64 protein-coding genes, 1 tRNA gene and 2 pseudogenes (2 of these 67 cut by a window edge) are annotated in these 55,628 nt (G+C 36.4%); 40 read left to right on the top strand and 27 right to left on the bottom strand.

All coding sequences use genetic code 11. The features are described 5' to 3' along the window. The 4 genes and pseudogenes from WIW89_RS03060 to WIW89_RS03045 form a co-directional block, all read right to left on the bottom strand. Positions 1-33 (bottom strand): annotated as a pseudogene (locus tag WIW89_RS03060) (putative integrase); its annotated part reaches 44 nt to the left of the window's first position; the annotation flags it as partial. Positions 34-316: 283 nt separating this feature from the next. Continuing rightward, positions 317-1,852, bottom strand: a complete 1,536-nt coding sequence (locus tag WIW89_RS03055; protein ID WP_337702469.1) for a 4-hydroxyphenylacetate 3-hydroxylase family protein — start codon at positions 1,850-1,852, stop codon at positions 317-319. A gap of 134 nt (positions 1,853-1,986) precedes the next feature. Then, positions 1,987-3,411: a phenylacetate--CoA ligase family protein gene (locus WIW89_RS03050; RefSeq protein ID WP_337719708.1), complete on the bottom strand. Its 1,425-nt coding sequence runs from the start codon at positions 3,409-3,411 to the stop codon at positions 1,987-1,989. A 32-nt stretch (positions 3,412-3,443) separates the two neighbouring features. After that, positions 3,444-4,616 carry a 3-hydroxyacyl-CoA dehydrogenase gene (locus WIW89_RS03045; RefSeq protein ID WP_337719707.1) on the bottom strand — a complete coding sequence of 391 codons (1,173 nt, stop codon included), beginning with the start codon at positions 4,614-4,616 and terminating at the stop codon, positions 3,444-3,446. A gap of 93 nt (positions 4,617-4,709) precedes the next feature. Here WIW89_RS03045 and WIW89_RS03040 point away from each other — a divergent pair, with 93 nt between their 5' ends. The 5 genes from WIW89_RS03040 (at position 4,710) to meaB (ending at position 7,344) form a co-directional block, all read left to right on the top strand. Next, the gene (locus tag WIW89_RS03040; RefSeq protein ID WP_443296285.1) at positions 4,710-5,162 is read left to right on the top strand and encodes a GNAT family N-acetyltransferase; all 453 of its coding nucleotides are present in this window, start codon (positions 4,710-4,712) and stop codon (positions 5,160-5,162) included. Between the two features lie 154 nt (positions 5,163-5,316). Further along, positions 5,317-5,628 carry a transcriptional regulator gene (locus tag WIW89_RS03035; protein ID WP_337719706.1) on the top strand — a complete coding sequence of 104 codons (312 nt, stop codon included), beginning with the start codon at positions 5,317-5,319 and terminating at the stop codon, positions 5,626-5,628. A 154-nt stretch (positions 5,629-5,782) separates the two neighbouring features. After that, positions 5,783-5,919, top strand: a tRNA-Trp gene (locus WIW89_RS03030). Positions 5,920-5,990: 71 nt separating this feature from the next. Further along, positions 5,991-6,419 (top strand): cobalamin B12-binding domain-containing protein, encoded by a 429-nt coding sequence (locus WIW89_RS03025; protein WP_337719705.1) that lies wholly within the window; start codon positions 5,991-5,993, stop codon positions 6,417-6,419. Next, a complete protein-coding gene (meaB, locus tag WIW89_RS03020) occupies positions 6,409-7,344 on the top strand; it encodes a methylmalonyl Co-A mutase-associated GTPase MeaB (protein WP_337719704.1) in 936 nt (311 codons plus the stop codon). The genes WIW89_RS03025 and meaB overlap by 11 nt, the downstream gene beginning before the upstream one ends. A gap of 5 nt (positions 7,345-7,349) precedes the next feature. Here meaB and WIW89_RS03015 read toward each other — a convergent pair whose 3' ends face one another. From WIW89_RS03015 to ppcA, 4 genes are all read right to left on the bottom strand, one after another. Continuing rightward, positions 7,350-7,985, bottom strand: a complete 636-nt coding sequence (locus WIW89_RS03015; RefSeq protein ID WP_443295616.1) for a DUF2250 domain-containing protein — start codon at positions 7,983-7,985, stop codon at positions 7,350-7,352. Positions 7,986-7,988: 3 nt separating this feature from the next. After that, positions 7,989-8,570 carry an alpha/beta fold hydrolase gene (locus WIW89_RS03010; RefSeq protein WP_337719703.1) on the bottom strand — a complete coding sequence of 194 codons (582 nt, stop codon included), beginning with the start codon at positions 8,568-8,570 and terminating at the stop codon, positions 7,989-7,991. Between the two features lie 63 nt (positions 8,571-8,633). Next, positions 8,634-9,482 (bottom strand): hypothetical protein, encoded by an 849-nt coding sequence (locus tag WIW89_RS03005; RefSeq protein WP_337719702.1) that lies wholly within the window; start codon positions 9,480-9,482, stop codon positions 8,634-8,636. Next, positions 9,479-11,014 (bottom strand): phosphoenolpyruvate carboxylase, encoded by a 1,536-nt coding sequence (gene ppcA, locus WIW89_RS03000; protein WP_337719701.1) that lies wholly within the window; start codon positions 11,012-11,014, stop codon positions 9,479-9,481. The genes WIW89_RS03005 and ppcA overlap by 4 nt, the downstream gene beginning before the upstream one ends. A gap of 70 nt (positions 11,015-11,084) precedes the next feature. On the opposite strand from ppcA, the gene WIW89_RS02995 reads away from it, so the two are divergent. Then, positions 11,085-11,543 carry a peroxiredoxin gene (locus WIW89_RS02995; RefSeq protein ID WP_337719700.1) on the top strand — a complete coding sequence of 153 codons (459 nt, stop codon included), beginning with the start codon at positions 11,085-11,087 and terminating at the stop codon, positions 11,541-11,543. 24 nt (positions 11,544-11,567) lie between these two features. On the opposite strand, the gene WIW89_RS02990 is transcribed toward WIW89_RS02995, so the two are convergent. Beyond that, on the bottom strand, positions 11,568-13,073 hold the full coding sequence (locus WIW89_RS02990) for an NAD(P)H-hydrate dehydratase (protein WP_337719699.1): 1,506 nt from the start codon (positions 13,071-13,073) through the stop codon (positions 11,568-11,570). Between the two features lie 139 nt (positions 13,074-13,212). Between WIW89_RS02990 and WIW89_RS02985 the strand changes: the two genes are divergently transcribed. From WIW89_RS02985 to WIW89_RS02955, 7 genes are all read left to right on the top strand, one after another. Continuing rightward, positions 13,213-13,638, top strand: a complete 426-nt coding sequence (locus WIW89_RS02985; RefSeq protein ID WP_337719698.1) for a hypothetical protein — start codon at positions 13,213-13,215, stop codon at positions 13,636-13,638. An 87-nt stretch (positions 13,639-13,725) separates the two neighbouring features. After that, a complete protein-coding gene (locus WIW89_RS02980; RefSeq protein ID WP_337719697.1) occupies positions 13,726-14,100 on the top strand; it encodes a hypothetical protein in 375 nt (124 codons plus the stop codon). Between the two features lie 124 nt (positions 14,101-14,224). Further along, positions 14,225-15,709, top strand: a complete 1,485-nt coding sequence (herA, locus tag WIW89_RS02975; protein WP_337719696.1) for a DNA double-strand break repair helicase HerA — start codon at positions 14,225-14,227, stop codon at positions 15,707-15,709. Between the two features lie 2 nt (positions 15,710-15,711). Continuing rightward, positions 15,712-16,854, top strand: a complete 1,143-nt coding sequence (mre11, locus tag WIW89_RS02970; RefSeq protein ID WP_337719695.1) for a DNA double-strand break repair protein Mre11 — start codon at positions 15,712-15,714, stop codon at positions 16,852-16,854. A 4-nt stretch (positions 16,855-16,858) separates the two neighbouring features. Then, positions 16,859-19,546 (top strand): DNA double-strand break repair ATPase Rad50, encoded by a 2,688-nt coding sequence (gene rad50, locus WIW89_RS02965; protein ID WP_337719694.1) that lies wholly within the window; start codon positions 16,859-16,861, stop codon positions 19,544-19,546. Next, complete coding sequence (gene nurA / locus WIW89_RS02960) at positions 19,527-20,528, top strand: DNA double-strand break repair nuclease NurA (RefSeq protein ID WP_337719693.1); 1,002 nt, start codon at positions 19,527-19,529, stop codon at positions 20,526-20,528. Before rad50 ends, nurA begins: the two co-directional genes overlap by 20 nt. A 36-nt stretch (positions 20,529-20,564) precedes the next feature. Then, positions 20,565-20,867: an MTH1187 family thiamine-binding protein gene (locus tag WIW89_RS02955; protein WP_337700821.1), complete on the top strand. Its 303-nt coding sequence runs from the start codon at positions 20,565-20,567 to the stop codon at positions 20,865-20,867. On the opposite strand, the gene WIW89_RS02950 is transcribed toward WIW89_RS02955, so the two are convergent. Beyond that, the gene (locus WIW89_RS02950) at positions 20,857-21,663 is read right to left on the bottom strand and encodes a CBS domain-containing protein (protein ID WP_337700823.1); all 807 of its coding nucleotides are present in this window, start codon (positions 21,661-21,663) and stop codon (positions 20,857-20,859) included. The genes WIW89_RS02955 and WIW89_RS02950 overlap by 11 nt on opposite strands. 49 nt (positions 21,664-21,712) lie before the next feature. Between WIW89_RS02950 and WIW89_RS02945 the strand changes: the two genes are divergently transcribed. Together WIW89_RS02945 and WIW89_RS02940 are read left to right on the top strand one after the other, a co-directional pair. Then, the gene (locus tag WIW89_RS02945) at positions 21,713-22,219 is read left to right on the top strand and encodes a hypothetical protein (RefSeq protein WP_337700825.1); all 507 of its coding nucleotides are present in this window, start codon (positions 21,713-21,715) and stop codon (positions 22,217-22,219) included. Positions 22,220-22,473: 254 nt separating this feature from the next. Further along, positions 22,474-22,896: a Fur family transcriptional regulator gene (locus tag WIW89_RS02940; RefSeq protein ID WP_337700826.1), complete on the top strand. Its 423-nt coding sequence runs from the start codon at positions 22,474-22,476 to the stop codon at positions 22,894-22,896. On the opposite strand, the gene WIW89_RS02935 is transcribed toward WIW89_RS02940, so the two are convergent. Next, entirely contained in the window at positions 22,859-23,782 is a 924-nt protein-coding gene (locus tag WIW89_RS02935) for a nucleoside hydrolase (RefSeq protein WP_337719692.1), read from the bottom strand. The two genes, WIW89_RS02940 and WIW89_RS02935, sit on opposite strands and share 38 nt — an antisense overlap. A gap of 242 nt (positions 23,783-24,024) precedes the next feature. Between WIW89_RS02935 and WIW89_RS02930 the strand changes: the two genes are divergently transcribed. After that, positions 24,025-25,773, top strand: a complete 1,749-nt coding sequence (locus tag WIW89_RS02930; RefSeq protein ID WP_337700830.1) for an archaea-specific SMC-related protein — start codon at positions 24,025-24,027, stop codon at positions 25,771-25,773. 77 nt (positions 25,774-25,850) lie between these two features. On the opposite strand, the gene WIW89_RS02925 is transcribed toward WIW89_RS02930, so the two are convergent. Both WIW89_RS02925 and WIW89_RS02920 read right to left on the bottom strand, forming a co-directional pair. Further along, on the bottom strand, positions 25,851-26,198 hold the full coding sequence (locus tag WIW89_RS02925; protein ID WP_337700832.1) for a hypothetical protein: 348 nt from the start codon (positions 26,196-26,198) through the stop codon (positions 25,851-25,853). Positions 26,199-26,230: 32 nt separating this feature from the next. Further along, positions 26,231-26,725, bottom strand: coding sequence for a CBS domain-containing protein (locus WIW89_RS02920; protein ID WP_337700833.1), 495 nt, complete (start codon positions 26,723-26,725; stop codon positions 26,231-26,233). 116 nt (positions 26,726-26,841) lie between these two features. On the opposite strand from WIW89_RS02920, the gene WIW89_RS02915 reads away from it, so the two are divergent. Beyond that, the gene (locus WIW89_RS02915; protein ID WP_337719691.1) at positions 26,842-27,459 is read left to right on the top strand and encodes a 2,3-diphosphoglycerate-dependent phosphoglycerate mutase; all 618 of its coding nucleotides are present in this window, start codon (positions 26,842-26,844) and stop codon (positions 27,457-27,459) included. On the opposite strand, the gene WIW89_RS02910 is transcribed toward WIW89_RS02915, so the two are convergent. Beyond that, positions 27,445-28,164 carry a D-aminoacyl-tRNA deacylase gene (locus WIW89_RS02910; protein ID WP_337719690.1) on the bottom strand — a complete coding sequence of 240 codons (720 nt, stop codon included), beginning with the start codon at positions 28,162-28,164 and terminating at the stop codon, positions 27,445-27,447. The genes WIW89_RS02915 and WIW89_RS02910 overlap by 15 nt on opposite strands. After that, positions 28,161-29,090, bottom strand: coding sequence for an FAD-dependent oxidoreductase (locus WIW89_RS02905; protein ID WP_337719689.1), 930 nt, complete (start codon positions 29,088-29,090; stop codon positions 28,161-28,163). The genes WIW89_RS02910 and WIW89_RS02905 overlap by 4 nt, the downstream gene beginning before the upstream one ends. Before the next feature lie 68 nt (positions 29,091-29,158). On the opposite strand from WIW89_RS02905, the gene trxA reads away from it, so the two are divergent. Together trxA and WIW89_RS02895 are read left to right on the top strand one after the other, a co-directional pair. Next, a complete protein-coding gene (trxA, locus tag WIW89_RS02900) occupies positions 29,159-29,575 on the top strand; it encodes a thioredoxin (RefSeq protein ID WP_337719688.1) in 417 nt (138 codons plus the stop codon). A 1-nt stretch (position 29,576) separates the two neighbouring features. Next, the gene (locus WIW89_RS02895) at positions 29,577-30,227 is read left to right on the top strand and encodes a hypothetical protein (RefSeq protein WP_337719687.1); all 651 of its coding nucleotides are present in this window, start codon (positions 29,577-29,579) and stop codon (positions 30,225-30,227) included. A gap of 10 nt (positions 30,228-30,237) precedes the next feature. Here the strand turns inward: WIW89_RS02895 and WIW89_RS02890 are convergent, their stop codons facing one another. Together WIW89_RS02890 and WIW89_RS02885 are read right to left on the bottom strand one after the other, a co-directional pair. Continuing rightward, the gene (locus WIW89_RS02890) at positions 30,238-31,404 is read right to left on the bottom strand and encodes an NAD(P)/FAD-dependent oxidoreductase (protein ID WP_337719686.1); all 1,167 of its coding nucleotides are present in this window, start codon (positions 31,402-31,404) and stop codon (positions 30,238-30,240) included. Next, on the bottom strand, positions 31,404-31,916 hold the full coding sequence (locus tag WIW89_RS02885) for an inosine/xanthosine triphosphatase (RefSeq protein ID WP_337700840.1): 513 nt from the start codon (positions 31,914-31,916) through the stop codon (positions 31,404-31,406). The genes WIW89_RS02890 and WIW89_RS02885 overlap by 1 nt, the downstream gene beginning before the upstream one ends. 29 nt (positions 31,917-31,945) lie before the next feature. Between WIW89_RS02885 and WIW89_RS02880 the strand changes: the two genes are divergently transcribed. Beyond that, positions 31,946-32,812, top strand: coding sequence for a menaquinone biosynthesis family protein (locus WIW89_RS02880; protein WP_156007615.1), 867 nt, complete (start codon positions 31,946-31,948; stop codon positions 32,810-32,812). Here the strand turns inward: WIW89_RS02880 and WIW89_RS02875 are convergent. Next, a complete protein-coding gene (locus WIW89_RS02875; protein WP_337719685.1) occupies positions 32,809-33,378 on the bottom strand; it encodes a hypothetical protein in 570 nt (189 codons plus the stop codon). The two genes, WIW89_RS02880 and WIW89_RS02875, sit on opposite strands and share 4 nt — an antisense overlap. A gap of 215 nt (positions 33,379-33,593) precedes the next feature. On the opposite strand from WIW89_RS02875, the gene WIW89_RS02870 reads away from it, so the two are divergent. From WIW89_RS02870 to WIW89_RS02860, 3 genes are all read left to right on the top strand, one after another. Continuing rightward, positions 33,594-34,595, top strand: a complete 1,002-nt coding sequence (locus WIW89_RS02870; protein ID WP_337719684.1) for a hypothetical protein — start codon at positions 33,594-33,596, stop codon at positions 34,593-34,595. Positions 34,596-34,725: 130 nt separating this feature from the next. Further along, on the top strand, positions 34,726-34,881 hold the full coding sequence (locus WIW89_RS02865; RefSeq protein ID WP_196770238.1) for a hypothetical protein: 156 nt from the start codon (positions 34,726-34,728) through the stop codon (positions 34,879-34,881). 63 nt (positions 34,882-34,944) lie between these two features. Next, a complete protein-coding gene (locus tag WIW89_RS02860; protein WP_337700847.1) occupies positions 34,945-35,544 on the top strand; it encodes a hypothetical protein in 600 nt (199 codons plus the stop codon). On the opposite strand, the gene WIW89_RS02855 is transcribed toward WIW89_RS02860, so the two are convergent. Then, positions 35,518-36,177 (bottom strand): 16S rRNA methyltransferase, encoded by a 660-nt coding sequence (locus tag WIW89_RS02855; protein WP_337719790.1) that lies wholly within the window; start codon positions 36,175-36,177, stop codon positions 35,518-35,520. The two genes, WIW89_RS02860 and WIW89_RS02855, sit on opposite strands and share 27 nt — an antisense overlap. Before the next feature lie 27 nt (positions 36,178-36,204). Here WIW89_RS02855 and WIW89_RS02850 point away from each other — a divergent pair, with 27 nt between their 5' ends. From WIW89_RS02850 to WIW89_RS02840, 3 genes are read left to right on the top strand one after another with little or no spacing between them, the layout of a single operon-like run. After that, positions 36,205-36,516 (top strand): ribonuclease P protein component 4, encoded by a 312-nt coding sequence (locus WIW89_RS02850; protein ID WP_337700849.1) that lies wholly within the window; start codon positions 36,205-36,207, stop codon positions 36,514-36,516. After that, complete coding sequence (locus WIW89_RS02845) at positions 36,467-36,736, top strand: YhbY family RNA-binding protein (protein ID WP_337719683.1); 270 nt, start codon at positions 36,467-36,469, stop codon at positions 36,734-36,736. The genes WIW89_RS02850 and WIW89_RS02845 overlap by 50 nt, the downstream gene beginning before the upstream one ends. Continuing rightward, on the top strand, positions 36,729-37,208 hold the full coding sequence (locus tag WIW89_RS02840) for a DUF371 domain-containing protein (RefSeq protein WP_156007609.1): 480 nt from the start codon (positions 36,729-36,731) through the stop codon (positions 37,206-37,208). Before WIW89_RS02845 ends, WIW89_RS02840 begins: the two co-directional genes overlap by 8 nt. Here the strand turns inward: WIW89_RS02840 and WIW89_RS02835 are convergent. Continuing rightward, positions 37,116-37,877, bottom strand: coding sequence for a methyltransferase domain-containing protein (locus tag WIW89_RS02835; RefSeq protein WP_337719682.1), 762 nt, complete (start codon positions 37,875-37,877; stop codon positions 37,116-37,118). The genes WIW89_RS02840 and WIW89_RS02835 overlap by 93 nt on opposite strands. A gap of 68 nt (positions 37,878-37,945) precedes the next feature. After that, a complete protein-coding gene (locus WIW89_RS02830; protein ID WP_443294976.1) occupies positions 37,946-38,929 on the bottom strand; it encodes an NAD(P)/FAD-dependent oxidoreductase in 984 nt (327 codons plus the stop codon). Positions 38,930-39,016: 87 nt separating this feature from the next. Between WIW89_RS02830 and WIW89_RS02825 the strand changes: the two genes are divergently transcribed. The 6 genes from WIW89_RS02825 (at position 39,017) to WIW89_RS02800 (ending at position 44,400) form a co-directional block, all read left to right on the top strand. Next, positions 39,017-39,373, top strand: a complete 357-nt coding sequence (locus tag WIW89_RS02825) for a hypothetical protein (protein ID WP_337700861.1) — start codon at positions 39,017-39,019, stop codon at positions 39,371-39,373. A gap of 5 nt (positions 39,374-39,378) precedes the next feature. Beyond that, positions 39,379-40,122: an NAD(+)/NADH kinase gene (locus tag WIW89_RS02820; protein ID WP_337700863.1), complete on the top strand. Its 744-nt coding sequence runs from the start codon at positions 39,379-39,381 to the stop codon at positions 40,120-40,122. After that, positions 40,122-40,598 (top strand): NOB1 family endonuclease, encoded by a 477-nt coding sequence (locus tag WIW89_RS02815; RefSeq protein WP_337700865.1) that lies wholly within the window; start codon positions 40,122-40,124, stop codon positions 40,596-40,598. Before WIW89_RS02820 ends, WIW89_RS02815 begins: the two co-directional genes overlap by 1 nt. 78 nt (positions 40,599-40,676) lie before the next feature. Next, positions 40,677-41,567, top strand: a complete 891-nt coding sequence (locus tag WIW89_RS02810) for a hypothetical protein (RefSeq protein WP_337700867.1) — start codon at positions 40,677-40,679, stop codon at positions 41,565-41,567. 3 nt (positions 41,568-41,570) lie between these two features. Then, the gene (locus WIW89_RS02805) at positions 41,571-43,289 is read left to right on the top strand and encodes an AMP-binding protein (RefSeq protein WP_337719681.1); all 1,719 of its coding nucleotides are present in this window, start codon (positions 41,571-41,573) and stop codon (positions 43,287-43,289) included. Then, positions 43,276-44,400, top strand: a complete 1,125-nt coding sequence (locus WIW89_RS02800; RefSeq protein WP_337719680.1) for an aminotransferase class V-fold PLP-dependent enzyme — start codon at positions 43,276-43,278, stop codon at positions 44,398-44,400. The genes WIW89_RS02805 and WIW89_RS02800 overlap by 14 nt, the downstream gene beginning before the upstream one ends. Here the strand turns inward: WIW89_RS02800 and nadA are convergent. Beyond that, positions 44,375-45,299, bottom strand: a pseudogene (nadA, locus tag WIW89_RS02795) (quinolinate synthase NadA). The gene WIW89_RS02800 and the pseudogene nadA overlap by 26 nt on opposite strands. Positions 45,300-45,346: 47 nt before the next feature. Beyond that, positions 45,347-45,697: a hypothetical protein gene (locus WIW89_RS02790; RefSeq protein ID WP_337719679.1), complete on the bottom strand. Its 351-nt coding sequence runs from the start codon at positions 45,695-45,697 to the stop codon at positions 45,347-45,349. Between the two features lie 52 nt (positions 45,698-45,749). Here WIW89_RS02790 and cobT point away from each other — a divergent pair, with 52 nt between their 5' ends. From cobT to WIW89_RS02770, 4 genes are read left to right on the top strand one after another with little or no spacing between them, the layout of a single operon-like run. Further along, positions 45,750-46,787 (top strand): nicotinate mononucleotide-dependent phosphoribosyltransferase CobT, encoded by a 1,038-nt coding sequence (cobT, locus tag WIW89_RS02785; RefSeq protein WP_337719678.1) that lies wholly within the window; start codon positions 45,750-45,752, stop codon positions 46,785-46,787. Positions 46,788-46,790: 3 nt separating this feature from the next. Next, positions 46,791-47,111, top strand: coding sequence for a transcriptional regulator (locus tag WIW89_RS02780; RefSeq protein WP_337719677.1), 321 nt, complete (start codon positions 46,791-46,793; stop codon positions 47,109-47,111). Beyond that, positions 47,108-47,767, top strand: a complete 660-nt coding sequence (locus WIW89_RS02775) for an HAD family hydrolase (RefSeq protein ID WP_337719676.1) — start codon at positions 47,108-47,110, stop codon at positions 47,765-47,767. The genes WIW89_RS02780 and WIW89_RS02775 overlap by 4 nt, the downstream gene beginning before the upstream one ends. Further along, complete coding sequence (locus tag WIW89_RS02770; protein WP_337719789.1) at positions 47,734-48,366, top strand: METTL5 family protein; 633 nt, start codon at positions 47,734-47,736, stop codon at positions 48,364-48,366. Before WIW89_RS02775 ends, WIW89_RS02770 begins: the two co-directional genes overlap by 34 nt. Here the strand turns inward: WIW89_RS02770 and WIW89_RS02765 are convergent. The 3 genes from WIW89_RS02765 to WIW89_RS02755 are packed head-to-tail and all read right to left on the bottom strand — an operon-like array spanning position 48,343 to position 52,896. Then, entirely contained in the window at positions 48,343-49,005 is a 663-nt protein-coding gene (locus WIW89_RS02765; protein ID WP_337719675.1) for a phosphoglycolate phosphatase, read from the bottom strand. The genes WIW89_RS02770 and WIW89_RS02765 overlap by 24 nt on opposite strands. Further along, positions 49,005-49,838, bottom strand: a complete 834-nt coding sequence (locus WIW89_RS02760; protein ID WP_337700885.1) for a deoxyribonuclease IV — start codon at positions 49,836-49,838, stop codon at positions 49,005-49,007. Before WIW89_RS02760 ends, WIW89_RS02765 begins: the two co-directional genes overlap by 1 nt. Before the next feature lie 43 nt (positions 49,839-49,881). Beyond that, positions 49,882-52,896 (bottom strand): FAD-binding and (Fe-S)-binding domain-containing protein, encoded by a 3,015-nt coding sequence (locus WIW89_RS02755; RefSeq protein WP_337719674.1) that lies wholly within the window; start codon positions 52,894-52,896, stop codon positions 49,882-49,884. Between the two features lie 182 nt (positions 52,897-53,078). Here WIW89_RS02755 and WIW89_RS02750 point away from each other — a divergent pair, with 182 nt between their 5' ends. After that, positions 53,079-53,678 (top strand): hypothetical protein, encoded by a 600-nt coding sequence (locus tag WIW89_RS02750; RefSeq protein WP_337719673.1) that lies wholly within the window; start codon positions 53,079-53,081, stop codon positions 53,676-53,678. Between the two features lie 7 nt (positions 53,679-53,685). Continuing rightward, positions 53,686-54,210: an NUDIX hydrolase gene (locus WIW89_RS02745; RefSeq protein WP_337719672.1), complete on the top strand. Its 525-nt coding sequence runs from the start codon at positions 53,686-53,688 to the stop codon at positions 54,208-54,210. Here WIW89_RS02745 and WIW89_RS02740 read toward each other — a convergent pair. Continuing rightward, entirely contained in the window at positions 54,167-54,847 is a 681-nt protein-coding gene (locus WIW89_RS02740) for a chlorite dismutase family protein (RefSeq protein ID WP_337709347.1), read from the bottom strand. The genes WIW89_RS02745 and WIW89_RS02740 overlap by 44 nt on opposite strands. Before the next feature lie 122 nt (positions 54,848-54,969). On the opposite strand from WIW89_RS02740, the gene WIW89_RS02735 reads away from it, so the two are divergent. Continuing rightward, the gene (locus tag WIW89_RS02735) at positions 54,970-55,476 is read left to right on the top strand and encodes an NTPase (RefSeq protein WP_337719671.1); all 507 of its coding nucleotides are present in this window, start codon (positions 54,970-54,972) and stop codon (positions 55,474-55,476) included. A 51-nt stretch (positions 55,477-55,527) separates the two neighbouring features. Next, on the top strand, positions 55,528-55,628 hold the start of the coding sequence (locus tag WIW89_RS02730; protein ID WP_337719670.1) for a hypothetical protein. 1,498 nt of this gene lie beyond the right edge of the window; 101 of the gene's 1,599 nt are visible here — the first part of the coding sequence; the start codon lies at positions 55,528-55,530; its stop codon lies off the right edge, out of view.

The raw sequence follows: 55,628 nt of genomic DNA, 5'->3' as shown, positions 1-55,628 counted from the left end.
TTCCTTTACGTTACCCTTTGAGTCCTTCTTTATCTTGTAAACATAATACTTCTTCCCTCTTTTACGAATCTTATATTACCCTGCTGAGAAAACACTATAACCCATATTTAAACTATAGATTAAACAAGTGGTATAATTACGAGTTTGGCCGGGATGAAGAACGCTTAAAGTACACAGACCAGAAGAATAATTAGAGAATCATAATAATTACAATGAAGAAATTAACATCTAAGAAGATTTAGAATTTTTTATTTAAATTTAATTTGTTAGAGTAAAACAACTAGTGAATAGGAAAAAGGGAAAGAAACAAAATACTTTACTGTTGCTTTTTCTCTTCAATCGACTTACTCTTCGCTAACTTCTCGGTTTCAGACTCTCTCCACGGTTCTGCCTTTTCAGTGAACTTTACGTTAGATTTCATTCCAGCTAACTTCTTTGCTACCTCTTCTGAATAGTTTAAGTCATAGAGTCTACTGAACATTATTCTCTGGGCAGCTGGACTACCAGCACCATGAACTGACTCTATCATAAACGCAACGCCCATGCTCACGTTCTCTAAAAGCCTAACCATTCTTAATCTATCTTCAGCTGTATAACCTTCTACTCCTTGTAAGTATTTTGCAATATACTCCCTTAGTTTAGGGTTCTTTAGATCCCACTCGCTTGGCGCAGTTCCTATGATTCCTCCTGCTATGTCTATTGCTAATTGTGATATCTGTGCTGGAAACCTAGCTACTAAGTGCTTTGTAACATTTGCGTGCATAGGGTTTACCCACCAGCAGTTAGGACAAGGCTGAACCGCATTTAGACTTGCGGCAATTCCTGCAGCATACATTGTCTCAGTGAGGAAAATCTCTTCTGTTAACTTTTCTTGAGCGTGAGAAGCTTTCTCAATTCCAATTTGCTTTGCTAAGTTGTATGTGGCTCCGATTATTACATCACCCAGACCGGCTTTACACCCTCCGTAACCTTGCCTATGATATGCAGAGAATATTTCCACGAGCTGTGAAGTGTATTGCCAGTCCCTTAGTAAGAACACCCTTTCCATTGGAACAAATACGTTGTCAAATATTACCAGTCCCTCATGATTGTAGAAATAAGGTAATGCATCTATGTCTCCTCCTTCCATTCTCCTTGCGTCGTTTAATTGTCTTCCAACTATGATCTTAATCCCTTCTGTGTCAGTAGGTATAGAGAATGCTACAGCATAATCTTGGTCTTCAGGACCCATTGCCCTAGTTGGGAGTACTACTATTTCTTCGCTGGCAGCTACACCTGTAATGTTTGCTTTTGCACCGGAAATGTATATACCATCCTTTGTTACTTCTGTAACTCTCACGTAAGCGTCTTTGTTCTTTTGCTGACTCGGCTTTAACGTCCTTACTCCTTTTGTATCTGTCATCGCTCCGGCTAATGCTAAGTCCTTCTTTTGAACAGTCTTCAAGTACTCAACAAATCTTTCTTTAGGCTCAGTCTTACCCTTTTGTGCCATTAACTCCGTTACGATATACAATGTGTTAAGTGCGTCAAAACCTACACATCTCTGGAAACAAGCTCCAGTTTTGTGGCTTAATTTTCTTAAGAGTTTTACCTTAGCGGCTAAGTCATCTGGTGATCTGTGAATATGATTAAACCTGTTTACTTCTTCGTTAATGAAAGGGCTCCATGCCCTTGCAAGCTCCTTGGTATCCTCTTCCCACGGAGCATCAAAGGTAGCCTTAAATGCCATTATTGAAGGTTTAAGAAATGGGTGAGTGGTTACGTCTTTTACTTCTTTACCCATCACGTAAATTTCAGCCTTATTCCTAACTTTTATTGCCTCCAAATATTGCTCTCCAGTTCTTAGTCCCATGGGTATACATTGGTGTTTAAAGTTTTTAAACTTTCGTATAACCAAAATTATCAATTTTATAAATAGGATATAGTAAATAAAAAAGGAGCGAAAATATAGTGTATTTTACTCTTTTTTTTCTATCTACTACACGTTTATTTCTTTTTTCTCTGGTCAAGGAAGACTTGTAACTTATATCCAGTCCAGACGCTCTGACCAGGTTTTAACCACTCTATCTCTACGTCATCAGGGTTTATACCTAATCTACTGGCTAGAATCTCCTTAGCTTGTCTGTCGTATTGAGGGTCAACTAATTCCTTCCTTGTCTCTATCTTAATCTTCAGCTTATCCATTTCGTTGTCGTAAATCACGAGGTTGAACATACCGGTCGTATCAGGTATCTCATTTACAGCGTCTTCAACATATATCGGGAATAGTAGTTTACCTTTCACTCTGAACATCCATTCAACTCTTCCAGGTATAGGTTCTGCGAATCTCATGTGAGTAATGCCATACACTGGATCAGGATCTGTTATGAACTCGTTCTTTACATAATCACCCAGACTGTACCTGATCAAAGGCATGGTGAAATGATTTAACAATGTTGCTATTAGCTCTCCTCTCTCCCCTTCGGAAACTGGTTCATCGGTCTTAGGATCTACTATATCGAATATCTCCATGTCCTCCCATACTACCAGTTGTCCTTCCGAACCAGGTATCTCTATGGCCATATGACCGTCAGTAGTGCCCCAAACGTTTATGGCTAACTTAGCGTTAGGGTGGACTTGGAATAGTTTCTTCTTTGTATTTTCTGCCGCAGCTCCTCCGTGGAGGAGTAGGACTTTGAATGGTGTTTCCCATCCTTCAAGCTTAGCTTCCTCTCCGATAAGTCTGTGCAGCCATGGGGTTGTTGCGAATACGTCGACTTTCCACAATTTGAATATCAGCATGTGTCTGTTTTTCCATGAGAAGAAAGTCTCTCCTCCTCCAGCAATCGCTGTAGCACCACATCTCCACATTGCAGTTTCAACTACTGGGGGACCCCAACTATAGAAGCCGCTCATATTGAGGTAATTAGCATAAACTATTGTTGGTTTTACTCCAGCAAAAGTCCAAAGGTACCTAGCTTGCCCCTCTTGGAAGTAGTCTAGTTCTAAAGCACCCCAACCTTGGAAGGTCGGAAGACCCGTAGAACCAGATGTAGCGCCTACGAATCTTATTCTCTTAGCAAGCTCGGGATGCATTATAGTTCCGAACGGAGGATTAGCTTGAAGGTCTTTTCTCAGTTCATCTTTTCTCAGAATCGGTATCTTCACAATATCTTTCCAATTCTTGATCATGTCTGGCTCGAAGCCTTTACTCTTCCAATAGTTTCTGTAAAACGGAATGTTATCCCAAGCCCATTTGACTATTCTCTTAAGCCTGAATGTCTTCAGCTTTTCTAACTCTTCTCTGGGCATTGTCATTACTTTTTTGTTCCACAATTTCTCAGAGGGGTCTGGAGGATATACGTTTCTTATAAAATTCTCTCTCCTAAGTTCTTGATGAATCGCCTCATATTCGGCTAATACACTTGACATATACTTAGATTGTATAAACTATTTAAAAAGTATTAATATTTGTGAAAACCTTCTCCTTTGCCCTTCCCGATCTTACCTTCAGACACAAGTTTCCTAAGAAGCTCCGTGGGCTTATACGCTTGATAACCCTTAGAATATATGTCCTCGAGGTTCTTCAATATCTTATCTAAACCCGCTTCGTCTGCCATCTCCATTAACCCCTTTGGGAAGTTGAAACCATATATCATTACCGTATCTACGTCCTTAGCAGACACTATACCATTTTCTACCATCCAACTAGCTTCGTTAACGGAGAGTGAGATTAACCTCGCGGGATCTACCTTGCTTGATTCGGGCAGTTGGACTTTAGCGTATTTACCGGGGGCTGGATATGTATAGAATCCTTTTCCTGTTTTAACCCCCAAGTTTTTCTCGTTTACTTTAGTTTTGAACATTGAGCAGTTTACATCAGGAGTTCCTCTGACAACCAATACATTCCATATATCTACTACCACGTCGAGTCCTACATAATCAGCAAGTTCAAATAAGCCCATTGGTAACTTAAGTTTATTCCTAGCAGTACTATCAACTTCTTCTATTTTAGCTTCCCCGCTCTCTACTTCCCTACATGCTTCCTGAAGTAGTCTGATAAATATCCTATTAGAGACAAAGCCTGGTATTTCATATTTTAAACTCACCGGGATCTTATTCATTTTTTTAGCTAAGTCTATCGTTAAGTCTACTGTTTCTCGATTTGTGTATTTACTTGGAATTACTTCCACGAGTTTCATTATAACTGGAGGATTAAAGAAGTGCATCCCTATTACTTTCTCCTTTCTATTTGTCGCCTCTGCTATATCTGAAATGGGGATAGATGACGTGTTAGTTGCCAATACTGCATGTGACGGCATAACAGTGTCCAACGTCCTGAACACGGTTCTCTTAAGCTCTAGCTTTTCAGGAACAGCCTCAATGGCAAAATCTGCATCTTTAGCAATGTCATAAGAGGTGTTAAAGGATATTCTATCCAAGACAGCTTTAGCATCACTTATCTGTTTTCTTTCTGCTAGCTTGTTCAGGGACTCTGAAATACGTTCTTTAGCCTTGTTTAAAAAATCCCAAGATATATCTATTAGAGCAACTTCAAACCCAGAAAGTGCAGCTACCTCCGCTATTCCATGTCCCATTGTACCTGCTCCAACTACAGCTATTTTACTAATCATCATGTAAGAGAGAAAAAAGTAGATTATAAATAACCATGTTTTCACACCTTTTTTATTATCGTAAGTGTTTTTATACCAGATTACTAAAGTATAAATATGAGTTTGGAGCTACAAGTAAATTATCGTAAAGCGGAGGAAAAAGATTGGGAAAAAATTCTAGAACTTTATAACTCTTTATCCTCTGAAGATCTTTATTTACGTTTCTTTTCTTATCATAGGCTTACACCCGAAGAAGCAAAAAAGATAGTGAGCGGAGGAGATCACTACACTATAGTAGCCGAATCTGAAGGAAAAATAATAGGAGAAGGAACTTTATATAATGACGGGGAATTCGCTCTAGTAGTGCATCCAAATTATAGAAGAATAGGGATAGGAACTGAGATTGTGAAAAAATTGATAGAGAAGGCTAAAGAAGAAAAATTGTGTGAAGTAAAATTTTACACTCTGCCAGATAATTATCCCATGATAAGAATAGGGAAAAAGCTCGGATTTACAATTAGTGAAGATGTTGATGAGGTTTTTGGTTATTTAAAGCTAAATTGTAGTTAAAAATAATTAAAAATTGTGAGAGAGTAAATTAACAAAGTTTAAAGTAACTTTTATTAAATTATAATACGAATGTTTATTGTAGTGAACAACCATTACTGGAAAAAAATTAATAAGTAAAAAGATTCAAGCTCCTTGCGAGACCTCTATAAAAGAGGTGATACCAGCAATTAGGAGTATTTTGGCTCAGGAGTTAATTAAAAGAGGTTATTCTCAAAAAGATATAGGTGAACTACTCGGTTTATCTGTTGCGGAGGTAAACTATCTTATTAAAGGTAAGAGAGGAGACTTAGAAATAAAGAAAGAGCTGGAAAATGATGAAGACTTCACCGACTTAATAAACTCTTTTGTAAATAAACTAGTGAACGAGAAAGATAGCGAGGATACTGTGATCTCACTATGTCCTCTATGTAGTTACGCTAGGAGAAAAGTCTTAAAACAGGGTTCGGCTTGTCCTTATGATACATGATGAGCTTCCAGGCTCTGGAACCGTGAAGATAGATTGCAAGCGCTGATTTATGTTAGTCTTGCTTTTCCTACTATCCTCCCAAAACTTCTTTCCTTGATTTCAGTTAAGTTTATTTTCTTTGTCTCCAAATCGATTTTAGTACATGATCGATAATGGGCCCGTAGCTCAGCAAGGTAGAGTGCCGGGCTCCAGATATGGAGAACATTGGGTCTAACGACCCCTTTATGGGGGATGAGCGGTATCTGGAAGAGAGAGACCCGGTGGTCCGGGGTTCAAGTCCCCGCGGGCCCATTATTTTTAATAGCTGGCTTGTCTTCTGTTCATACATATAAAGATTTTAAACAGTATAAGCGGTATTATATGTGATGAGTCAAGAGAGAAGAATTAAGGTTCTCGTGGCTAAGTTAGGTTTAGACGGACATGATAGAGGGGCTAAAGTAATTGCAAGGGCTTTGAAAGATGCGGGTATGGAAGTAGTTTACACGGGATTAAGACAAACACCTGAGCAAATAGTTAAAGCAGCTTTGCAAGAAGACGTGGATGTCATAGGAGTGAGCATACTAAGCGGGGCACACTTAGAACTGGTTCCTTTGGTAGTTCAACAAATGAAAGAAAAAGGATTAAACGACGTAGTGCTGGTAGTGGGAGGAGTTATTCCCCCACAAGACATACCTAAGTTAAAAGAGATTGGAGTTGACGAAGTATTTTTACCCGGATCAAGTTTGAAGGAGATTACTGAGAAAATAACTAAAGCGGTAGCTGCTAAGAGGGGCTTAAAGATTGCTTCTTGAAAGAGCACTTGAAGGAGACGAGCTATCAATTTCACGTCTTTTAACAAAGATTGAATATATGTCCAGTGAAGGGTTAGAGAGTTTACAAGAATTAATGAAGAGATCAGGGAAAGCTCATGTAGTGGGAATAACAGGATCTCCCGGAGCTGGTAAGAGCACCTTAATCGGAGAGTTAATCAAAGAATATGTAACTAGAGGCCATAGAGTAGGTGTAATACTGATAGATCCTTCAAGTCCGTTTAGCATGGGCTCTTTTATGGGCAATAGGATAAGATTGACAAGTGTTGAGGAAAAGAATGTATTCGTTAGGAGTATTGCCTCGAGGGGCCATCTAGGAGGTATATCTTCTGAGGCACTAATGCTTATTGAAGCATTAGACGGTCTTGGCTTCGACAGAATTATAGTTGAAACTGTAGGAGCTGGACAGACAGATACAGACGTAGTAAACGGAGTTCACACGATCGCTGTAGTAAACGTTCCGGGGACTGGGGATGAAATACAAGCTTTGAAAGCAGGAATTATGGAAATAGGGGATGTATACGTAGTAAATAAAGCTGATAAAGTGGAAGCAGAAATGCTGTTTAACGTCTTACGCTTCGCTATCGACACAGCAGAAGTAGATTATAGAGATGGATGGAAGCCTAAGCTCGTAAAAACGATAGCTACTAAAGGAGTAGGGATTAAAGAAACGGTAGATATTTTTGAGGAACATCTGGAATATTTAAAGCAAAAAGGTATCTTCGATGAGAGAATAAGAGAAAGAAGAATAAAGATGATGGAGTTACTATTGAGAAAGAAAGTAAACGACGTTATAACAAAAATCATTAGGGAAAACAACGAGATAGTATCGAAGAAGCTTAATGAGGAACACGATATAATAGGTATTCTAAATGAAATTTATAAACTAGTTAAGGAAACTATGTGAGTCTTCTACTTTGGTATTACGCCTTGCCTTTTTAACTCCCTTACCACTAACTCTCCTATCCTTGAAAGACCGTAGTACTTATGATGTGTTCTAGTCTCCTTTTTTGGCTTAGACCTTCTCTCCCTAAATTTTATTATTTTAGCTTGAGCCTCTTCTAGTAGACCCATTCTTTCCAATTCCTCTAACTTAGGTGTTATCTCTTCTAACGGCTTATGCAAAAGCTTTGAATAAGTTAGAGCGTGATCTGCGTTTACCTCATCAGCTATCTTAAGAATATCCAGGGCGAACTGGTCGTTTTTAACTAAATCAATATATGCCTTTATCAATTCCTTCTCATCTAACTGTCTTAATAAGTGGTCTCCTTCTCTGGTCAAAGTGTAGTAAGTATGGTGTTTATGAACTTCTTTACTGAGCTTAAACTTTGCTTCAGTATTTTTCAGTGTAGCACCATGAACCCTTTCAATTAATCCTAACCTTTCTAGCCGGTCTAGCAATTCTACTACTTCTTGAATGGGAATTTTTGTATTCAGCATTATCGACTTTCCATAGTCAACATTAGCCTTCCTTAAATGTTTCATTACCTCCAGAAGTCTCTTATCCTTTAGAACTTCCATTAGTTTTTTTCTCAACTCCTCATCCATAATTCACTCTCCCTTCAGGAAGTTGACTATAACGTTGTTAAAGCTTACATTATCATCTAGGTAACATGCGTGTTGCTTGCCTACTATCACAAGCTTCGCCGTGTTTACGGTCTTCATTATAAGCTCAGCATTACTTCTAGGAGATACTGAGTCTTTCTCACCCCAAATCAGAAGAATTCTCTTGCCTACTAAGTTCTTCAACTTGTCCTTATAAGCGGAGACACCTACAGCTCCGACTAACACCAGTCCATCTACCATGTCCGGGTTATCTACAGCGAATCCTAATACTGCTTCTCCACCCATGGAAGCACCTAATAAATATGCTTTGCTTATCCCTAAGGTGTCCATGAAGTCCTTTATAAAAGATGAAAGAGATTCAAAGCCCCCATTAGTAGACTTACCAAAGCCTGGAAAATCTACCGAGATTGCTCTATATCCCGCATTGGCTATACTTTCTACTGTCTTAGTTTCGACCCATGTATGAGCGTTAAATCTCGCACCGTGAAATAGAAGAAAAGGCTTTCCACTTCCTTCTTCAATAAAATGTATTTTAGCACCTTTTACATCGACATATCTGTCTTGCATAATTTAAAATATTTGACATCATCTAAAAACTTATTTCCTTAATTTTATACTTTGTTTTCTTATTTACTCATTTTTATCAATAAATTTGAGAATGAAATCTAAGAGGTTATCATTTAATTGGTACCTACCTACTTCGATATTCCATGACCTCACTACCTTGACATATTTCATAAATGAAGAAACGGAAACTAACCACGGAGGATAAGTAAAGAGACCTATAACTTTTTTAAATTCCTCGATTAAGAATGCTTTACCCGGTGTAACTACAAACATTAAATCTACGTCTAAAGATGTGTAGTTAGGGGAAAGCGCGTCGTTGTATGACTCGATTAATACGTTCTTGTAATTCTGAAAAACTCTCCGTGTACACTTCTCGGTTATCGCAGGCGAAGAATCAACAAGCTCCCGAAGTTTTTCCTTAGAGATTTCAGTAGCCTTAAAAATCTTCTTTAAGTGTAAAACTTTTCCCGTTAATGAGTCTGGGACTATCTTCTCGAAACCTTGTAGTGAGAAATGAAATACCGATTCGCAGTCGAAGACACGTAACATTACAATAACTCCTTCATTTATCAGTTCCTTGTAAAGCCTCACATCAAAGTTTATCTTTTGTAAATCTGGCGGTGCTAGTAATACTGCAAATGGATTAATCTCGTTTATTATGTTTATTATTCCGCTCTTTTCACTCTTATATCGTATTATTTCGTCATAGTATTTTAACGCATCATTTCCAACTAGAGCGTTTAACTCCTCACTTCTTAAGAGTGTCGAAAAGCTGTACCAAGCGTTATGACCTGCCACGGGTTTGTGAGGAAAAAATTCTATTCCATTCTGCCTTAAGGTTGATAATAAAGATAGAGAAAAAGTTGTTTTACCTGAGTCAAACTGTAACAAGCCGTTTACTAGTACTCTCATCCCAATGATCTTCTTATTTTAGCCATTTCTAAAAGGTAATTCTTAGCTTCATCTATGTGTCCTTCTTTCAACGCCAATAACGCCAGACTTGTCATTAAGTTATGCTTTCTACTTACGTAGTCATTTCCCCCAATGTGTATCCCTAGCTGATGTTCAACGAAATCGATATCTCCTTTTATCTTAGTCAGTGTATCCTTATCCACGTTCCAAATCTGTTTAAGTAGTTCAAGGGACTCCAAGCTAATGAATTTAGCAGCACATTGAATGTCATACTTAAAGTATTTGTAGTTCTGGGAAAATACCTCGAATTCTTTCTCGTTAAGTTTGCCTAAAGAGGAAATACCGATTATTTCAGGAGGTATACCTAGGCTGTAAAGCGCTCCAGTAAATGCTATCGCTCTGGGTAACGTTACTTTACCTGTACTTCTTGAATATCCAAACAGTCCTATATGCAATTTTCTCGCTCTTCTTCTAGGTAATAAAAGAGCTATCTTGTTTATAGCATCTGCCAAACTCTCTATTATTGGTTGATAACTTTCTGTATACAATCTAGCTATTTTTTTAAGAATATCTTCCTCGTCATCACTTAGTATGGGTTTCTCCTGCACATCTCTCTCGTTAACTTTCCTTATGGCACTTACTACCTGATCATCTTCATAATCATATTTGAAAGCTGACTGAACTGTATAAGTATAAACACCCCTGTACTCGTCCATTGTCCTATCTACATTATCAGGACTAAAATGTCCTCTAAACGGTAATGCTCCTACCCCTAACATAGGGAAGAAAGATATGTTAAGTTGTTTCTCCATCTTCCCTAGTCTGCTAAGTGCATATTTCACCGAAAGTATAGCGGAGATCATCCCGTAGTTCATTGCAGGGTCTGACCTAGCCAGAAACACCCTCATATAAGGAGGTCTAAGAGCTTTAACATAACCACCTACTATCTCGTCTATTCTTAGCATAGAATCTCTGTCTTCGATGAGCGGTATTATTTCGATTTTTTTAGGGTTTATCTCACCTATAAGGTCTTTCACGTAAATATCATCGACGAGTTTCACGTCCTCTGTATTGACTATCACGTTCTCATAATATTTTACGATAGAGATCAAATCTTTGTAATCAGTAGTGAAAGGAAGAATCACCTCGAATACCGGAGGGGTAGGTTTTGTATCATAGAATTTCTCTGCTAGGTCATAGGTGATCGGAATACTTTGAAGAGTTTCTGCGAATACTTTCTTTTCGGCTCCCTCAATCTTCGGGTTCGGAATTCTGTATGTCAGGAATATGTCCCTACCTAATACTTTTTCCTTGAAAAACTCAGGGTATTGAGAAAGTAGTTTTCTGACTACGTGGGTATCTACGTCTTTTCCCTCTGCGTCCCACATGACCTCATCCACACCATAATGGGAATATGCTAAAAAAGCTTCAATTACTTCGCCTTCACCGCTTATTACTTCGCCCTTATTCCACTCAGGCACTCTGGCATTGTCAGGGTGTTGAGTTGACATAGTCTTAGGTATTTTCCTCATATTAGTAACGCGTGTGAAAATATGATATAAAAGCTTAAATTATTAAAACTTATGGGTTAGATGATTACTTATGCCGTTAAGTAAAGGTATGGATGCCCCTGATTTTGAAGCTGAGGCAAGCACTGGTAAAGTTAAACTTTCCGATTATAAGGGCAAATTAATAGTAGTGCTTTACTTTTACCCTAAGTCTTTCACACCAGGCTGTACTAGGGAAATACAGAGGTTTGTAGAGCTGTATGACCAGTTCAAGGAACTATCCGCTGAAGTCATAGGAGTAAGCGTAGATTCTTTAAGCACTCAAAAGAGGTTCGCTGAGAAATACAATGCAAAATTCCCGGTTGTTTCAGATAAAGAGAAAAAGATAAGCGAGGCTTATCAAGTATTAAATGAAAAGGGAACAAGTGCACAAAGAGTCACGTTTATAATAGATGAAAATGGGAAAATCATAGAGGTTCTTGAGAAATTAAAGAAAGCTGAAGAACATGCAGACAAGGCTTTAGAAATAGTAAAGAAAATGAGAGGGAAGTGAAAGAGTGTTTAAACCGTTTAAACCCTAGTCTTTAATTATCCTTTTGTATACTTTGTTTTTGAATGCCTCTACCGGATTATTCAGCACCTCCGGTATGTGATCAACTATATCCGTAGCTACTAAATGTTCACCGAGTTTTTGATATGCTATCGAACCTGCTAAGCTGTTCACAAAGACTCCCATATATGCGGAAGTATACGGATTAACCTTTTGAGCCATAAATGTAGCCACGATCCCCGTAAGTGTATCACCGGTACCTCCTATAGCCAAAGCCGGATTACCAGTTTTATTCAACCTAAACTCCGAACCATTACTTATTACATCCACATAGCCTTTCAACAATACCGTGCATTTACACCTTTTAGCAGCGTCAATAACCTGTTTAACCCTCTCCCTTATAGATTCCTTTACAGCCTCTCCAAAGAAAATCTTGAATTCGCCAGCATGAGGAGTTATTACAGCGTTTGGGTAAAGTTCCCTCTCAGCATTGGCTTTGAGAGCATCGGCATCAATTACAGCAGGTTTATTTAACGACTTAAGGTAATCTACGATGACTCTAGAGGCTTCAACTGTTTCAGGCTCCATACCCATACCAGGACCTATTACTACAACATCCGCTCTATCTATCCACGGTCTAAGCTCCTCTAAATTCTCCTTTGATATGTTTTTACCCTTAAGTTTTATAGATATTAAATCGGGTGAGAAGCCAGCTATTACTCTTGCTGTTTCTTCTGGAGAGGCAACATAAACCAAATCGGCTCCGGTTCTCAAAGCTGCTAATGCTGATAGCGTAGGAGCACCGCTGAACGTATAACTCCCACCTATAATTAGAACCCTCCCGTTATCGCCTTTTTTGGCTCTGTAATCCCTTTTCCTTATGTTTATGACGAGGTCTCCAGGTCCCACGTATATTTCTGCTTCCTTCGGAATTCCAATTTTCTTTACGACTGTTTTCTCCGAAAAACGTTGAAGACCTGGCTTTAGATCATGAAATGTCACTATCAAGTCAGGGTTTACATACTCTCCGAGTGCGCCACCAGTATCAGGATCTACTCCAGATGGTACGTCTATGGAAACCTTGAACCCTTTGCTTTCATTGAAAACTTTTATCGCTGTAGCGAAAGGCTCTCTGGGTTTACCAGAGAATCCCGTACCGAGCATCGCGTCGATTAATACGTCAGTCTGCACTGGAGAAAGTTGGGATATATCTTTTACCTCGGTTACTTTTACGGAATAGTCCATCTCTTCTATTACATTAAGGTTTAAGACAGCGTCCTTGTGTTTATTTTCGCCGAATAAGAAAACCTCTACTTCTGCACCATCTCCTGCAAGGTGTCGAGCTGTTACTAACCCATCTCCACCTTTTCCACCGTGTCCCACAAATACCTTGACCTTAAGGCCTTCAGGATCAAACCTCTTTATTATTTCATCTCTAACGCTCCTGCCGGCGTTCTCCATGAGTAATAATGTAGGTACTCCTAAGGCTTCACTGTTTATTTCCAGAGCCCTCATCCTTTTTGCGGATATCATAACAAATTAAATTATCCGTCAATATATGATAATTCTTTCTCAGACTCGGGTTACATCGTCACTTTTCAGCATTGGAGTTATTCATCATCTTTTTTCAAATATTTTTATAACACTAGAGCTTTTTAATTGTTGAGGGTAAATGAAAGGAACACAAACAGAAATGGGGCTAAAAGGACTGTTTATGGCTAATTCTGAAGACCACCTACTCCTCTCATTCACATCAGAAAAATTGTACCAACTTAACAGAAAGGAAGAGGCTCAAATGGTAAAAGAGAAGTCTCTTGTAGAGCTAGGTCATGCTAAAGGAATTCTTGAAAAACTCGTAAAGTATATGGGAGTTAATAGTATGAAAGAGTGGTTAAACGAAATTAAGAATAAGAAAGGTGACGATGTTAAAGAGGAATTTATGCTTACGTGTACTGTATATCTACTAAGCAAGCTCTTGTCAGAAAAAATCAGTGATATAAAAGAGAAAGAAGAGCTTACGAAACAAGCGGAGATTTACTATCAAAAAGCTAAGGAAATTTACGAGAAACTTCTTGAATCTAACATAAATGTAGCCTAAACTTCATTAATTTTTTTAGATATATACGAAAAATGTTTAACAAATCTTTATATATCCGGTTAAGGTAATGATAATTTGGGTACCTAAATGGTCTACCTCGCCCTCGAAAAAATATTAAACGAGTTTGCTGAGAAAGAAGGAAAAGAACACGTAGATACTTACAACAAAGTAGCCCTAACAGCAAAAGCTGAAGGCTACGCAGACGTAGAAGCAATGCTCTGCGCATACGCCGAGGAAGAAGCAAAAATAGCACAAACAGCAAAGAACGTAAGCGAGCTCTTAAAGGTTAAAGCACTACTCAGTGAGTTTGCTGAGAAAGAAGGAAAAGAACACGTAGATACTTACAACAAAGTAGCCCTAACAGCAAAAGCTGAAGGCTACGCAGACGTAGAAGCAATGCTCTGCGCATACGCCGAGGAAGAAGCAAAAATAGCACAAACAGCAAAGAACGTAGCTGCATAAATGTTTCATTTTTATTTTTATTTTTCTTTGGGATAAATTTTATTTGTTCTAGATTAGTTGGGAGTCGGTAATACTATATATTTTCGCAAAATTAATAAATGTTTATCGAGCATATTAGTCTGATATGACGATAGGATATATAGTGGGTTCAGCTACTACCGAACAGGCAACAGCCCTTCTTGAAAAGAAGATAAGAAACGGGTATTACGTTGTAATAGAATACGATGACGAAAAAGTGTTAGGTTTAGTTACTCAGACTTTTACCGGCAGCCCACTCCTTGATAATAATTTAAGCGATATAGAATTCATACAAAAAATCAAGAAATTTAATAACTCGATCCCCTACTTCGTAAAGGCCAAGATAAAATTACTTTGTAAGCTAAACGGTACGTTATCGAGACCTGATATACCTCCAGTAGCTGGGTCACCTATAAGGCTTGCAACAGATGAAGAGCTAAGAAGCGTGTTTTCTAATGGTGAAATAAAGTTGGGTAGGGTGATAGGAACTAACGTAGAAGTTAAAATCAAACTTAACTCTCTGGCTAGACACTTAGCAATTTTAGCTGCAACAGGATCTGGAAAGTCCAATACCGTAGCCGTGCTTTCATCCCGGATAGCCGAGAACGGCGGCTCAGTTCTGATTTTCGATTATCACGGAGAATATTACGATAGTGAGATTCCTAGATTAAACCAAATAGAACCGAAGATTAATCCATTGTCTCTAACGGTTAGTGAGTTTGCAACCTTGCTAGAACTGAGAGAGAACGCTATAATTCAATATAGAATTTTAAGGAGGGCATTCAAGCAGTTTGTTGAGGAAGTCAAAAATGGCATAACTGAGAATACCATTAGTTTCGCTGAACTAAACACAAATTTCGTTCAGCTATTGACCGAGAAAGTTAATGAAGTGTCTAAGGATGAAAAAAGAAAAGATAGTAGGGATGAAGTACTGAATAAGATAGAGGACTTTGCGGATAGGTACAGCGAGCTAATAGACTTCACTTTCGGAGACGTAATAAATAGACTAAAAGTGGGTAGAGTAAATGTAGTTAACCTAAGCTCTCTAGACGAGGACGGTATAGACGCTGTAGTCGCCCATTACTTAAGAAGAATTTTACATGCCAGAAAGGAGAATAAGATTAAGAGAACCGGCGGTCTCAAGTTCCCTATCATATCTGTAATAGAGGAGGCTCACGTTCTATTATCGAAAGATGAAAACACGTTAACTAAGCATTGGGCGGGTAGAATAGCCAGAGAAGGCAGGAAATTCGGTGTAGGCTTGATAATAGTAAGTCAGAGACCTAAAGGTCTTGACGAAAATATACTGAGCCAGATGACAAATAAAATAATTCTTAAGATAGTAGAACCTACAGACAAAAAATACGTTCTGGAAACCAGCGATAATCTAAGTGAAGACTTGGTAGAAGAGTTATCGTCCTTGGATACAGGGGAGGCTATAATAGTAGGTAATATCGTTAAGTTACCCGCCTTAGTTAAAATAGATAAGTTCGAAGGAAAATTAGCTGGAAATGACCCCGATCTAATCTCAGAATGGAAGAGTGTTAAAGAGGATGAAAATAAGCACATAGATACAGCCTTCTGGGGATAACCATGAGGATCTTACACGTTTCGGATACACACTTAGGGAAAAGACAATATGATAAGGACTTCAGGGAAGAAGATATCTACGACACCTTCAGGCAAATAATCGATATAGCTATTAAAGAAAGAGTCGACGCTGTTATACATACAGGTGATTTCTTCGACAAGAACGAACCACCTAACAAGGCTATATTGGTAGCCTTAAAGGAGCTCAAGAGATTAAAAGAGAAAGAAATACCTTTGATTGCTATTGCCGGTGACCATGATTCTCCAAAAAGAGGAAGTAGTATTTTCCCGCAAAGAATATTAGAAGAAGAAGGTTTATTAATACTTCTTGATCACCAAAACAACTATTATAAGCTAAATGACGTTGAAATTTTTGGCATCTCCCACGTTCCCTTGACGGGAGTCAAGGTGTTAAAAGAGAAACTAGAAAAAATGAAATCTTCCTCTAGGAAGAGCATCTTAATGCTTCACCAAGGTGTCAATCCGCTATTACCTTACCAATACAGTTATCAACTGGAAGTATCAGATCTTCCCAAGGGATTTGGAATAATAACTTTAGGACATTTCCATGACAGAATAAAACATGTTCTCAATGGAGGAACGCTCGTAGAAGTAGCTGGTTCACCAGATATTATAAGTGTAGCAGAACTCGAGGGATACCAAAAGAATAAGAAAGGTGTGACCGTTATCGATTACTCCACTAGTGAACCTTCTATACATTATATTAATACTGATATTAGACCACAATTAGAAGTTACGATTAATACAAATAATCTAGAAAAGGAAGTTGAGTCTTTAATTATTAGGCTTACGTCCTTAATAAACGGGTACACGAAAAAACCAATTTTACACATTATACTTGAGGGGACTCCACGAAAGAAAAACGAAATCGTAAATAAGCTGAGAGATTTGTCTAAAGTCTCAGAGTATTACAGAATAGCGAAGGACAATACATCGTATATAGACGAGACAAAAAACAACCCTAAAGTTTCTCCTACTTCGTCCCTAGATGAAATGATTATGGACTATTTAGTCAAGGTTGCCAAATACACAGAGTCTAACGCAAAGTTAGTACTTTCAATACTTAAGGAAGAAAACGAAGATGAAGTATATAAGCTCCTTAGGAAATTTGCGGGGTTAGATTGAAATGATGGAGATAAAAAGAATTTATCTTGAAAACTTTCTAAGTCACGAAAAATCGGATATAAAGTTTAAGCCTGGAATTAACGTAATTATAGGCCACAACGGAGCTGGAAAGAGTTCTATAATAGATGCCATTTACTTTTCTTTATTTAGAGACCCAGTGAGGAAAATAAACCAAGACGACTTGATTAGAAAAGGAAGCAAAGAAGCGAAAGTAGAATTAGATGTTGAAATCAACGGAAAGACCTATCAAATTACGCGTTTAATCAAGGGAAGTATAACGGATACTATTTCGGAAATCTTTCCAAACGGGTATAAGACCTTAGCTAGAGGAGCCAAAGAAGTTGATGCTACAGTATATAAGTTGATAAATGCTGATGAAGAAATCTTCTCGTCTACTTTATTTATTGCACAAGGCAAAATAGAGGAAATTTTTGATAATATTTCTAAAATAATGGATAAAATTCTAAGAATTGAAAGGATGAATGAACTTAGAGAGACTAATGGTCCTATTCATCAACTAATAAAGGAAGTAGATAATGAACTAAAGTACCTAGAGGGGGAAAAAGAAAGGTATAAGATTATAGAGCAGAGGATTAATGATAACAAGAAGAGAATAGAAGAAGATCAAAAACAATTGCAAGAGATCACTGAAAGAGTAAAGAGAATTCAAGAAGATATACAAAAGAAAAAAACAGAAATAACACAGCTCGAAGACAAAAAGGCAAAAGTAGAGGCTTTATTCCAAAACAAACTCTCTATACAAAAGGAGATTCAAGAAATAGAAGAGAAATTAAGACAATTACCTGGTCTTCTTGGAGAAAAAGAAAACTTAGAAACAAAAGTTAAAGATGAGGAGCTGTTAAATAACAAACTGAATGCCATAAAGGAAGCTAAAGCGTTAATCAGTTCTATCAAACAAACCTCACAATTCCTTGATAATCTAATTAAACAACTTAATTCAAAGAAATCTGATTTAGAGGAAAAGAAGATGCTCGAAGATAAAGAGAGGATATATCAAGAACTTAACAGAAAGAAAATGGAATTAGAGAATGTGGAAAACGAGTATACTAGGCTGATTAGTATACTAGAAAATATCAAAAGAAATATGGAGGAAAAGAAGAAAAGACTGTCAGAAATGAAAATTATTAATGAAGAAGAACTAAAGACAAAGTTAGAATCGTTAAATGAAGAGTTAGAGAGGAAAAGAAAAGAAAAAGAAGAAATTACTTCTAGAAAAAGTGAGGTAGAAGGAGAAATCAAGCAGCTAGTCTCTATTAAGAACAACTTACATTCTCTTGAAAGTGTAAGTAAATGCCCGGTTTGCGGAAGAGACTTAAGTGAACATGAGAGGTCAAAAATATATCAAGAACTTTCCGAAAAAATTGAGCAATTAAGTAAACAAAAACTGGAACTAAACAAGCAATACCTTAGCTTGTCTGATTATATCAACAGATTACAAAGCACTATAACGCAACTTCAATCTCAAATACTGAGTTTACAGAAGTTAAAGGGGGAGTACGAGAACCTCAAGCAAGAGTTAGAAAAATTGGAGAAACAAAAAGCGGATTATGAAGAGAAGGTTAAGAACTACCAGCCTGCTCACGAGGAATATGTTAGGGTCAAGGATCAGCTAAAGGAACTTGAAGATTATCATAACAGATATTTGAAGGTAAGCCGCGTGTCAGAAAACGAGATCGAGGATCTAGAAAGAGAAATAGCTGAGAAGGAGAAACAGAAAGCTGAAGACACAGAAAAACTATCACAAATACTTAATGAGTTTGAATTACCTAATGACAATAAAAAATTATTAGAGATCGAGAAACAAATTGAGAATAAGATTACTGAGATTCAGAACCTGAAAAGAAAGTTAGAGGATGTAAAAGCTAGACTGGCAGTTCTACAAAACGAGAAACTAAGAAAGACTGCACTGGAAAATGAACTGAGGAATGTGGAAGAGGAAATCAGTACAATTAAGTTTGATGTAGCCTATTACCAAAAATTAAAAGAGGAAGTGGAAAAAATGAACGACGAATACAACAGATTATCTGTAGAGATGGGAAAGCTAGAGGGAGAAATAAAAGCATTACAGTCTACCATAGATAACGACCTTAAGGAGCTGGAAGAGATTAAAAAGAAAGTGGAAAAAGAGAAAAAGTTAATCGATGCAAAGAAGAACCTAGAGGGACTTAGGGAGATATTAAGCGAGAAGAAACTTCAGGCTTACATTAAGAATAATGCAAAAACGTCCATAGAGAATAATCTCATAACTATACTTTCTAAATTTGATCTAACATATAGAGCTTTAGAACTTAATTTTGAGCAGGGAGGTAAGGGAAAGAACAAAGCTAGTGCAATAGTAGTGTATAATGATAAAGGGGACGAAGTCCCTGTAAATGCTTTAAGCGGTGGGGAAAGAACATCTATTGCAATAGCCTTAAGGCTTGCGATAGCTAAATCTCTAATGAGAGATTCCGGAGTATTGATTATGGACGAACCAACGGTTAATCTTGATGAGTACAGAAGGAGAGAGTTAATAGACATAATACGGTCATCTCTTGAAATAGTTCACCAAATTATTCTTGTAACTCACGAAGAGGAGTTAATGGAGGCTGGAGATTATGTACTCAAGTTGGAAAAGAAAGGCGGCATAAGCAAGGTGGAGGTGGTATCTAATGATCAGCAGGTTGTATAACGAAATACTAGAAAACAAACAAAGAATACTAGTAAGCACTGCTGAATTAAAAAACCAGTTATTTGCCATGGTTAAAGAAAAATTAGATACCAAATGGATTACATATCTACCTCCAACTAATATACCTTCAAAAAACATTTTAGCTATTGACGGTGGAATGTGGTCTAAAGAGACTAGATCAGGAGTAGTGTTTATCGTTGATGCTGAAGCTGTATTGTATGATGGAAGAAATATAAAGAGAGTAGACGATAAGGTGCTAATTGATGCTTTCAGGCCCGGTAATCATGCTAAGGAAAGAATCTCGCTTGTTATGCAATTAATGGAATTGCAATTGGCAATAAAGAATGGGGATAAAGCCGACCTAATCCTATTGGACGGAAGTTTAGCAAAAAAGATAGGAAGACATAAAGTAACTGAGAAAATTTCGGATGTAGATGATGTATTTACTGTCGATGATATTATTTCCCTCAAGGAGAGAGAAAGCGAGGAAAAAATGCACAAGTTATTAGTTGCGGAAAATCACTATGCTATCTCGCTACTTATAGAGAAGTATAGAGAGAAACTTTTATTCATATCTAAAAACAGTAAGTCATCAGACATCTTTGGTCAACCTTATTCCGATGTAGTAGTTTTAGAGCTCTTTACTCAAGGTATCGGTTATACTCAACCCATAGAGAAAACAATTGAGGATAAGTATGTAGTAAGTAAAAAAGCAAGTAGGATAATGTCAAACCTAAAATTTTACACTTCATTGGTGAGGCTAGATAAAGATGGCAGGATCTTAAAATTTGACTTTTTTGAAAGAGGAAAACTGTTAGAATTCATAAACACTTTAGCGGCAATTTCAGTAAGAGGGTATCCGTACCCGTTGTTAGAAGTTCATAAAGACGTAAGGATCAGTAGGGATGATGTGAAAAGGGTTATGAGATTACTTGGGTTTAAACCTAAACAAGAGGAGTGGTGGCCAAGTCAGTTCTTATAAAAATTATTTTTTAAGTCCAATTGATAGAATTTCTGTATGCCTAAAAAAGTTCTTGTAGATATAAGTGTCGAACCGATAGGAACATCTAGTACAAGCCTTTCGCCTTATATAAAGAAGGTTTTTGATGTCCTAGATAGATTAGGTATAAAATACTACCCTTCACCTGCAATGTCCACATTAGAACTAGACGATATAACCAAACTTGGATACGTACTGAAAGAAATCAATGATGAACTGGAAAGGATGGGAGTTAAGAGGATAGTCACCCTTATTAAAATAGATGATAGGAGAGATAAAGAAAACAGTATCGAACATAAGCTTGAAGTAATTAAAAGGTAGTAGTGTAGAGTTTAAGTTCTAGAAGATATTTTCTAGTTTTCTCATCAGTTAACGCTCTAACAATATCAGTTGTAGTTAGTATACCTTTTAGTTCTCCGGAAACACCCACTACGGGAAGACCTTTGACCTTTCTATTAGCCATTAATCTAGCAGCGTAATTTAGGTCCTCATATTCATCTACTATAACAATAGTTGGTGTCATTACTTCCTTAACTTTTACGTTAACTTCCTTCATCTTCAACACTGGAGCTAAATATAAGAGGTCTGTGGTGGTTATTGTACCGACAATTTTCCCGTCACTGACCACTATTAATCTGCTGATGTCGTTTGATAATATCAAGTTCAATGCCTCATGCATGCTAGAATTTTCATTGATAATTATTGGATTTTTGGTCATATATTCCGAAATTTTTTGTATTCCTCTAATCAAACTACCGTAATACTGAGATAGGTCGCTTTTTATTATCATACCTAAAATTCTCCCGCTGTCCGAGGTGACTATTAGCATAGGTTGTTTCTTCTCTATCATTATTTGAGCGGCTTCAAGCGGTTCAATGTCACTTGTAACCGTCACTATATCCTTTCTCATAACTTCGGAGACGTAAACGCTATCAAGCTCTCTACTTCCCATTTTACTTATAAACTTGAGAACATCTTTTTGTGTCACTACACCTAAAGGATTGCCGTTCTCATCCCCTACTATCAACTTAGGCACATATTCCATTGTCATAATCTTTATTGTATGTAACAATGAATCGTGTGGCCTCACGATTATAGGCTCTCTTACTATTCCCATGGTATATCATAATGAAATTTAAACTCATAAATTCATAGTATATTATTTGATGGAGAAGTTTAGAGAGCTAATTGCTGATATGGTATTTTCAAAGGAGATAAGTAATTATGAAGACAAGATAGAAGAGGGGAGAAAGAAGAGGGACAGCTGCATTTACTTTATGAATGGAGTTTGTTCCAGATATGTAATCAAAAAAGATTCAATATTGCTCGAGTGGATCGGAAAAGATAGAAGAGCTACACCCCACCCTCTTCTATGCTATATTTGCCCTTATTACTCTTTAAAAGCTGAGGAAAGGAAAGATATCCTTGACATAATAGAGCTTTACGTATATTATGAGAACGAGAAAGAGTTAGTTGAACGTGAGCTGCTCTTCCTAGACAGAAGGTATGAAGAGAATCCCTTCCATTTATCGTTGAAGAGAAGAAGAGAGGACCTTATTATCTTCCTTGAAAATATTAATGAAAAAATTAACATCATCAAACGGATAATTAAAGTGGAGGGTGTCGAAGATAAAAGAACTGTTGAAGATATCAAAGAGGAATCCACGATTTAAACATTGGCCCTCTGGTCATCGTTGAGTTAATACTCATACTCCCAGAGGTGATCCTGCCTATTAAAAACAATTTTACTCGCGGAATTTAAAGTTTTTACAGTGAAACATCCATAAAATACACATGAACCGTACATAAACAACAATATAAAATGCCTTTTCCAATTATAAGGTATGAGTTATATCCCATGAAAATTATAGAATATATCACATTTGTAAATAATTTTTAAATTGTTTTGTGTTAGTAGTTATTACTTGTGGAAATAGACTTAGCTGACCTATTAAGACAAAAAGGATTGAAGGTTACACCTCAGAGACTGTCAATACTAAAACTATTGTATAGTGGAGGTCATTTTAACGGTGAGCAGATATATAATGAGCTTAAGAAATCAGAGCCAAGTATAAGCTTATCCACAGTATACAACGCGCTTAATGCCCTGGAAAAAGCGGGGCTACTAAATTCGTTCGAAGTTAACGGAATAACGTGGTATGAAATTAAGAGGGATTTACACGTAAATGTTTACTGTGAAGACTCTAATCAAATTATAGACGTTAATGTAGATCTTGAGGGGTTATATAAAGAACTGAGTGAGAAAGGAATAAATGTTAAATCCCTTAACGTCGTTGTTACTGCGGAATGTTCTAAGCTTTTGAAAGAACCTCAAATAAGTACTTCTTAAACTTAGAGGAGTCTGCTTTTGTAACTATTTCTACCTTTATATCACTCTTTGTCATATCATACCAGTCCACCAGCATAGCCCCCCTTGATTTTCCACAAACCTCTACATCCACTCTTTTCTCTACTGATTCGAGAATAATACTGTTGTCGTAAGCAATGGCTACAGTTAGTGAATCTGGATGTACGCTACCCTTGGATCCTGTACTTTTGGAGTATTCTCTTAGAACTTCATTAACTTTGATAAAAAAGTTCGAACGATTTGTACCCATAGATGAAATTCTTGACCACTCATCATCTGTTATTGTAGCGGCTTCCTCAGCTATTTCCCACGGTACTATTGTAATATCAAAACCGCTTTTCAAGACTATCTCAGCAGCCTCTGGGTCTACCCAAAAATTGAACTCTGCGATTTCCGTCGTATTGCCTCTTGTAAAGGCACCTCCCATAATCCAGACCTTCTTAATTCTCTTTACTATAGAAGGATCTTTCAAGTACGCTAATGCTAAATTCGTTAAAGGTGATACGGCTAAGATTTCTAGTTCTCCATTATATTTTTTTGATAGCTCTATTATTGCATCGCTTGCAAAAATATTTTCTGGTTTTTTCGAGGGTTTTGGTATATCCAACCTCCCCATACCTTTCTCTCCATGAACTTCTTCAACAGTCCTCCAGATACCTCTAATCGGCCTAGAAGCCCCTAAAAAGACCGGTACATGAGAATAGCCGAAATATTCTAGAGTAAATAAAGCATTATTTATCTCATTTTCATACTTCACATTTCCAGCAACTACTGTAACTCCTTCCACGTCGAAAAATTCTAGTGACAATAAGAGAGCTATAGTGTCATCACTTGCTGTATCTGTATCAAAAATAACCTTTCTTTTCATGTAGGATTAATACTTTTGCAATTTACTTTAAACTTTATTTTTCTCTTGATAACAGAAAGGTTAGCCCTTAATTACTTGAATAATTCTTAATAAAAATAAAATAATTCTACTTGAGTTAGTACGAGCTAACTGTTCTCATTCTTTCCAGAGAGATATAAATGTCATTAGAATTAGCCTAAACCTTAATATCCCTATTAGTTTAATCAAAATATTTTTAAGGTGAGTATCACGTATTATGATTAATGCAAGTTAGGCTTTATAATGTAGGCGGTATTAGCAGAGAACTTTATCTCTCTATAAAGAAGGGCATATCTATATACGAAGCGCCTAATGCATATGGTAAAACATCGTTAGCGAGAGCTTTGATTTCGTTGTTAACATCGGAGATAACAGCGGAGGATCTGCTGAATGTTTTTAGTGATGAAGGATATGTCGAAGCTGAAATAGACGGCAAATTATATTACAGAAGATTTAAGAGAATTAAGAATAGGATAGAGGAAGAGAAAAAACTGTATATGGATGATAAAAATGCATTACTACTGTCGTATTTCTCACCCGAGAACCCGTTAGTAGCAAGAATATTAGTCGGAGACGAGAACATAGAGTGGTTTATATCTGCGGCATCAAAAATTGATGAGATTAAGAAGAAAAAAGAAAACTTACAATATAAACTGGGAGAAATAAAAGCAACATATGAAGAATATCAAAAGAAATATAATGAAGCTGAAAATTATATGAAACAATTAGAGGCAATAAATCAACAGTTAGAGAAACTAGAAAAAGATAGAGAGAGTATAAGAATAAACACTGAAAATAGTATCAGGATAACTAAGAAGAATAGATTAGAAGACTTAGAAAAAAGACTTGAAGTAAGGCAAAAAGAATTGAGAGAAAAGGAAGCTAAAGCAAAAAGAATTGAGAGAGAGATAGAAGAACTTAAAAAGAATCTGAACTCTATTTCTAAAGAGAATTTATTAAAAGAGATAGAAGAACTTAACGCAAAGTTACAAAATCTTAACTCAAAAAAGTATAACCTAGACGTAGACTACAGAATGCTTGGGAGAGTACTAGATGAAATAAAAGAGGCTGATGAGAGACATTTAGCCGTATGTTACGTTTGTGGACATGAAGTAAATCCTTCAATTTGGAAGGAGAGATTAGATACCATAAAGAAAGAACTAACAGAAGTAACTAGACAAAGGGACGAGATAACAAAGGAAATAAACAACTTACAAAGCAGGATTAATACAATTACTAATAAAGTAAAAGAAATAGAGAAATATGAACAACAATTAACTAATAAGCAAAATGAACTAGAAACGTATAAACTAGAGATAGGTGAGATACAAAAATCTATTGAAACATTGCAGAGACAAATTAGAGAACTGAAGGAAAAAATAGAGGAGCTTGACACCAAAGACTTAAGCTTAAGTGGAGAAAGTGAACTTGATAAACGTATAAAAGAGCTTCAGCAACAAAGGAGCAATATAGAGTTAGAGCTACAAAGAATAGGCATACCTAAAAGAATTATGGAAGAACTACAAAGCTTCAGAAAGAATATAAAGGATATAGAAGATCAAATTTCTACTCTAGATAAGGAATACATTAGAAGACTAACTGTAGTGAAGGACACTTTTAGCAACCTGGCTAACTCTTTAATGAGGGATCTTGAATTTAATTATACAGCTGAAATAGATGAGAAATATAGAATAGTAATAAAGAAGGACAATGTGAAGATGGATTTGAAGAAACTGTCTACTTCAGAGAAGACTGCAATAGCATTGGTATTAGTATTGATAGGATTGAAAGAGTATTTCAAGAGTCCGTTCTTCATAATTGATGAGTCATTTATGACATTTGACCAGAGAAGATTTGAGAAGATTCAGAAGTACCTTTCCGGCATAGTGGACTATACGATAATAACTAAGAGTAACGATACCGTACAATTCAGGAACGAGAAATTACTTGAGCCGAATCAGATAACGGGTTAATTAGTACCTTTCTCTTAACTCTGATTTAGAAAATATTTATTTTAACTTAAATTTATATTTTTGATTAATAAGTATTTTTACAGATTTTTTACATTAATCTCAGGTGACCAAGGAACGTCCAACTCCTTCATTAAGAGCTTATTTAAATCAGTTTTTATCGCTTCCTCCACCTCAGGCGGTATATTCTCGATTTGCGTGAACCAACCTACCATCGCCATCATACCCAACTCTTCGGCTTTTTGCTTTAACCATAATGCTACTGCTAGACCTGCTTTTGTAGGCTTGAATAAAACTATAGAAGCACCTATTGATGAACTAGCAATTTTTATGGCATGTTTAGATACTGTTTTCCATCTAGTTTTAGTAATAATTTTTACAAGCTCCTTTGCCCTATCTCTTTCACCGATCGCATAGAATATTATCATTAGATAAAAAATGAATACTATACTAATAAAATTTATCCAGAGCCGGTGCCACAACCACAATATCCGAATTCATCAATTTCTATTCCACAGACTGGACATATATAACCAGAACCCTTGACTTCCGAAGCCTCTTTTTTAAATTGAAAAACATGAGGGTCTAATAAAGCTTTCACTAAATCTCTTATACTCACTAATCCAGTTATCTTTCCGTCTTTACTTAAAATCGGCAGATGTCTAAAACCATTATCCAGCATAACTTCTAGTGCGTCTACTATATCTGTGTCTTCTGTAACTCCTATTACATTTCTAGTCATGTAATCAGACACTTTTGCATCAGTCCTGCCATCAGCAACTACTTTAATTAGATCCCTTTCTGTGAATATTCCTACTATCTTATTATTATTATCTATTACTACAAGTGCACCTATGTTATGTTCTCTAAGCTCTTTTGCTGCTAGTGATATAGGATCAGTATCTCTTATGACGTGGATTACCTTATTTCCTATAATTCCTACTTTTGTCTCCATAAGATCTTATTGACTATACGTCTCTGATAAACTTTATTATTATTTTGACAAGGGGCAATTTATCGAAAATTATTCAAAAACAATTTTTTATAATCAGCATGTAAAAACTCTTTAACATGGTTGTTATAGTGTTTATTCGACATGCCCAATCAGTCTCAAACGTTCAAAGAATTCTTTCTGACGATATAAATAGATACCCGTTGACTGACGAAGGTAGACAACAGGCTAAAGAGACCGCTAAAGAGTTAAGGAAAATCCCAACAGTAACGAGACTTTATAGTAGTCCTATACTAAGGGCTTACCAAACTGCATCGATAATAGGAGAGGAGTTAGGATTAGTGCCAATCATAGATGATAGATTAAGAGAGAGGGAATTAGGCGAATTGAATAACTTTAGAATTGACGAAATCAATAACTGGAGAGTAAAAGTTTACAAAAGAGAAATCTCGGCTAAAGGACTAGAGCCATGGGAGATCTTGATGAAGAGGATAGTTAGCTTTGTAGAAGATATTATTAAGAAAGAGGAAGGAACAATTATCGCCGTGAGTCATTACGACCCGATTAGGGCTTTTCTCTCATATCTTATAGATTTAGACGACATTGGTTCTTGGGGAATCTCACTACCAAATGCAAGTATAAGTATAGTCAAATGCAATGACGAGAATGCAAAAAACTGCAAGATAATCTGTATCGGAACTCCTATTTTAACAACTGAAATCTTATCTAGACTCTAATTTTATATTACTGTTGATCCATTTTATATACTCTATAATTTTATTCTTAATAGAAGAATTAACGTTATCGAATATTATTTTATCTACTTTCTCAACGGAATTCATGATAACTTGCCTCACAACCTCTTGGTTTATCTCATTTAAGTAATATTTGGATACAACATGCCCTATACATTTAGACGTACTTATCTTCGAAAAATAAGGTGTATAGTGAGTCCCTCCTACTCCCGCAATGATCTCTTCACATACGGTTTGATCGAACTTGTCTACACCTCTTAAGGTAGCCTCAACCATCATTTTTACAAGGTTCTCGTTCTGCCAGTAGTTTGTATCGCTACCTATCTCCACAAAGATCACCGGATGAGTCTGATACGTGGGACCATGATGAGTAGCTTCAATAGCCTTTTGGATATCCACGGGTAAAGTTAATATCTCTCTAAAAATTGAGGATAATAATTTAGGAAAGGCTATCCCTAGTTTAAAAGGTTCTCCTCCAAAAGCATTAGACCCCGGATTTCCAGGGTAATGAACAGTTAATGAAGGAGTCTTAGACGAGCTCTCATGACGTGAAAATATAACAATAACGTCTCCCTTGTCGTACCTGAAATCTATCACATCATCTTCTATTTCATCAAACCTATACCCTAGTTTTTTAATCGTAATTCCTACAGGGTCTTTTGTAGATATTAAGAAGTTTACTCTCATGACGACCCACTCTTTAGAAGACCTAAAGCCTCATCCACAATAAAGGGAGCCATTGCAAACCCAAATCTAAATCCAGTAATAACTAGCGCGTTTTCAGCAATTTTTTCAATAACGTACTTTTTGCTGCTCGAAGCTGTCCTGAAACCTACGCTAACTAAAATCTGATGACTCAATGGATAGATGGAGTTAACTGTATTCACCGCATCTTTTACTTTCTCATAGTTTATCTTATTATCTGTGGTTTTCTCTGCATCCGAACTGATAATAACTTCTGAACCTCTTCTCTTTAAGAATATCTTACCTTTGTAAAACAAGATATTATTTAAAGTGAAGGAAGAAGAACTCGAGATCAAATGACCCTTATAGACCTCGAGATCTTTGATACTAAAAAGTTTTATAGTGAGATAACCGGTAGAGAAAATAACGTTCCCGTTCACCGAAATATTCTCTCCTGACGAAAGGTGTAATTTCGTTATCTTGTTATCCTTAATCTCGTATCCGTTCACTTCCTCATTTATCATAACACTTTTCGTTACCTTTTCTAAAAGTTTCTCTCCATCTAAATAAAGAGCCCTTTCGTAGATGTACATTTTTGTACTCTCAGGTACAGTAATATCGGGTTCCATCTCTTTCAATTTATTCATCGAAATTTCTCTTCCTATCTGTTTATCTGATATAACACTCATTTCCTTGTATATAACACCGTACTTATGTGATAGCTGGACATAATAATCTATTGAAGATAAACACTTTTCCATTAAGTCCCCGCATAATGGTGGTATAATAGACCATACGCTTCGGTTTGAGTTAAGCTGTTTAACTTTACGTTCTTTTTCTATAATCTTTACATCTTTGTTCATATCTTGAAGCTTATCAGCAACGACGGCACCTACAATTCCTCCACCTACTATGATAATTTCAACCATAACATCGTTTTTAGAAATTAAACAAAATAAACTTTTTAAAGTACGAGGAAAACAGTATCTGGATAGTTATGAACGAGGAAAATGATCCTGAGTTACAGAAGCTTTTGGAGGAAAAAGCTAAGAAGCTAGCTAAAGTAGCATCTAAAAAAGAAGAGCAGAGGAGAGAGCCAGTAGCACATCTTGATTCCAGTAACTTTGACTCTTTCATAAACTCACATAAGGTTGCTGTTGTAGACTTTTGGGCTGAGTGGTGCGCTCCTTGCCTTATATTAGCACCTATAATTGAAGAGCTAGCACACGATTACCCACAAGTAGGTTTCGGAAAAATTAACAGCGATGAGAATCCAGATATCTCAGCCAGATATGGAGTAATGAGCTTACCTACAGTTATATTCTTCAAGAACGGAGAACCAGTAGATGAATTGCTGGGAGCAGTTCCTAGAGAAGAGATAGAGACAAGAATTAAGGCATTGCTAGGTGAATAATATGAAACCGTTGCTTTTAGGAATTGATGGGTTGAGTTATTCAAGTTTTATGAAATGTAATCCTAGAACTTTATTGATGCTCTTCAGTAGTACTTTCAGGGGAGTAGTGGCTAATAAGAACAAGAACAACCACCCTACTCCTGCATGGCTTAGCATTTTAGAAATGACAGATGATATCAACGAAAGCGGTTTTCTATCTTCTCTCCCTAATTTGAAGTTAATCAAGATTACTAAGGCAGTTGCAATTAATATACCTATAACTAATCCTACCTATGGAGAGGTTAAATTACCTTATGACAAGACTGTACCCATAAAGGACGAACTAAACAAAGTTAAAGAAGCTATATTTAAAAACATAGATGAAAACCCAGTAATAGCAGATGTGACAGCTCTAGACAGGTTCTTAGTAAATAACGGGAGCATAGATAAGTGTGAGATCTATAGAGAGATTGACGGCTTCGTTAAAGAAATAATAAATAGAGTTCAGGATTTCATAATATTCTCACCTTATGGAGAACCTAAGGACGGAAAACATGAAGCCTACGGTGTTTACTTATCAACGGTTCCTAGACCTAATGAGCATGATACTGTAAAACTGCCTGAACTTGGTATCCTCTTTTCAAAGCTAGTTAAGGGAGATGTATTTTATTGATTTCAAAAAATTAATTGTAATATGGTAACGCCATGTGGTATGGTACACTGAATGCAGACGATATTAACATTGCAGAATATAACTTCTTGAGATATTTGTACATTGAGCCCCACCTAAAGTCTATTTTCTTAACATATTTATTTACATCGAATATCAACATCCCTGAATAATCTCCGGCATGCATCATACATATGACTCCTTGTGCATAATAAGGTAGAGTTCTACCACTAAGCTCCTTTACAATTGTAGCGGCTGCATTTTCAGATGATATCATAGCCGCTCTTCCGGTCTTTGCCGGGATCATACCTTTTGCAGAATCGCCGACTGCGAATATATTCCTAAATTTAGTAGATCTAAAAGTGGGATGTTCCACTGAGATAAACCCAGATTCGTCTGTTAACCCAGCTTTTTTTGCTATTTCGGGTGCGGAGAGTGTAGGAAGAACGGAAATTAAGTTAGTATCAATCTCGTTTCCGTTACTTAACAAAACTTTGTTTCTAGAGATCTCCTTAACATAAACTCCTTTTATTAACTTAATCCCTCTTTTTTCAGCATATGCATTCACTTGTTTTGGGATCCAATCTACCGGTAATATCCCGAACATACCTTTAGGGCTTTGCGTACCTAGATATACTGTTACCCTCTTTCCCAGTTTTCTACCCAGATATTCCAGTATAAAGGCAACTTGATAGGAGGGACCTTCGATAGGGCTGTTCATTGCATTACCTACGAATGCGTTTATTTCATCTTTTTCTTCTACAACCTTTTTTATACCTAAAAATCCCTCAAGTGTGTGATGCATAAATGCGTTTTCATGACCCTTAATTTTATTGAAGTTTTCTTCATAAGCTCCGCCTAGAGCGACAACTAAGTAGTCATAATCAAATGTGCCTTTATCTGTCTTTACTTCATTAGATTCCGGTCGTATTTCTAAGACCTTACTTTCAATGAACTCAATGCCTCTTGGCGGTAATTTTTGAGATGCAAGAAAATACGTGTTTTCAATTTTTACATCGTCTGTAAGCAGAGCTGGAAATATTGTATTGTCGTAAACTCGATCCGATTCTGAAATAACTATAACGTCAGCTTTATCTGGAATATTTTCCCTCAATCGGTGAGCAATAGTCAAGCCCGCAAATCCAGCTCCTAGTATTAGAACTCTCTTTTTATTTGCCATTAATCTACATTGTTGTAAAAAGGATATAAGGCTATCACAACAGGTTGAACGTAAAGATCTTTACGAGTTATATGCATTTTAGTTAAGTACCCAATTGCCCCTTCACTCTGTTTACTCTCTTTCGTAGAGAATATAATATCCGTAACCTCACCTAACTCCTTTCCTTCGACTAAAAGCGAAGTCATTGAGAGAGGTAAAGGAAAAGATGCTGAAAACGCGAAGTTCTCTATCCCTTTTTTACTTGCTGCATAAACCACTGCATAGGCCAACATTCTATTTTCATAATAAAATACACCGCCCTCTATTCCTATTCCAATATCAGCATGTGTGTGTCTTAACGCTTTGTAAGCCCTAGTTTTAGCACCTACAAAAGTTTGATTGCAAACTGGTTGAGGAGGTACTTCCGGATCTACTTTTACGGCTTTAACTTCAGCTTTCATACCTATAATTCTGAGAGCTTCCTTGACAGCCTCTACCTTTGCCTTGTTTGTAGAACCTACCGCAACAAACATTTTTATTCACACTAGCAAAGAATTTGGTCATGGTAACAATAAAAGTTGGACCATTAGCAGACTCAGGAGACCTATACCCATTTATACCATTAATTGAGGGTAAAGTAAAGCCCGAGGGGATTAACTTAGAATTCGAAGTGATTACTACCGTACAAGATACTAACGAGAAGGTTTTGAAAAAAGATGTAGATGTAGCTGTACCATCTGCTGCAATGTATCCTTATATTCAGCAAGATTATTACGTGATAGGGGAAGCCGTAGCTTCAGCCATAGACGGGATAACCGGAATGCCCATTTTATCTACGTCGCCTTTAACCCTAGAAGACTTAAAGAATTCCAGAGTTATAGTGCATGGCCATAATACAACAGCCTATACCTTGTACAAGCTGCTTATAGGTAAGTATAGAAAGCTTGTTATAATTAAAAAAGTCCTTGATGAAATAAAAGGATTAGGTAAAGAAGGAGATGTATTAGTTGCTGTACATGAACTGAAAATGATGTATGCCTTAGAGAAGTTAGGGATCAAAGTACACAGAATTGCTAGCATGTGGGAGCTATGGAAGCAAGTTGCTGGAAACGCTCCCATGCCTATGGGAATGGTAGTAGTGAATAAAGATCTAGGTAAGGATATAGCTATAAAGTTCAAAGAAGCCTATCTAAAGAGTAAAGCTTATGCAGAAAAACATTTGGACGAAATTATAAAGAAAGATGCCGAAATCATGAGAGAAGCTCATAATGAAAATATAGAAGAAGAAATTATTAGAAAGACCATATGGGCTGATATTCAAGAATATAACGTACCTTTAGCGGACGTAAAGAGGGGCTTAGAGACTTTCTATAAACTCACTGCCGAAAGAGGAATACTACCTAAAGTGATAAACCTTGATATAATTTAGCCTCCCTTTAATGACGAAAAGCTAATTATTTTTTCACATAGTGTTATTCTACACATATAATCAATGCTTTTTATAACTAAATTCAGATAACTTTCTGGTACATACAATTCTACTAAATGTAGGCTTAATCCTTCCAAATCTTCAAGCTCATATGCTACCCTTATAAAAGGAAAATATTCAAGTTCATTGAGAACTTCTTCATCAGGTGTTATCAAATCTACAAAAAAGTCTCTCTTCCCGTAGTCTACTATGTACCCTTTTACATCTATCACCCTCGTATTATCCCCTTCTTTTAACCCTCTATTCTCATCGAATTCGGTAGGTTCTACTCTGATATAATCTGCCCTTTTATTGAAGTTAGGGTTCCATGTATCCAATTCAAGATCGTACTCATCAGGTTTTCCTGAGTAATTCCTAATCTCCTTAATTTTCAGTTCATTCTCTTCGATTAGTGCTTTCCTACCCTTAATGCTAATCCTCAAAATTTTGCTCTTGTTATGTAACCCTTTACACAGCGAAAAGCCTTCAAATTTAATTATCGGCGTTAAATATAGATTCTTTTTCATACTAGTTATAAGCTTAATAATATCATCCTTTCTGGCCCCAAGGGTATAGGCTAACAAATCATAATTATCGCCAAAGACCCTCATTTGTCGAATTAGGTGAGCATGAGCAAACATCACTGTCTATAATAATAGGAATTAGTTTTATATGCGTTTATCTAATTAGATAATCACCAATAATGAGATTTTTAGTTTTTAACCCTAGAAGATGGGAACTAGTGTCATTAAATCCTTTCGACTTTGGATTGGAAGACTTTGTTAACCCTGTAAGAGCTAAGTTAGAATACGAAAATTTCTTAGAAAAACTAAAAGAGTTAGGAGAGGTAAAAGACGTTTGTAATATCGTAGAAAGGGAAAAACTAGTCGAGTTAGTTTATACGTCAATACCTACAATTGGAGAAGGAAAAATCGAGGAAAAGAAATTAGAGAAATCAATACTGTCTTTGGACAAGGAAGATTTATGCAACCTTTTCATTCTTAATCCCACTGTAATTATATCAGAAAACGAGAATAGAAAAGTACCTAAGCTTAGGGTATTCTCTAAAAAAATAAGAGGAGAATTAATGTGGTTACATAGATACGCGTTAATAGATAAAATTCCAGTGATAGGATTTCCATCTATTTCTACTAGTAAATGTGAGATAAGATTTTTGTATTATTCTTTAAAAAAGGAAATAAACCAAGAGCCACTAATGGCTGATTATCCACCATCTTTACTAAATTTTGATGATATAATCATAGATAAATTAAATAATTTACTTATAGCTCAATTAGGAGGTTCAACTAACGTAGAGGGTCTTTCTAAACTATTCAAACTAAGATACACAACTTTAGGTGAAGTATACCTTGATAATAATAATGACAAATTACCTATATTTAATTTCATTAGATTTCTAGAAAAAGATAGGGTCCTAATAAACAAAAAGATTTTTGAAAGGAGCAGAGTTGATGTTTATGAGTTTACCGGAAACAATTACCATTTCAAGTATACGACTGACCTAAAAAGCTTCCTTAAATTATACTACAAAAATATAATAATTGCAGAAAATGAAGATATGTCATTTCTAGTTAATGATAAAAAAGTTCTTATGAAAGAAAAATCGAAATCTGATGAACTTCACAAGATATTTAGGGATTTAGGACTGGACATAATAACAGTGACGATGAACAATCTTTCTTCCACTTATAATGGACCTTACAACTTAGTAATAGTTTATTAAAAACTTAAAAATGAGATATTTACACAATAATGAGACTTTTATTAAATAAAAACACTGTTAATTAGACTTCCTTCTCTTCATTTAACTAAAATTTATTAGTTAAAAGTTAAATAAAATATTGGGATCGTTTATGGCTGAGAGTAAAAAAGAAGAGGTAGAAATTAATTCTTTCAGTGATTTGATAAAAGCTCTATTTAAATACGATAACTGGTATTTAGGTGGTTTTGTAATTTTGCTTATATTGTTTGTACTAATGGATATAGCATTATTCACGCCGCATTCTTAATAAAATTATATAAAGATAAGCTATTTAACACACTTTTTAAAATTAAATTATTGTGATAATTAGTTGCCAAGGGCGAACCTAGCTGCAGATGCTGAGTTAATAGAGGAGTTAGAACAAGAGGTCAAAAAGAAAGGCTATACAATGTATGCTATCACTAACTTGGCTCTGAGAGCGATCCTAGAGATCTTAAAAGAGGGAGGAGATTCTGAGACTTTAAACTCTTTAGTCGAGTACTACAAGACCGTAAAAGACTTAGAAATAGTTCCAGTTACGGTATGGTACTTGGAAAATATAGTTAAGCTAGCCTACGAATATGATAAAAATAAGGCATCAGAGGTATGTGAGATAACTGGAATCCAGTTAGCATCCTACCTAAAGACTAAAGCTAGCAACCTATCCGATCTAGTTGAGCTTTATGAAAAAATTAAAGAACTTATTCCAGTAAAGGACATTGCAATAAAACAAAATGGTGAAACAATTGATATTAGAATAACGGGTACAGGTTTCGGGCTGGAATCTACTACTTGTGCCTCAATAATCCTTAAGAAGATTCTTGAAGAGTATGGATTTGAGGTAATATCCTTAAACCCTACACCAGGCGGAATAATTTTAGTTAAAGCTAAAATACTCGATGCTTCAAATTCTAAGGAATCCAAGAAATAAGAGACAAGCAGATGATAGTCTACATATTACCTGATGTGCTTCTAAAACTCTATCACTAATTGAGTAAAAAACATCTGCATTTACCTTTACTTCTTCGGAGAAGTCTCCATGAGGAAACGCTCCAACACCTATTAACCAATTTTCACCTAGCTCGCAAATCTTCTTCAAAGATACTTTTTCTCCATTTTCAGAAAGGACTGCTAGCTTATACTTATTTTTTAGAGAACCTAAACTCTCACTTGTAATCTCCATAAAAGGCTTATCCGAATCTACCGGAACTTTACCATATCTTAGCAACTGTTCCACTAAGCTCACGAACCTTTCGTAGTTCTTAGGTATTCTAGTATCGTTTCTCACACTGATTATTTTCCCGTCTATTGTGTGTACGAAGACTTCACCTTTTATCTCGTGCTCCAAATACAAGAAATTCAGCAGTGATAAGTGAACAATGTCCGGTCTACCCCTTTTCTCTTTGTCCTTAAGCTTAGCCATTGCACTGTAATGAAGTGATTTGTCTAAGATCATGTAATGCGGATCCTTTCCTCTTTTCTTAGCGTTTACTATGACTGCTGGATGAGATAAGATGTCTCTTGGTATCAGTTCAAGGGACGAGTCCAATAAGATGAGATTAATTTTACTCACAAATGAAGATCAATGTTGATGAAAATAAAAGTAGTAAAAGAACATAGGAAGAGAGCTTTAGAACTTATTGACATGGCTGAGCAAATTGTAAAAGAAGGAGATATAGAACTAGCGAGAAGATATGTACGATTGGCATTAACATATTCAAGTAAATTCAGATTTAAGCTTCCATTAATCTACAAGAGAAAAATTTGTAGAAAGTGTTTCGTGCCTTTAATTCCGGGACTAACAGAGCGTAGGAGGATAAAAAATAAAGTTATAGTTAGAACATGTATATACTGTGGTTGGGTCAGAAGATACCCCATTAAAAAGACTGATAAAGGAAGCTAAAGCTAGCCACGCCGATGTTAGAATAGGAAAGAAAGGAGTTACTGAAGAAGTGGTTAAAGAAATAAAACGAAGGCTAGATGAACACAAAGTAGTAAAAGTGAAAATAGGAATAGAAGTAGAAGACAGAAGAGAATTTGCTAGATTAATAGCTGAGAGGGCTAACGCAAAGCTGATAGAAATAAGAGGTTATACATTTATACTAGCTAAGAAAAATGATTGACGTAATTAAGGCTAAAGGACATTATAACGTTAAAGCTACCCACAAAACTACTTTAGAAGTTACTAAAGATAGCTTTCTAACCCCTAGGGGAGATTGCATAATAGGAATAAACGCAGACAAGGGAGCTTCTCAACTCGACGAAAGGGTCAAGGACGAGATTAGGAGGGATACTAGTTATATATATGCCGTTATTGTCGTAAATGGAATATACGACATTGTTTCGGGTAGAGGGTCAAGTCAGTTGCAACTAACCAATCCTAATAAAATAATAATCAGGAAATCTACCTTCATCTCAGACAGTACAATTATGTTAAACGCTGACAAATCTGCGAAAGACATAGACAGAAGAATAATTAAGAAATTACAACAGGGTTCAGACCTAACTCTTTTCATTATCACATCTAACTCTCCCCTTAAAAATGAAGAGATCCTTAGAATAATCGTTAACTCTTACCCAATCAGCTTCACCTAGTTTTTGAGTAGCTTCGTCCTTAGACTTACATAAAATGTAAAAAATTGCCTCCTTACATACTCTACACACTTCGCTCTTAAAGGATTCAATCATAGTAGGATTATCAGCAACTCCTATATCTACGCTCTTATCCCTAAAGGGTAAGTAATAAGCGTCGTATTGCACTATATCTATGTTCCCCTTTAATTTGTTGAGGTTTAAAGACTCCTTCAAAAGATACAGACCATCGATATTTAAGTCTCCAGCAATTACGTAGTTGCATTTCCTAGCTAAATGTATAGCTATTGCACCATAACTTGTAAACAGATCCGCTAATACCTTTTTACACTCTACTTCTTTTTCGAGTTTGTCTCTTTCGGAAGATAAAGACACGTTAACATAAACTTTTGAAATATCAACTATGAATCTAAGACCACTCTCCTTGTAAACAGTAGTAGTCTTGTACTCACCACCAGCGAATACTAGTTCATTAACTCTCAATTCTCCCGTGACTTTCTTACGAATAAAAACTGATTTTATACGAGGGTTTATCTTCATCAACGCTTTGGCTAATTCCTCTTTGTTAACTTCTTCTTTTGGAGAGACTAGTGCGATGTCTCCGATTATGTAGTAACTTCTGACTCCTTTTATAATCTCGTTCAGTTTAGGGGTAGTCCTTTTGCTTGTCAAGACTAAAATTGATTAAAGAAGAAGAAAGCTAAAAAAGTAGAGTTACAAACAAAGGGAGAAATAGGAAATTACTTCTTAAACTTATCCATCTCAGAGCTATGTCCCGCAAATAATGACGCATTTGGATCCACGTACTTTTTAGCTACGCTTACAGCTATAGCAGCTTGTCCGAAACCAACTGCAATTAGAGCCAGCTTTGGTGCACCTTCTTGGCTCGCGATATCACCCGCAGCATATACTCCAGGCAAATTGGTTTCCATCTTTGCGTTAGTTATTATATCCCTTCCTTTCATATTAAGTCCCCACTTTAGCATGTTACCTAAGTCTCCTTTGTGTCCTATGCTAATAATGACAGCGTCTACATCTAACACTTTCTCCTCCTTTGTTCTGTTGTCAAAAATTACAGCGTGAGTAACCTTATTACCGTCGCCTTGAACTTCCTTTAACTCGTGCCAAGTATAGACTGTGGCGACTTGATATAGCTGCTTTACGCTCCTTTCGTGAGCCCTAAACTGATCTCTCCTGTGAATTAACGTCACGGACTTAGCCATAGGTGCTAGGGTTAAGGCCCAATCAACCGCCGAGTCTCCACCTCCTACAATCAGTACTCTCTTACCCTCAAAGTCCTTCTTCCTCCTAACAGTGTAATAAACTCCTTTATTCTCGTATTCTACCTCACCCTTAGCACCTAGCCTAGTGGGGGTTATTTTTCCAATTCCAGCTGCAATTAACACTGTTTTTGTCTTAAATTCCGTCCCTTTGTCAGTCTTTACTATCCACATATTATCGTTAGCCCTCTGAAGAGTGTCAGCCCACTCTTTTACTCTTACTTCTGGAGAGAACATCTTAGCTTGTTCGATTAGATTTTGAGCTAAATCGTATGCTAATATACCAGGAAAACCTCCAACATCATAAACCATCTTTTCAGGATATAAAGTGACAAGCTGTCCCCCTAACTCATCTTGTGCATCTATAAGAGCAACCTTCATATCCCTTAATCCTGCATAAAAAGTAGCATATAGACCTACTGGGCCTCCGCCAATAACTACCATGTCAAATTCTGCCAAAATTAAATCCCCGTTTTTTCATTTTGTTTATACTATTTAAACCTTTACACAGATTTATAATGAGAGATTAATATGTATCTGTTACTGGGACTTCTCTTATTAGCTTTATCTTTAGGATTTATCCTATTAATGCGCGGATGGTTCTACTATTATAGAAAAATTATGATAGCGGCAATTGAATATGTAGGCGAGAATCATGAGAAGACAACCATCACACTCAAGCCTGGAGAACGTGTAACAATAAGACTTCATGGTAAGACCACAATAATGACGACCGGAGTAAACAGCTGGATAAGTGTAAAATATAAGGGAATAAAACAAAAGATTTACAAGGTTAGGTTAATAAATTACGATGGTGAAGTCGAGCTAATTAACGAAAGTAAAGTCTTCACGGTAAATGTTATTATCTTAAAGGAGTATCATAACTAACGTTGATGTTACTCAAAATACTTACAAAAAACTCGCCAGATGCTATTGAATTTAGTGAAAAAGTTAAGAAATTAGCAGAAGAAATGGGATTTAAAATAACCGAAGGTAATAACCACGATCTTGTGGTTGTAATAGGCGGTGATGGTACACTACTTAAAGCTGTCAAATTAAACTCCCCAGTTATAGGAATCAAGTTCGGTAGAAGATCAGCCTTATTAGATATAAATCCAGAAAACGTAAAAGATGTTTTGACTAGGCTAAAAAACGGTGATTATATAGTAGATGAGTATGAGATGTTAAACTTGAGGACCAAACAGACTAGAGCCGTGGCATTCAACGAAGTAGCTATATTATTTGATAACCCTGAGACTATTCTAGGCAGTGTCAGTGTGGGAGAAAAGAAAATCATATTTGAAGGAGACGGTGTATTGGTTTCTACTCCTCAAGGAAGCTGGGCTTGGAGTTATTCAGCTACAAGAACTCTACTTCATAAAGGTGTGAACGGTATTGAAATTACTTTTATGAACTGTATAGTTCCAGATATGCATAATATCATTATCCCTATGAAGGAGAAAGTCACTATTAAGTTAGAAGATAAAGGACGCCCTCAAATAGCTAAAATAATAGTAGATGGTGAAGTAGTAGGGTATTTAAGGAGTGGGGAAGATGAGGAGGCTATAATTACCGAACATGAAAGAAAAGCTAAAATTCTACGTTTCTATAAAAGAATTGACTTAGGTTACTTGTAATGAAAAGGATAATATTCGATACAGCGGGTTTTCTGGCTGGACTTGAGAACTTATTTCCCTTAGTTTATACAACACCTGACGTAATAGAAGAAGTAAGAGATTCAAATTCAGTAAATTTATTGAATTTATCTATTAATTCAGGAAAAATAATTATACAATCTCCTTCTAAAGAATCAGTGGATTACGTCATCAAGACTTTACATCAAATAAAGGAAAGTGAATTATCACAAACGGATATCAGCGTGATTGCGCTAGCACACGAATTAAGACCCTCAGTAGTATTTACCGACGATCTAAGCGTACAAAACGTACTATTGTATCTCAATATAGAATTTAACTCCGTAAAGTTAGGATTTAAGATGAAGAACAAGAAAAAAGTAGTATATAAGTGTGAGGCTTGTGGCAGAATTTTTAAGAAAAAATATACAGAATGTCCCTATTGCGGGTATAAAATAGTTAAGATTAGAGAAAAATAAAACAAACAAATTTCTTCTAATCTTTTAATACATTTTGAAGAAAATTTTATATATTTATCAAACAAACAATACTAAGAGTTGAAGCTAAGTGACCTTATAAAATACATAAGACTCGTGGGATTAAATCCCCATATAATTTCATCTCTTTCCAGGATACCTGTAAATGATGTTTACTATTCGATTCTTAGCTTATTTTACGAACATCAGATGACTGTATTTCCCATTATAAACTCTGAAAAGTTGGGCTTATGGAAAGCTGTCATATGGTGTGAGAAATCGACTATACCTTACGAAAAGGCAAAACAGATAACTGGACCTTTAGCAAACCTTTTCAGAGGAGATATTGAAGATGATTCATTTATGCTTGTTTTTTATACAAGTTATGAAGTATTTGACGAAATGAAACAAACCTATGAAAAAGTTTTTGATAAACTTAACATGAAATGTTCTATAAGTCTTTCTGTTCAAAGCTTTAGATTTATCAATGATGAAAACTGTTACGATTTTGAAAATAAGGAATGGGTATGTAATAGAAAACAAGTATATATATCAATCCCGTCAAAAGAACTTCTAAAATTAGATAAATATGACGTAAACTTATTGACAGATATCCAAGTGAATCCCGCAATACCTTACTGGAGAAATTACCACTACAAACACATAAAAGAAGTTTTACACGGCTTCATGTATACTTTAGGCAATACAAATTATATACTCGACGTAAAGTCTAAAAGAATTGTAAACGATCCTAGCTTACTGACAATTGCGCAGCTCGATAACGGTTATTATATAGCAGAATACCATGCAGATAAGAAAAGTCTAGAAAGAGTAATCTCTAGCGTGAACAAAATTAAAGACGTGGAAGTAATCATTTCAATAAAAGATCTAGCATTTGCTCATGGTTTCAGCATACCTTATGAAGTATTCAAAGATAATAAATGGAAAATACCTAAAATTAAGATCGAGTAAAAGTTGGACTACTTTACCCTTTATCAAAAATCTCTCGAAAAGCCAGATTGGTATTGGCAAGAATACGCTGAAAAGTTAAAATGGTTTGACAAGTGGAGTACAGTAGTATCTAAGGGGAAATACGTAGCTAGGTGGTTTGTGGGAGGTAAAACCAATATCGCGTTAAATGCGATTTCACATGCTGGGACTGCGTTAGTTTGGTACGGCGAAAACGGAGAAAAAATAGAGCTTACATATAACGAACTGGAAAGAGCTGTTAAGGGGCTCTCCAGTGAATTTAGAGCTAAAGGAATTAAAAAAGGCTCTAGGATAGCTATATATACACCTAACACTCCTCAAGGAATAATATCCGTTTTATCTTCGGCGTGGGTAGGAGGAATTTACACGATAATTTTCGCGGGATTAGGAGAAGAGGCTATTAAGAAAAGACTTGATGATTTTCAGCCTGATTATATAATAACAGCGAACTACACAGTCCGCAGAGGAAACAAAATCCCCTTATTTATTAAGGGAGATTTGATCTTCAGAGAGAAGAATGAAGTTCAAGAGATAAAAGAACTTGTTGAAAAAGGCGATAAAGATAACGAAGCTGAGAAAATCGAAAGTAATGAACCGTTAAAAGTAATGTATACTTCAGGGACTACTGGTAGGCCCAAAGGCATTATATTACCCCATGGAGCCTGGATGGTAGGCGATTATACTGTATTTAACCTAATGTTCGACCTAAAGCAGGGCGATATAGTATTAACTACTTCCGATATGGGGTGGATCACTTTTTCAAGAATTATGTACGGAACTCTGCTCCACGGTTCTACATTCGTGTTTATGGAGGGAGCCCCAGATTATCCGAAAAATAGGCTAGTAAAAATCATCGATGAATTAAGACCTAAAGTCCTATTTACATCACCTACACTTCTAAGAACGTTGAGAAAATACGACTTAAAATTGCCAAGAGTTGAATTCTTAGCTACTGCAGGGGAAATCTTTGACGATCAAACATGGGAGTATGCTAAAACTTTTGCAGAGAGGATCACTGATGTTTATGGACAGACCGAACTTGGTTATGTAGTAGGAATTCCGTACTCCCTAGAAAATGTAGAACCTAAACCCGGTTATGCAGGAGTACCATTCCCTGGGGCACTGCTAGAGACTGTTGATGACGAAGGAAAACCGGTTTATGATAAACCTGGTTACTTAATCTGTAAAACACCTTTCCCCACTCAGTTCATAGGTGTACTAAACAACTCCGAGAAATTTGCTTCTTATTTCTCGAGATTCGGGTATCATGATACTGGGGATATTGCAATAATCAATAATCCGTACGTGAAGATCGTCGGTAGAAGCGATGATATGATAAAAATTGCTGGGCATAGAATCACAACTGGAGAAGTAGAAAATGTTCTAATGGAGGTAAACGGGGTTAAAGAGGTTGCTGTCGTCGGGGTACCCGATGAAGTGAAAGGAGAGAAAATGATCGTATTTGTGGTGGGAAATAATATAGACCCAGAAAAAATAAGGGAGAAAACAAGAAAGTCTCTAGGTCCTATTTACGTAATAGATAAGGTTATAGAGGTAAACAGGCTACCTAAATCTAAAAGCGGTAAAGTAGTAAGAAGAATATTGAGAGATCTCGTACTCGGAAAGGAGGTAGATCCTACCATACTCGAAGATCCTGACGTAGTGAACGAGATCAAGGAGGTAGTGAAGAGTGGGCTTTATTGAAGACTTTAGAAATGAAGTTCCTTTAACTCAACATTACATATACCTTAATCACGCTGCCATATCTCCTACCCCTCTTTCTGTCTACCTCGAAGTTAACAAATATCTGATAAGTGTTATGACTAAGGGGACGATAGCAGTTAACGAACAGGAAGCCGACGACTTTTATCACATAAGAGAGAAAATAGGTAAACTAGTAAATGCAAAAAGTGAGGAAATCTCTTTAATACCTAACACTTCCTATGGGATTAATGTAATAGCTCACGGTTTAGCCTTTAAGCAAGGTGAAAACGTAGTTACAGATAATGTTGAATTTCCAGCAACAGTTTATCCTTTTCTTAAGTTAGTTAAGAATAAGAAAATCGAGCTAAGAATAGCTAAAGTATCCCCGGAAAAAATAGAGGATGATATACTCTCAAGAGTAGATAAAAATACCAAACTTATTAGCTTAAGTCACGTTAGTTTTAGCACGGGTGTAAAAGTCGATGTAAGTAGAATAGTTAAAGAGGCTAAACAAGTAGGAGCATATGTATTATTGGATGTAATTCAAAGTGCTGGAGCTACTGAAGTAGATTTAAAAAAGTTTGATGTAGACTTCGCCGTTGCTGGTGGGTATAAATGGCTAATGAGTCCCCAAGGTTCAGGCTTCATGTATGTTAAAGAAGGACTATTAGAAGATCCACCGTTTTATGGCTGGAAAAGTGCATCTAATTTCTTAGAGTTTAACCCAGAAAAGTTTGAGCTAGAAAAAGGTCCTAGACGATTCGAGATAGGAACTATAGATGTTGCGTCAAATTTAGGTCTTGCCAAATCATGTGAGATTATTTACCAACACAGAGATGAAATATTTGGAAGAATACAGTACCTATCTAGCTACGTAATAAAGATAGCTAATGAAAGAGGTCTGGAGGTTATAACTCCAGAAAATAAAAAAGCAGGAATAGTAGTAATCAAGATAAAGAATCCTAGGAAAGCTTCAGAATATTTACTCAGAAAAAAAATTATCGTGTCACCTAGAGGGGAAGGGATAAGAATATCTACTCATTTCTACAATACATTAGAAGAGATAGAATCTGCGATAGACTATATTATTTATTATCTCCGAGAATCTTAATGGTTCTTTCGAAAGCCTCTTTAGCTTTCTCAGCAACATCCTTAGGTACCTTTACCTCATAAACTTCTTCTTCTAGGGATCTCTTAATCTTTTCCAAAGTTATCATTGCCATGTAAGGGCATCTTGCACATCCGCAAGCTTCAGTGGTTACTAAAGGATAAAATACCTTATCTGGAACTTGAATTTTTAATGCATTTATCATTCCCAGTTCCGTAGCTACAATGAATTCTTTGTTAGGGCTTTCCTTAGCGAATTTTATCATTTGATTAGTAGATCCAACAAAGTCAGCTGCCTCAAGAATCTCTAACGGGCTTTCTGGGTGAGCCATAAGAAGTGCATTAGGATATTTCTTCCTTGCTATCGATATTAACTGCTTTGGTATAATTTGCATGAACTATACATCTTCCGTTAGGAGGGACTTTAATTAATTTCTTACCGGTTTTGTGCTCTACATAGTTAGCTAGATTTGCATCTGGACCGAAAATTATGTTCTTAGCGTCGAGTTTACTTACGACTTTAACTGCAGTAGAGGAAGTTACTATATAGTCAGCGAATGCTTTAGTGTATATACTCGTGTTTATATACAACACTACTGGAGCGTCTTGATAAATCTCTTTATATTTCTTTAATGTACCTACGTCTAGAGAATCTGACAACGAACAACCAGCATTCGGATCGGGTGATAGTACTTTTTTATCCGGATTCAATGCAGCAGCTTGTTCAGCCATAAAATAAACTCCAGCAAATACTATCGTTTTTGCATTAGTTTTCATAGCCTTCACTGCTAAGTCGTAAGAGTCACCTGTAAAATCCGAGACTAACTGAACACCATAATCCATGTAATTATGTCCGAGTATAATAGCGTTCTTTTCCCTTTTTAGTTTCTTTATTTCGATCATGATATTGGACTGAGCAGATATTATCCCTCGAACATGTGTTCTGTGAATTAGTCAGTTTTAAACTTTATTACTGAAAAATATAATTCTTCTAAATCTTCCATAATTCTAACAAGCATAGTGTATATAGTAAAATCATCTATCATGTCTATTTTTTCAATAGCTTCTAAGACATCTAAATATTCTTGAATTAATTCAGATTTTATAATCTTCCTCTTTGCCAATTCCCAGATAACCTCACTTAATCTGTTTTCCCCTATTCCGAACCTTTTATTAACTTCTTGTCTAATTAAGTTATACATATTCTTTATAGAATTTAATACCTCCGATTTTAGTGAGCGATCTAAAATAAACTCATCGTAAGTAACTTTAGTGCCTTTCTCAATACCTCTGTAGTACATCCAAAAATTCTCCATCAAATTAAAATTCGGAAAAGTCACCAAAAAATCAATTATGCAATACATAAAGGAAATAGTGGGAAAGTTAAAAGACATTAAGAAGAAAAAAACGCTATTTGTCCTAGTAATTGCCACAACAGACATGAGCTTGATACCGGGGATAACAGTAGCTGGGGCGACACCCGAACTCACCCACTTTACTCCAGCAGCTGATGCAGAGTTTTTAATTTTGGGTAAGTGTAAATCCATAAATACTATACCAGTCACTCCAGACGGTATTCCAACACCAGCAATTATAACGAGAGCAGCACTTGAATTATTGAAAATACCTAAATTAGTTGTGAATGCTGGAAGTAGAGTAATACCAAAACTCCCAGTGATTGATATAGGGGGAGAGCCAGGCGGGGACATAAGAAAAGGATCTTTAAGGACAGAGGTTGCTCAGAGAATACTTGAAAACAGTATGATCATAAGTGAAGAGTTATCAAAGTCTTATGACCTTCTTGTTATCGGGGAGTCAATCCCTGCAGGAACAACCACGGCTATGGCAGTGTTAGCGGGACTAGGATACGACGCATTTGATAAGATAAGTTCCGCATCTCCCCAAAATCCTAAAGAATTAAAAAGGAAAATAGTTATGGAGGCATTAAGAGACTTGCCTACGGATACTCTAGGAAAGATTAGTAAATTGTCTGACCCTATGTTGATAGCTGTAGCCGGTTTGAGTATAGGATTTAAGAAGGAAGTTATACTCGCTGGTGGTACGCAAATGACTGCAGCCTCAGCAATAATCAAAGAATTAAGTAAAGAGACGTTAAGTAATGTAACAATTGCCACAACAAGATGGATCGTAGAGGATCCTTCTTCAGACATTAAATACCTGGCTGAACAAGTGGGAGTCTCGGTTGTAGCGTCTATGCTGGACTTTTCCTCCTCAAAGTATGAAGGACTAAAGGTCTACGAACGCGGTTACGTTAAAGAAGGGGTGGGAGCTGGAGGTGCGTCAACCTTAGCACTTGCAAACGATTATACACCTAATGACATATTAAAGAAAGTAGAAGAAATATATTCACAGTTAGTCAATATTAGTTAAGTAATGTTTACCGATTTCGACTTTTTAACAACAAGGGAGAAGATAGTAATACTTCTTAAATACGCAGATTCACCGTTAACGGCAAAAGAGATTAAAGAGAGATTAGGAATAGAAAGCGAAAAGTTAGTATACGAACACTTATTACATATAGCTAAATCCCTTAAGAGAAAGGATATGAAGTTAATAGTGTACTTACCAAAGTGTAGGAGGTGCGGGTATACGTTCAACTTGGAAAAGCCAAAGAAACCAAGTAAATGCCCGAGATGTAAAAGTGAAGACATTGAACCTCCCAAATTCCTAGTTAGAGGACGGGATAGAAAATGAGCAAGGTCGTTTTCGTAGACATGGGAGAAACGTTAGTAAGTTTTATTCCAAAATTTCATCAACCGCTCTATGAATTTCTAGTTAAGAAAGGATATAAAGTGACGGAGAAACAAGTTTTTCGTGCAGTATCTAAGCAATTAGGCAGAGAACATTTTCCAGATCCAGTACTTGGCGGTTTAAGTGAACTTAATTTCAGAGAAGTATTATACGAGCTGAAAATCTCACCTAAAAAATGCTTGTTGGAGCAACTAAAAAACCTCACCTTGCTCTCGGGACACTGGGAACTATTTGATGACGTGAAACCGTTTCTTAATGAGCTAAAAAAGGACGGATATAAAATAATAATGATTACAAATGCTACTCGTAGCGTATATAGGATAGTGGATGATTTAGGACTAATAAATTATCTTGACGACATAATCGCATCATGTGATCTAGGAATTATGAAGCCCCACCCGAGAATTTTCAGAATAGCTAAAGAGAAATACGGAATCCCCATCTTCCATATAGGAGACATATACGAAATAGACTACGTAGGAGCTTTAAGGGCTGGAATTAACCCATTACTCTTAGATAGATACAACTTTTATGATGATATAAAGGCTAACAAGGTGAAAAACCTATTACAAGCACTAAAATTAATAAAAAACAACTAGAAATTTTTCTAGAACGAGTTCCTCCACATCCTAATCCTAATTATGAGTTAGAACAATATCTTACACCATCTAACCTCGCATCTACATTACTCTGGACTGCATATTTAAGGGGTGATATAAAAAAGAACAAGCTCGTAGCCGATTTAGGTTGTGGTACCGGTAGACTTTGTGCTGGAGCATCTATCCTTGGTGCCTACTGCTTGTGCATCGAAATTGACGACAACTCAATTTACGTAGCGAAAGAATTTTTCCGAGAAAACATGTTGGACTTTGAACCGATAATAGCTGATGTGGCGCATCTAAAATTGTCTCGCAAGATAGATACCGTAATTCAGAACCCGCCATTCGGAGTAGTTAACAAAGGTGCGGATATCTTATTCTTGAAAAAAGCCCTAGAAATAGGTAAAGTAGTATACACCATTCATAAGTCTAACCCTAAAAGTAGTCAGATAATTAGAAGAATAGCTGAGACTGAGAACTATACTGTAGAAGTTATCACCTCAAGATATGATCTAAAGCCTTATTATCCGTGGCACAAAGAAAGATCTCACAAATTTTCTGTCGATCTTTATCTTTTAAAGGAAAATCTCACCGGATAAAATTTTGCTCAGAAAATCAATTATCCCCTGCCCGTTTGGTTTATCAAGAACTACATCCGCTATCTCCTTAATTTCTGGTAACGCATTACTTACGGCGACTTTTACATCGGCAACTCTAAACAACGGGATATCATTTTGACTATCTCCTAAAGCTATGACCTTGCCTTTAAAGTTGAGGAGGTTTTTAATAAATAAAACTCCTCTACCCTTGTCGACATCCTTAGGTAATATCATTGCATCGTTTCTATTCCATTCTACTTTTGCGCCCTCCAGATGTAAGTCAAGAGAGGAACTATCAATATTATTAACATATACAATTACCTCTCCTACACTATACTTAATCTCCTTCTCTTCTAATCTTTTAATTATTTCTTTTCTGATTTCAGCCCAATTTTTTGGTGCGTTAATATAAGTTTTTCCACCATAAAGTATTATTGCACCGTTCTCCAGAACCCAACCCGTGGGCTTTAGAGTAGGAGCAAGCCTGCTTATGAACCTTCTTTCTCTTCCGGTAACTACAAAAAAGGGATACTTAGATGAGAAATGGTTTATGAACTCCGCTAGATTCTCCCTTATCACAAAACCGTCTTTTTCATCTGCTAACGTCCTATCGTAATCCGATACGAAAAGATATGCCATCACGAAAATTTGTAACCTAACTCTTCTAATACTTTTTTCATTTTCAAGGCATCTCTCTCTAGTTCTGGGCTTTCACAAATTAACGTAATGGATAAATTCTCCCTCTTAAGAAGTTCCTCAGCTAAGGGCCTGAATGGCGGAGCTTCAGTATCAATAGGTAAATGCTCATCTACGTACTTACCGTTCCTAAATACGAGAGACTCAAAATGCGAATTTATATGAGTTAGATTAAGTTCTTTTTGAAGTCTGTCTATAATTTCACTATAATCTATCTTCCCACCTTGTCTGGCAAAAGTGTGAGCCCAATCTATATAAGGTATAACTCCCTTAACTTCCTTGGATATAGATATTACCTCGTCGATTGTTCCGAAGGCGGACTCTTTTGCCATAGTTTCTACCCCGAACTTTACGTTCTTGATGCCTTGAGACCTTGCTGTATCTACTACTTCTCCCAATTCGGATTTGACTTGCTGATAGCATTCTTCTGGACTCATCTTACCGTAGAACGCTATATGAATAGCAATTGCATCCGCTTTCATCCTCTCAGCTCTATCAGCGGTATCTAGTATTCTTGCCTTAGAAGCCTTCACTTTCTCCTTATCATCAGAACACAAATTTATAAAGTAAGGTGCATGAACTGACAGCCTCACTCCTAACTCCTCCGCTACTTTTCCTGCTTCCTCCGCTGCCTCTGGTTTCATTTTAACTCCTTGGACGAACTCCACTTCCATAGCATTAAGTCCTAACTCCTTTACGGTTCTTATTCCATCTATGGTACTCCTCTTCTTAGAAGATAATGGAACTCCAGCTGGTCCTAAATAAATTTTGACCATAATTTGCTATTTGTTCGAAATAACTTAAAAGAATGAGAATACCTCAACTGACCGCATCTGCAGTAAGTGCTGTTGCCCTTTCCTTGATAACTTTTTCGTTCTCTCTCACTAATAATATCAGAGTTTGCCTCAATACTCCTTCGTCAAACTGCTCTGATGTAAGTCCCTTAACCTGATTTATTACTACGCCTATGATTGGATCTAATTGCATTGTAGAAATTATATTACTAAGCTCTCTAATAAGTGCTGATAAATAGTTCACTATATCATCATATGTAGCACCTTGAGCTTTTTTATTTTCTAATAACTTCTTAATATGAACTTTTATTCCGTCTCCAGCATCACTTAATGCTTCAACTATCACATCCTCTATAATCTTCTTATATTCGTCTATGCCACTACTGGTAAAAGTGACTGTGTCTGCAATAATACTAGATTTACTGGAGAGACTCTTTAATAACGATGTAGTGATAGCGTTTCTTAATTCTTGTTTTTCTGAGTCGGATAATTCTAACTTAGCTTTTGTACTTGATGTTACTACTGTAGTTAGCCCTACTTTTTCGGCTATAAATTCAACTAAAGTTTTTGCTGGTATTCCGTTTTCTTTGAATTTAAGTGACGCTAGCGGACATAACGTTACTAACATAGGATACTTTGCACCTAAAGCCCTAGCCATTTTATCAGCTCTTTTACCTAAGTTTTTCTCCAGTATTGCACCTGAGCACCCTTCTACTTTCCTAACTCTAAACCCTAGATCTGTCAATCTCTTAATTACTTCTCCCACATACGGGGTCGCGAAACAAGCAGCGTGAAGATAAATTTCTTCTCCGTTCCCATCTATCGGAAGAGACTTTAGTAGCCTTAACTCAATGGGAGATACCTCAAATCCCATTCTCATATTGTTCATGTTAGAATAATCCTTGTAAGCTTCAGAGAATACTCTATAATCCTCTGGTGCTATAGTTATAACCTCTACAGCAGATGCTAACACTGACTTGTTCTTTTCCATTTTCTCGTTTAACTTTTCACCACCGCTTATGTAATCCATAAATCCGCTGTCGTAAGTAGTCCCTATTACCTTAGCTTTAGCTCCTACTAACTTTAGAAGCCTCAACACAGTTATTGCAACGTTTGGATTATCCACTAAGTTCTTTCCAATCCAAAGTATTATATCACTTGAGTTATCGTTTACGGATCTCAATTCGGGGTCTTGAAGTAACGGAACGTCTACTGGTGGCTCCTCTGGCATCTTCCTAGCAACTATACCGTTAAGCCTCACCAAGAGCGAAGATATGGGTATTTTAGCAGGGCAAACACCATCACATAAACCACATTTATGGCATCCTGAAAGCTCGACTATAGCATCATCTGGTATGTCAACTCCTCCTTTAAGGTAATAGTACGTTACTGCGCCTTTTACGAAGTCAAACATACCCTTGGGTGCATAAGGCGTTTGTGGAATAAGTTTGAACTGCGGACATACTGTTACACACATTGCACAGTCTATACATTGCATAGCATAATCAGCAAATATGTCCAGATACCTCTTGACAACTGTAAATCCTTGTACCTCTCCTCCAGGTACTATTGCTTTGGCTAATCCTATTCCAAACCTGAACCTCAACGCTTCTTGTTGTTTTCCTACAATTTCAAGAACTACTTTACCTCTCTTTTTAGGATCTAATACTTTGCCTGGATTAAACAGTTCTTCAGGATCCATTTCCTCCTTATACTTCTTTATAACTTCGTATCTATCAACACCGAGTTGCTGGAAAGTCTTGCCCATAGCACTTAGCCTATTCTTAGCATACTTATGAGCGAAAATTCCTATAGATAGCAATGAACCGCCAACCTTTATGAACGAATCCATCATTAGAGTGTTCTTAGCTAAATCGTAAATGATCTTTTTGTCCTCGTACTTCAAGGATACTTCAGTGAAAGCATTTACTAACAAAACTTCTCTTTTTTCTAAGTCTATATCTAAATCAAACCCAGAATTAGGCTCTAACTTTCCTAACTCCCCCAAAAATCCTTTTAATTCATTAACTAATTCCACTAACTTAGTGTAATGTATAAGACCATGTTGGTGAATTAGTAGACCTTTTGACCTCAAAGCGGCAACAACACCGTGATTAAATGACCACCAACCAGTCCACTCACCTTCATAAATTTCAGCGTTAAATGTCTGCGCTATTCTGTAAATTTTTGGCTCAACTAGAGTAGATCTTGTAGACGGATACATTATGATCATATTCCATTTTCCTCTACTGAGCTTAGCGTTAAACCTGTCAGCTATATTGGTAGATATAGAGGGACCTCTAACTTGAACGTGCCACGCCGGTATTACCTCTCTGTAGAATTCTCCTATCGCTTTTACAGTGTCGTCGAAGGAATTAAAGGCTAATACTATAGCTTCAGTAGGTGCATACTTCCTAAGCTTGACACCTGCTCTTACTATGATACCAGTAATGCCTTCAGCACCAGACGCTAAGGCTAAATTTGGGCCTTCAAGCCTGACTACTTCTCCTCTAGGGTTTACCATATCAACAAAGGAGATGTTATCTGAAATGAATCCGTATTCATAAGATCCTATTCCTAAGGCATCTCCAGCTATTCCTCCTCCAACAGTGGAATCATAAGATGAAGGGAAAGTCCTTAACTGCAAACCCTTAGATTGGGCTGCTAAATCGACTAACTTCCAAGTAGCACCAGGTTCACTTATTGCCTGCGAATTAACTTCATCTACATCTACTTTATCCATTTTAGCAAAGTCTACTACAATACCTCCATCTACAGGTAAAGCATTACCGTATCTATTTGTAGCCCTACCGTAAGGAATAATGGGGACTTTATACTTTAATGCAATTTTCACTAGGTCTACAACGTCCTCTACTGAAGTTGGGTATATAACGTAATCTGGAATTAAGTTAAGTTTTATATTCCCTGACCACACTAGCTGAGGAACAAAACCCATATCGGCCGAGTGTGAGAATCTCTCTGTAATGCTATCAGAAAAGTTGCTTCCAAACCGGGACTCTAATTCCTCTCTTAATCCCAATACTGCCACCTCAATTATTATAAATAACCTTTATTCATACCTATTTATAATCTTTTGTAACAATAAATAATATTTTTTATCATTGCAAAACTCTTGTTCATAATAAATTCTATTAAATTCAATTAATAGTAGCGTAAAAAATTGGGAAAAATTAAAAACTAAATGTTCATTATTTGTGCTTAATGAATGACATTGTAGTGAGTTTAGTTATAGTTTTTGGAATAAGTTTTGTGTCGAATATCTTGCCCTTTGCTGGTGCACCTTATACAGTTATAACTTCATATTTCATAATACATTATCACACCTCACTTTTAATAATAATACTGTATATTATTGTGTCGGGACTCGGAGCGGGTTTAGCCAAAGTATTAACTTACATACTAGGAATAGGTCTAAAAAAACCTTTAAATAAAAATAAGAACTTACCTCTGCTCAAACGATTTATAAGTTCTAAATACTTTATCCTTTCCCTTTTCATTATGGCCATGCTACCAGCACTTCCTCTAGACGATTATCTATATATCGGCGGAGGAGTAGTGAGAACTTCATTAGTTAGAATGTTAAAAGTAACAATACCAGCCAAAATCCTGAAAAGTGGAGTAGAAATACCTCTTGAAATACTAGGGATAATCCAAGTAAGTGCAATAAGTGGACTGAGCCCATTAGAGCTTACTGTAATTTCATCCATAACTTTTATCGTACTAGGAGTGATCTTAGCTAAAATAGATTGGGAAAAAATGTACTCGACGATTAAACAAAAATACCCTAAATTCAACTTATAAACTCAAAATGAGAATTTACTCTTCAAAAAAATTTGATGTAGAGATAGATAATTTTAATTTACCAAACGGTAAGTCAGTTGAGAAGGCTTACGTTAAGCATAGAGGTTCAGTAGTTATAGCCCCATTTCTGGACAGTGAGACGATAATACTTATCAAGCAATTCAGACCTATTATTGGAAAGTGGCTGATCGAACTCCCAGCAGGAACGATTGAAAGAGGGGAAGACATTGAAACGACAGCTAAAAGAGAAATAGAGGAAGAGATAGGTTACAAAGCTGGGAAACTCCATAAGTTGATCTCGTTTTACGTATCACCCGGAGTTATGACAGAAATAATGCATCTTTTCATTGCTACAAAACTGGAAAAAACTCAACAAAAACTTGAGGATTATGAAGTGATCGAACCCTTTGAAGTTAAACTGTCCGAAGCCGTAAAAATGGTTGAAGAAGGAAAAATTGAAGACGGTAAAACTATGTTATCTCTCCTCTTCATTTCAAGAAAATATCAGGAGATCCTAACTCTCCTACAATAATGGGCTCCTCAAAAGCAACCCACTTCCTAGCTCTGACTTCTCTCAGCTTTTCAACTATGTTAATCCATTTATCTAACTCAGGGATCTCATATATTACTACGAATTCGTAATCGCCTATGCCGAAAGAATACGTAGTATATGACCTTATCCCTTTATTATCAGGATGAGTTCTTGCAACCCTTATATGTTCATCCATGACCTCCTTCCTTTCCTCGAAAGGAAGCAGGTACCAGTCTACCGTCTTCTTCATAGGATAAGCTACGAAATACCTTAAAGGTTCCTGCCTCAAATACTTTAAGATTTCGACTGATGTATTACCCGTATACGGAGAAGGCTTGAAATACGAAAAGAAAGTTAACGTGGGGATTAAAAGACCTGAGGAGGAAGAAGCAAGAGAATACCTGAACTCGTTTAGGAGAGAAGTTTCGACATCTGCAACCCAGTATATCAAGTCTCCATTATCTCTCAGAGAGTTATACCTCTTTAAGGAGCCCAACTTATCTCGGTAAGATTTCTCTGTTTCTTCTATTGTTGAAAGTATCTGCAACTTCTGAGATTTACTTAACTCCCACCATTTGCTAGAAAACTTAAGTGAAATAACATACATATATACTCCTTGCTGACTATTTGGTGACATAATACTACGTTCACTTCCTCATATTAACACTTTTCGTCTTTTTAGTAAATCTCATACTCTATTCATCTTTAACCAATACACTTTTCAATCCTTTTTTAACCTCGAATAAAACGATAATTAGCATGAAAAACAAGATATTCATTACTGGAAGACCTGGAGTAGGTAAAACTACTATTTTAATGAAAATCGTGAAAGAACTCCGCTCTAAAAACATTAACGTTACCGGTTTCTATTGTCCTGAAATTAGGAAAGGGACTAATAGAGTAGGGTTTAAAATAGTAAGCATATCTTCAGGAAAAGAAGCTATGCTTGCATCTACAGAACAGAACGGAAGTGTGAAAATAGGTAAATACAGCGTTGTTCTAAATGAAGAATTCGTAAAATCACTAGAGCTAGAGATATTTAATAACCCGCAATTAATAGCGATTGATGAAATAGGACCTATGGAGCTCTCTGTGCCTAGCTTAAAGGCTCTTATAACGAGAATACTCGACTCTGAAATCCCTCTCTTTGCTGTGGTTCACAGATCGATAAAGCTAGGAGAGGAAATATATGAGATAACGGAGAAAAACAGAGAAAATCTTTTCTACTATTTAAGTAAGAAAGTATTAGAACTGATAAATCATTGATTAATTGAACATAATGAAAAACGATTAAAGCCTTAAGGTTATTGAATTGATGTGGATAATACTCTCCGTCATAGAATAACATACTTAATACTGACCTCCGTGGTCTTATACGTACTCATAGTGATAAATTTCAGAGCTAGCGTACTCTCTGA

The organism is Stygiolobus sp. CP850M, from assembly GCF_037389425.1.
GTDB lineage: Archaea > Thermoproteota > Thermoprotei_A > Sulfolobales > Sulfolobaceae > Stygiolobus.
Note: the sequence above shows the minus strand (reverse complement) of the source record. Positions and strands in the feature narration are given on the sequence as shown.

What these genes read in the sequence shown, in the direction of transcription:
- WIW89_RS02740 (WP_337709347.1), bottom strand. Translation starts at nt 54,847, where the DNA reads ATGTCACCAAATAGTCAGCAAGGAGTATATATGTATGTTATTTCACTT.
- WIW89_RS02760 (WP_337700885.1), bottom strand. Translation starts at nt 49,838, where the DNA reads ATGGTCAAAATTTATTTAGGACCAGCTGGAGTTCCATTATCTTCTAAG.
- WIW89_RS02990 (WP_337719699.1), bottom strand. Translation starts at nt 13,073, where the DNA reads ATGATATCCGCAAAAAGGATGAGGGCTCTGGAAATAAACAGTGAAGCC.
- WIW89_RS02925 (WP_337700832.1), bottom strand. Translation starts at nt 26,198, where the DNA reads ATGATAATATTCTATGCGATCGGTGAAAGAGATAGGGCAAAGGAGCTT.
- WIW89_RS02865 (WP_196770238.1), top strand. Translation starts at nt 34,726, where the DNA reads ATGGCTGAGAGTAAAAAAGAAGAGGTAGAAATTAATTCTTTCAGTGAT.
- WIW89_RS02750 (WP_337719673.1), top strand. Translation starts at nt 53,079, where the DNA reads ATGAATGACATTGTAGTGAGTTTAGTTATAGTTTTTGGAATAAGTTTT.
- WIW89_RS02815 (WP_337700865.1), top strand. Translation starts at nt 40,122, where the DNA reads ATGAAAAGGATAATATTCGATACAGCGGGTTTTCTGGCTGGACTTGAG.
- ppcA (WP_337719701.1), bottom strand. Translation starts at nt 11,014, where the DNA reads ATGAGGAAAATACCTAAGACTATGTCAACTCAACACCCTGACAATGCC.
- WIW89_RS02840 (WP_156007609.1), top strand. Translation starts at nt 36,729, where the DNA reads ATGATTGACGTAATTAAGGCTAAAGGACATTATAACGTTAAAGCTACC.
- WIW89_RS02735 (WP_337719671.1), top strand. Translation starts at nt 54,970, where the DNA reads ATGAAAAACAAGATATTCATTACTGGAAGACCTGGAGTAGGTAAAACT.
- WIW89_RS02825 (WP_337700861.1), top strand. Translation starts at nt 39,017, where the DNA reads ATGTATCTGTTACTGGGACTTCTCTTATTAGCTTTATCTTTAGGATTT.
- WIW89_RS02880 (WP_156007615.1), top strand. Translation starts at nt 31,946, where the DNA reads ATGGTAACAATAAAAGTTGGACCATTAGCAGACTCAGGAGACCTATAC.
- WIW89_RS02930 (WP_337700830.1), top strand. Translation starts at nt 24,025, where the DNA reads ATGCAAGTTAGGCTTTATAATGTAGGCGGTATTAGCAGAGAACTTTAT.
- WIW89_RS02790 (WP_337719679.1), bottom strand. Translation starts at nt 45,697, where the DNA reads ATGTACTACAGAGGTATTGAGAAAGGCACTAAAGTTACTTACGATGAG.
- nurA (WP_337719693.1), top strand. Translation starts at nt 19,527, where the DNA reads ATGATCAGCAGGTTGTATAACGAAATACTAGAAAACAAACAAAGAATA.
- WIW89_RS02765 (WP_337719675.1), bottom strand. Translation starts at nt 49,005, where the DNA reads ATGGCATATCTTTTCGTATCGGATTACGATAGGACGTTAGCAGATGAA.
- rad50 (WP_337719694.1), top strand. Translation starts at nt 16,859, where the DNA reads ATGGAGATAAAAAGAATTTATCTTGAAAACTTTCTAAGTCACGAAAAA.
- WIW89_RS02745 (WP_337719672.1), top strand. Translation starts at nt 53,686, where the DNA reads ATGAGAATTTACTCTTCAAAAAAATTTGATGTAGAGATAGATAATTTT.
- WIW89_RS02885 (WP_337700840.1), bottom strand. Translation starts at nt 31,916, where the DNA reads ATGTTTGTTGCGGTAGGTTCTACAAACAAGGCAAAGGTAGAGGCTGTC.
- WIW89_RS03005 (WP_337719702.1), bottom strand. Translation starts at nt 9,482, where the DNA reads ATGAGAGTACTAGTAAACGGCTTGTTACAGTTTGACTCAGGTAAAACA.
- WIW89_RS02910 (WP_337719690.1), bottom strand. Translation starts at nt 28,164, where the DNA reads ATGAGAGTAAACTTCTTAATATCTACAAAAGACCCTGTAGGAATTACG.
- herA (WP_337719696.1), top strand. Translation starts at nt 14,225, where the DNA reads ATGACGATAGGATATATAGTGGGTTCAGCTACTACCGAACAGGCAACA.
- WIW89_RS02920 (WP_337700833.1), bottom strand. Translation starts at nt 26,725, where the DNA reads ATGGAGACAAAAGTAGGAATTATAGGAAATAAGGTAATCCACGTCATA.
- trxA (WP_337719688.1), top strand. Translation starts at nt 29,159, where the DNA reads ATGAACGAGGAAAATGATCCTGAGTTACAGAAGCTTTTGGAGGAAAAA.
- WIW89_RS02915 (WP_337719691.1), top strand. Translation starts at nt 26,842, where the DNA reads ATGGTTGTTATAGTGTTTATTCGACATGCCCAATCAGTCTCAAACGTT.
- WIW89_RS03050 (WP_337719708.1), bottom strand. Translation starts at nt 3,411, where the DNA reads ATGTCAAGTGTATTAGCCGAATATGAGGCGATTCATCAAGAACTTAGG.
- WIW89_RS02820 (WP_337700863.1), top strand. Translation starts at nt 39,379, where the DNA reads ATGTTACTCAAAATACTTACAAAAAACTCGCCAGATGCTATTGAATTT.
- WIW89_RS02830 (WP_443294976.1), bottom strand. Translation starts at nt 38,929, where the DNA reads ATGGTAGTTATTGGCGGAGGCCCAGTAGGTCTATATGCTACTTTTTAT.
- WIW89_RS03045 (WP_337719707.1), bottom strand. Translation starts at nt 4,616, where the DNA reads ATGATGATTAGTAAAATAGCTGTAGTTGGAGCAGGTACAATGGGACAT.
- WIW89_RS03010 (WP_337719703.1), bottom strand. Translation starts at nt 8,570, where the DNA reads ATGCAAGACAGATATGTCGATGTAAAAGGTGCTAAAATACATTTTATT.
- WIW89_RS02775 (WP_337719676.1), top strand. Translation starts at nt 47,108, where the DNA reads ATGAGCAAGGTCGTTTTCGTAGACATGGGAGAAACGTTAGTAAGTTTT.
- WIW89_RS02895 (WP_337719687.1), top strand. Translation starts at nt 29,577, where the DNA reads ATGAAACCGTTGCTTTTAGGAATTGATGGGTTGAGTTATTCAAGTTTT.
- WIW89_RS02945 (WP_337700825.1), top strand. Translation starts at nt 21,713, where the DNA reads ATGGAGAAGTTTAGAGAGCTAATTGCTGATATGGTATTTTCAAAGGAG.
- WIW89_RS02875 (WP_337719685.1), bottom strand. Translation starts at nt 33,378, where the DNA reads ATGAAAAAGAATCTATATTTAACGCCGATAATTAAATTTGAAGGCTTT.
- mre11 (WP_337719695.1), top strand. Translation starts at nt 15,712, where the DNA reads ATGAGGATCTTACACGTTTCGGATACACACTTAGGGAAAAGACAATAT.
- WIW89_RS02890 (WP_337719686.1), bottom strand. Translation starts at nt 31,404, where the DNA reads ATGGCAAATAAAAAGAGAGTTCTAATACTAGGAGCTGGATTTGCGGGC.
- WIW89_RS02950 (WP_337700823.1), bottom strand. Translation starts at nt 21,663, where the DNA reads ATGGGAATAGTAAGAGAGCCTATAATCGTGAGGCCACACGATTCATTG.
- WIW89_RS02935 (WP_337719692.1), bottom strand. Translation starts at nt 23,782, where the DNA reads ATGAAAAGAAAGGTTATTTTTGATACAGATACAGCAAGTGATGACACT.
- WIW89_RS02905 (WP_337719689.1), bottom strand. Translation starts at nt 29,090, where the DNA reads ATGGTTGAAATTATCATAGTAGGTGGAGGAATTGTAGGTGCCGTCGTT.
- WIW89_RS03055 (WP_337702469.1), bottom strand. Translation starts at nt 1,852, where the DNA reads ATGGGACTAAGAACTGGAGAGCAATATTTGGAGGCAATAAAAGTTAGG.
- WIW89_RS02995 (WP_337719700.1), top strand. Translation starts at nt 11,085, where the DNA reads ATGCCGTTAAGTAAAGGTATGGATGCCCCTGATTTTGAAGCTGAGGCA.
- WIW89_RS03040 (WP_443296285.1), top strand. Translation starts at nt 4,710, where the DNA reads ATGAGTTTGGAGCTACAAGTAAATTATCGTAAAGCGGAGGAAAAAGAT.
- WIW89_RS02955 (WP_337700821.1), top strand. Translation starts at nt 20,565, where the DNA reads ATGCCTAAAAAAGTTCTTGTAGATATAAGTGTCGAACCGATAGGAACA.
- WIW89_RS02985 (WP_337719698.1), top strand. Translation starts at nt 13,213, where the DNA reads ATGAAAGGAACACAAACAGAAATGGGGCTAAAAGGACTGTTTATGGCT.
- cobT (WP_337719678.1), top strand. Translation starts at nt 45,750, where the DNA reads ATGCAATACATAAAGGAAATAGTGGGAAAGTTAAAAGACATTAAGAAG.
- WIW89_RS03015 (WP_443295616.1), bottom strand. Translation starts at nt 7,985, where the DNA reads ATGGATGAGGAGTTGAGAAAAAAACTAATGGAAGTTCTAAAGGATAAG.
- WIW89_RS02850 (WP_337700849.1), top strand. Translation starts at nt 36,205, where the DNA reads ATGAAAATAAAAGTAGTAAAAGAACATAGGAAGAGAGCTTTAGAACTT.
- WIW89_RS02780 (WP_337719677.1), top strand. Translation starts at nt 46,791, where the DNA reads ATGTTTACCGATTTCGACTTTTTAACAACAAGGGAGAAGATAGTAATA.
- WIW89_RS02980 (WP_337719697.1), top strand. Translation starts at nt 13,726, where the DNA reads ATGGTCTACCTCGCCCTCGAAAAAATATTAAACGAGTTTGCTGAGAAA.